Genomic DNA, 57671 nt, shown 5'->3' on the forward strand with positions numbered 1-57671 from the left:
CCGACCAGAATGGTAAACATGCTGTGCTGATACAGCGCGTGTTCGGTCTTATCCAGCAGCCCTTTGTACTTTTGCAGGTATTTCCAGCGATGGAGCGGCCCCTGAAACTTCCAGCCAATGCCATAGGAAACCCAGTCGCCCAGCAGGCAGCCAATGAAGCCCGCGGCCCAGGCGGGATATAAGCCGATCTGTCCACTGCCCACCAGCGCACCCAGGCTCGCCATCATGACGGTGCCAGGGAGTAACAGCCCCACGAACGCCAATGACTCCAGAAACGTCACCAGCGCGACGGCAAACAGCGCCCACTCCAGCGACTGTGTAATCAGGTGTTCAACCCAGGCTTCCATATCAATCCTCAGAAAAAGCAGAAGGCTGGATTGTCCAGAGCAGACATCACAGCGTCAAGGCAAGAATTGTAGGCCAATATTGACAAAACGCACCGGCAGACACTGTATAAATATCCATGTTATACTGGTCAATGAGATATCCGACTCGCTATCTGCCTGGAGAATACGTGAATAAGCCCCGCGCAGGGTTTCTGCTCAGCCGTCACTGGCGCGACACGCCGCAAGGCACCGAAATTACGCTGTGGCTGGCCACCGACGAGGGTGCTCAGCGCGTTGTGCTGCCTTTGCAGGAATCCGTGACGTTTATTCCCTGTGAATATCAGGCGCAGGTCGACACGCTGTTGCAGGGCGAGCGCCAGCTGCGGATGCAGCCTCTGCAATTAAAAGATTTTCGCCGCCGTCCAGTATTTGGCCTGTACTGCCGGCAGCATCGCCAGTTGCAGTGGGTTGAAAAGAAACTGCGCGAAAGCGGTATCCCCCTGTATGAATCCGACATTCGTCCACCCGAACGCTACCTGATGGAACGGTTTATTACCGCGCCCGTGTGGTTTGATGGTGACATTCAGGGCGACACATGGGTTAACGCCCGTCTGAAACCCCATCCCGATTACCGACCCCCGCTGAAGTGGGTCTCGCTGGATATTGAAACGACCCAGCATGGCGAGCTTTACTGTATTGGTCTGGAAGGCTGCGGGCAGCGCCAGGTTTTCATGCTGGGACCGCCTAACGGCGACGCCAGCGAACTGGATTTCGAACTTATCTATCTTGAGAGCCGCCCGCAGTTGCTGGAGGCGCTGAATCGCTGGTTTGCCGATAACGATCCGGATGTGATTATCGGCTGGAACGTGGTGCAGTTTGACCTGCGCGTGCTGCAGAAACACGCCGATCGCTACGGCATTCCGTTACGCCTTGGCCGCCAGCAGGCCACGCTGGAGTGGCGCGAGCATGGGTTTAAACCCGGCGTGTTTTTTGCCCAGGCGACAGGTCGCCTGATTATTGACGGCATCGATGCCCTGAAATCCGCCTTCTGGGATTTTCCCTCTTTTAGTCTGGAATCTGTTTCGCAACAGCTGCTCGGTGAAGGCAAAGCCATTGATAACCCATGGCAGCGCATGGAAGAGATCAACTGGCGTTTTGCCAACGATAAACCGGCGCTGGCGCGCTACAACCTGAAGGACTGCGAGCTGGTCACGCGCATCTTTCATAAAACCGAGATCATGCCGTTTTTACTGGAGCGCGCTGCCGTTAACGGGCTGGCAGTCGATCGCCACGGCGGCTCCGTCGCGGCATTCGGTCATCTGTACATCCCCCGCATGCACCGGGCCGGTTTTGTCGCCCCGAATCTGGGCGATGTGGCGCCGGAAGCCAGCCCCGGCGGCTACGTGATGGATTCCCGGCCCGGCCTGTATGATTCCGTGTTAGTGCTGGATTATAAAAGCCTGTATCCCTCGATTATCCGCACCTTTCTGATCGATCCCGTCGGGCTCATCGAAGGTCTGGCGCACCCAACGGATGCGGACTCGGTGCCCGGTTTTCGCGAGGCGCGCTTCTCACGTGAGACGCATTGCCTGCCCGCCATCGTAGAGCAGATTTGGCAGGGGCGCGAAACCGCAAAAACACAGGGCAATAAACCCCTGTCGCAGGCCCTGAAAATCATCATGAATGCGTTTTACGGCGTGCTCGGCACCAGCGCCTGCCGCTTTTTTGACCCTCGCCTGGCCTCGTCTATCACACTGCGCGGTCATGCCATCATGCAGCAAACCCGTGAACTCATTGAAGCCGAAGGCTACGATGTGATTTATGGCGACACCGATTCGACCTTTGTCTGGCTGAAATCCGCCCGGGATGAAGACGAGGCAGAGGCAATTGGCCGGGCACTGGCCGGGAAGGTCAACGGTTGGTGGCGTGAACACCTGCAGCAGCAATACGGCCTGACCAGCGCCCTGGAGCTGGAGTATGAAAATCACTTTTGCCGATTCCTGATGCCGACGATTCGCGGTGCTGAACAGGGCAGTAAAAAACGCTATGCGGGCTTAATTCGGGAAGGCGAAAGTGAGCGTATGGTGTTCAAAGGACTGGAATCGGTACGTACCGACTGGACGCCGCTGGCGCAGCAGTTTCAGCAGGAGCTTTACAGCCGCATATTTCATCGCCAGCCGTGGGAAGACTATGTTCGTAACACGGTGGCCCAGCTGTTGGCAGGTGAGCTGGACGACAGGCTGATTTATAAAAAGCGCCTGCGCCGCCCACTGAACGAGTATGAACGCAATGTGCCGCCGCACGTTCGCGCCGCCCGTCTGGCTGATGAGCAGAATCGTAAGCTGGGCCGGCCGTTGCAATATCAGACCGGGGGCCGCATTCGTTATGTGATTGCCACCGGCGGCCCCGAGCCGGTAGAGGCCCGAACCACGCCGCTGGACTACGATCACTACGTGACTAAACAGCTGCAGCCCGTAGCCGAAGGCATTCTGCCTTTTGTCGATGGCGACTTTGCTACACTCATTACCGGGCAGTTAGGCCTTTTTTGACAGGTGACGAATGCCCTGCCATCCAGTACCATAACGCCCTTCCTCAAAACTCACTGCTCTGACATGACGCACCAGGCCCTTTTGCCTGGATGAAATGCTATTGCCTGAGAATGGGGAACACCTTCAAAAACGTTAAAAATTCGAGCAAAAATTATATGGTTTTTACATTAGGTCAGCGTTGGATTAGTGATACAGAAAGTGAACTGGGATTAGGCACCGTGGTGGCGATTGATACGCGCATGATCACCCTGCTGTTCCCGGCCACAGGGGAAAATCGCCTCTACGCTCGCAGCGACTCGCCGGTCACCCGCGTGATTTTTAATCCGGGTGATACCGTTACCAGCCACGAAGGCTGGCAGATGCAGGTCGATGAAGTACGCAATGACAATGACCTGATAACCTATATCGGCACGCGCCTTGATACCGAAGAAACCCACGTCATGCTGCGTGAAGTGATGCTCGACAGCAAACTGGTGTTCAGCAAACCTCAGGACAGGCTGTTTGCAGGCCAGCTCGACCGTATGGATCGCTTCGCCCTGCGTTTTCGCGCACGTAAATATCAAAGTGAGCAGTATCGCCTGCCCGTCAGCGGCCTGCGCGGCATGCGTACCAATCTGATCCCCCACCAGCTGCATATCGCCCACGACGTAGGCCGCCGCCATGCGCCGCGCGTCCTGCTGGCGGATGAGGTCGGCCTGGGGAAAACCATCGAAGCCGGCATGATCATCCAGCAGCAGCTGTTGGCAGGCCGTGCTGAACGCGTACTTATCGTCGTGCCAGAAACCCTGCAACATCAGTGGCTGGTAGAAATGCTGCGCCGCTTCAACCTGCGCTTCGCCCTGTTTGACGACGATCGTTACGCTGAAGCGCAGCACGACAGCGACAATGCCTTTGACACCGAACAGTTGATTATCTGCTCGCTGGACTTTGTGCGTCGCAACAAACAGCGTCTGGATAAGCTGGCGGACGCAGACTGGGATTTAATGGTGGTGGATGAAGCGCACCATTTGGCCTGGTCCGAAGGCGAACCAAGCCGCGAGTATCAGGTGATCGAAAAACTGGCTGAAAAAACGCCGGGCGTCCTGTTACTGACCGCGACGCCAGAACAGCTGGGCATGGAGAGTCATTTTGCGCGCCTGCGCTTGCTTGACCCCGACCGTTTTCATGATTTTGCCGCCTTTGTTGAAGAGCAGCAGCACTTCCGCCCGATTGCCGATGCGGTGACATCGCTGCTGGCCGATCATGCCATCTCACAAAACGAGATGAATATGATCAATGAGCTGGTCGGCGAGCAGGATATTGAACCGCTGCTGCAGGTGGCAAACAGCGATCGTGAAGGCAAACAGGACGCGCGCAGCGAACTCATTTCCATGCTGATGGATCGCCACGGTACCAGCCGCGTGCTGTTCCGTAATACCCGCAACGGGGTGAAAGGCTTCCCGAAACGTGAGTTACACGCTATTCGTCTGCCCCTGCCGGCTCAGTATCAAACGGCCATTAAGGTGTCCGGTATTATGGGCACACGTAAAAGCGCAGAAGCGCGCGCGCGCGATCTGCTCTATCCGGAACAGATTTATCAGGAGTTCGAAGGCGATACCGGCACCTGGTGGAACTTCGATCCGCGCGTTGAATGGCTCATGGGTTACCTGACCAGCAACCGTAAAGAAAAAGTGCTGGTGATCTGTGCTCAGGCCGCTACAGCACTTCAACTGGAGCAGGTGCTGCGTGAACGTGAAGGGATTCGCGCCGCCGTGTTCCATGAAGGGCTGTCGATCATTGAACGCGATCGGGCTGCCGCCTGGTTCGCTTCTGAAGAGAACGGCGCACAAGTCCTGCTGTGCTCCGAAATTGGTTCCGAAGGCCGTAACTTCCAGTTCGCCAGCCGTCTGGTGATGTTCGATCTGCCGTTTAACCCGGATCTGCTGGAACAGCGTATTGGCCGACTGGATCGTATTGGCCAGGCGCACGATATTCAGATTCTGGTCCCCTGGCTGGAGAAAACGGCCCAGGCCGTGCTGCTGCGCTGGTATCACGAAGGGCTGGACGCGTTCGAGCACACCTGCCCGACCGGCAGAGCCATCTACGACAGCGTCAACGCAGAGCTGATTAACTACCTGGCCGCACCGGAAAACAGCGACGGGTTTGATGATTTCATTAGCGAATGCCGTAAGCAGCATGATGCGCTGAAATCCCAACTCGAACAGGGCCGCGACCGCCTGCTGGAGCTAAACTCTAACGGTGGTGAAGCCGCCCAGGCGCTGGCCAATACCATTGCCGAACAGGATAATGATACCGAACTGGTTAACTTTGCTCTTAACCTGTTTGATATCGTCGGCATTAATCAGGAAGACCGCAGTGATAACCTGATCGTGCTGACACCTTCAGATCATATGCTGGTTCCGGACTTTCCGGGCCTGCCGGAAGACGGCTGTACGATCACCTTCAATCGCGACCAGGCCCTGTCGCGTGAAGATACGCAGTTTATTACCTGGGAACATCCGTTAATCCGTAATGGCCTGGATCTGATTCTGTCAGGTGACACCGGCAGTTGTGCGCTGTCGCTGTTAAAGAACAAGGCATTGCCTGTGGGGACACTGCTGGTCGAGATGATCTACGTGGTGGAATCCCAGGCACCGAAACATCTGCAGCTAACCCGCTTCCTGCCCCCTACGCCGGTGCGCCTGCTGCTGGATCGTAACGGGACGAACCTGGCCGGTAAAGTGGAATTCGAAAGCTTCAACCGCCAGTTGAATGCCGTTAACCGCCACACCGGAAGTAAGCTGGTGAATGCCGTACAGCAGGACGTTCACGCGATCCTGACGCTGGCTGAAAAAGAAGTCGTCAGTGAAGCACGTGCCGTTATTGACGCGGCACGGCGCGAGGCGAGCGAAAAGCTGGGGGCCGAGTTATCACGTCTGGAAGCACTGAAAGCCGTTAACCCCAACATCCGTGACGATGAGGTCGAGGCGCTGGAAACGAATCGCCAGCAGGTACTGGAGAGTCTGGATGAAGCGAACTGGCGACTGGATGCACTGCGTCTGATTGTGGTTACGCATCAATAAGTTCAGGGCCGCAAGGCCCTCTTTTTTGGAATAGAGTATGGAACCCTACAATCCGCCGCTTGAGCCCTGGCTGCACATTCTGTATCAGGATGCCCATATCATGGTGGTGAATAAGCCCAGCGGCCTGCTTTCGGTACCCGGTCGGCTTGACGAGCACAAAGACAGCGTGATGACGCGGATCCAACGCGATTATCCTGAGGCGGAATCTGTGCATCGGCTGGACATGGCGACCAGCGGCGTGATTGTGGTCGCCCTGACAAAGGCCGCAGAGCGCGAGCTTAAACGCCAGTTTCGTGAACGCGAGCCTGCAAAGACCTATGTGGCCCGGGTTTGGGGCCATCCGGCGCAGGAGAAGGGCATGGTGGATTTACCGCTGATTTGCGACTGGCCTAATCGCCCGAAGCAGAAAGTGTGTTTCGACACCGGCAAGTCGGCGCAAACCGACTATCAGGTTGTGGAATACGGTGAAGATAACAGCGCGCGCGTCGCGCTCAAACCGATTACCGGGCGCTCGCATCAGCTGCGCGTACATATGCTGGCGCTGGGCCATCCGATTCTGGGTGACGGTTTTTACGCACATCCGGAAGCAAAAGCCATGGCAGATCGTCTTCTGCTGCACGCCGAATCGCTGACCATCACGCACCCGGCGTTTGGTAATGCCATGACCTTCAGGCAGCCTGCCGATTTTTAATCTGCCATGATGCTAATGCTTCGCGCGCCCTCGCCATCAGCCCGGGCGCGCATCTCACTTATTTAAAGCCTTTTTCTTTGCGAATCAGATCGTAAGCCGACTGAATGTCCTGCGCTTTCTGTTTCGCCATCTCCATCATCTCGGGCGGCAGACCTTTCGCCACCAGCTTATCCGGGTGATGTTCACTCATCAGTTTGCGATAGGCGCGTTTGATGGTGGTGGCATCGTCGGTGGTTTTCACACCCAAAACGTTACAGGCATCGGATAACGTCGGGCCTCGTTGCGCCTGCTGAAAACCGCCCTGCTGTGAATAGCTGCGACCGCCGCCGAACTGCTGTCCCCCCTCCATCATGCGCAGAAACTGGTCGAACTGACTCTGAGAAATCCCCAGTTCTTCACCAATCACATACAGCACCTGACGTTCATTGGGATGCAGCGACCCATCGGCAAACGCGGCCTGGATCTGAATTTCCAGAAACATCCTAATCAGATCAAAACGTCCGAAGCAGGCACTGCGCAATTCACGCAGTTTGGTACGGAGCGGATATTCCCCCTGCTTGCCTTCGCGAAAGGCGCGCTGTGCAGCCATTCGGGCATCGCCATGCAGCTGCATGCGATCCATAAACAGCGATGCAATCTGAATATCCGCTTCGGTTACGCGCCCTTTCGACTTGGTTAAGTGCCCCATGACCTGAAAAGTCGTGCTGAAAAAGAGTGACTGCCGGGTCTGATTATTTGAGAAGTAAGCTTTGCTCTGCGCGCCGCGAACCTTGTCAAATCCATGCCCAATGATCAGACCAATAACAATTCCCCAAAAGCCTGCGCCGGACAGCAATCCAAGCACTAAACCTATTACTTTTCCCCAGTAGCGCATAAACTCCTCAATTCGCCATGCTTACGGCTGAAAATTGCATTATCATACCTGTCATTTATCTCAGCGCCTAACGGCAGCGCGGACAGAAAAGGATTAACACTGGCGCAACGCCAGGCAGTGCGTTAGTCTCTGACCCGATTGTCGGCATGATGCCAGTTTTCATGGAATTCTCGATACCGCGTATGAAAAAACATATACCTACTCTGCTGGCCACCATGATCGGCGCAGCCATTAGCCAGCAAGCCTTCGCCGATGATTTAATGTCGCAGTGTATGTTAGGCGTGCCGAGCTACAATCGCCCCCTGGTTAACGGCGATCCTAATCAGCTGCCCGTTACTATTCACTCGGATTCCCTGAAAGGCAACTATCCTGACGATGCGGTCTTCACAGGCGATGTGGATGTGCAGCAGGGTAACAGCCGCATGCTGGCAGATGAAGTACAGCTTCACCAACGCCAGCCTGAAGGTCAGACCGTCCCCGTTCGTACCGTCGATGCGCTAGGTAATGTGCACTACGATGATAATCAGGTCATCCTGAAAGGTCCGAAAGCCTGGTCAAATCTGAATACCAAAGATACCAACGTCTGGAACGGCGATTATCAGATGGTAGGACGTCAGGGCCGTGGAACGGGCGATCAGATGAAGCTGCGCGGTGAAAACCGTTACACCATCATGGAAAACGGCACCTTCACTTCCTGTCTGCCCGGCAGCAACAGCTGGAGCGTCGCGGGTTCTGAGATCATTCAGGATCGTCAGGAAGAAGTGGCTGAAATCTGGAATGCGCGCTTTAAACTGGGTTCCGTTCCGGTGTTTTACAGCCCCTATCTGCAATTGCCATTGGGCGATCGTCGCCGTTCCGGTTTTTTGATCCCCAATGCTAAATACGGCAGCAGCAACGGTTTTGAGTTCATTCTGCCCTACTACTGGAACATCGCGCCGCAGGCCGATGCGACCATTACGCCGCATTACATGAGTAATCGCGGGCTGCAATTACAGAATGAGTTCCGTTATCTGACACAGGCTGGCGCAGGCATCGTTGAGTTTGACTATCTGGCCTCAGATAAACAGTATGACAACGACAAAGCTGCACGCGGCATTGCCCAAAATGACAGTTCGGACCGTTGGTTATTTTACTGGCGTCACTCTGGTGTTTACGACCAACACTGGCGTTTCAGTGCTGACTACACCAAAGTCAGCGATCAGTATTATTTTAACGATCTGACCTCGCCTTACTACAGTTCGACAGATGGTTACGCCTCGCAAAAATTCAGCGTGGGCTATGCGGATACCAACTGGGACGCAACGCTGTCGACCAAAGATTTCCAGATTTTTGGCAACACGAGCAACAGCAACGTCTATCGCGCCTTCCCGCAACTGGATCTGAACTGGTACCAGAACGATGTGGGTCCGTTCGACACCCGCATCTATGCGCAGGCCGTCAAGTTTACCAACGTCAACAGCAACTATCCTGAAACCACGCGTTTACATGTTGAGCCCACGATTAATCTGCCGTTGTCCAACGGTTGGGCCAGTCTGGATACCGAAGCGAAGTTTCTGGCGACGCACTATCAGCAGAAAGATGTTGATTACTACAACACGAATTTTGCGCCAACCAGTACAAGCAGTGGCGTGCTGAAAGACTCTGTTAACCGGACCTTGCCACAGTTTAAAGTTGACGGTCGTATGGTGTTTGACCGCGATATGGACTGGGCGCAGGGCTACACGCAGACGCTGGAACCCCGGGTTCAGTACCTGTATATCCCGTATCGTAACCAGAGTGATATCTACCCTTACGACTCCACCCTGCTGCAAACCGACTATACCGGCCTGTTCCGCGATCGTTCATACAGCGGCCTGGATCGCATCGCATCGGCCAACCAGGTTGCCACCGGTGTCACTACGCGAATTTATGATACCGATTTGGTTGAACGTTTTAACGTTTCTGTAGGTCAAATCTATTCGTTCACGCCTTCTCGTACGGGTGTTAACCAAGTCAATAAAGAAGACGATACCGGTAGTCTTCTGTGGGCGGGTGACAGCTACTGGAAGATAAGTGACCGTTGGGGCGTGCGCGGCGGGCTGCAGTACGATACCCGCCTGAATAACGTGGCACAGGGAAATACCGTGCTGGAATACCGCCGTGATGCTGACCGTATGGTGCAGTTGAGCTACCGTTACAGTAGCCCGGAGTATGTTGCTTCTGCGCTGAACGACAGTTCACTGGTGAATAACCCGATTTATAAAAACGGCATTTCACAGGTCGGTACGACGGCGAGCTGGCCGATTCATGATGCCTGGTCGGTGGTTGGCGCGTATTACTATGATACGCGCAATAATCGTCCTGCATCACAGTTGGTTGGCCTGCAGTACAGCTCTTGTTGCTACGCAATTCGTCTGGGATATGAGCGCAAAATCAACGGTTGGGAAAACAACGACAGTAAGTATGACAACCAAATCTCATTCAACATTGAGTTACGTGGCCTGAGCTCAAATTATGGCCTGGGAACCGGCCAGATGCTGAGTCAGGGTATCATCCCTTATCAGCGTGCATTCTGATGTTGTGATGTTTGACAGGCAATCCCGCAGTGCGGAACCAATAATGGATAAAGTATGAAGAACTGGAGAATGCTGATTCTTGGTGTGGCGCTCAGTGCCAACACCGCGTTCGCAGCACCACAAGTGGTTGATAAAGTTGCAGCTGTAGTGAATAACGGCGTGGTCCTCGAGAGTGACGTGGACAGCATGATGAGCACCGTTAAATCTCAGGCGAAGCAGGCAGGTCAACAGCTGCCTGATGATAAGACGTTGCGCCATCAGATCCTCGAACGTGAGATCATGGACGCGATCATCCTGCAGTTAGGTGATAAAGCCGGTTTACAGATTACCGATCAGCAACTGGATCAGGCTATTCAGAATATCGCCGCGCAAAACCGCATGAGCGTTGATCAGCTGAGAAGCCGCCTGGCTTACGACGGGATGAACTACAACACCTATCGTGCTCAGATCCGTAAAGAGATGCTGATCTCTGAAGTGCGTAATAATGAAGTCCGCCGTCGTGTCACTATCCTGCCGCAGGAAGTCGATACGCTGGCGCAGCAGGTTGGCGCTCAGAATACGCAGGGCACTGAAATGAATATCAGTCATATCCTGCTGCCTCTGCCGGAAAACCCTACGCAGCAGCAGGTTGACGATCAGGAGAAGCTGGCAAAACAGCTGATAACGGAACTGAAAGGTGGCGCAGACTTTGGCAAGCTGGCCGTGACCTACTCCGCCGATTCTCAGGCGCTGAAGGGCGGCAACATGGGCTGGGCAAAAATCGAAGAGCTGCCTACCCTGTTTGCTCAGGCGCTGACCACAGCGAAGAAGGGCGACATTGTTGGTCCTATCCGTTCAGGTGTGGGTTTCCATATCCTGAAGGTGAACGATCTGCGCGGCGAGAGCAAAAACGTCTCTGTTACCGAAGTGCATGCGCGCCACATTCTGCTGAAGCCGTCTCCGATCATGACTGACGATCAGGCTCGCGCTAAGCTGGAACAGATTGCTGCCGACATTCGCAGTGGTAAGACGACCTTTGCCGCGGCCGCCAAACAGTTCTCCGACGATCCGGGTTCGGCTAATCAGGGCGGCGATCTGGGTTGGACCTCACCAGAAGTGTTTGACCCGGCATTCCGCGATGCGCTGCTGCGTCTGAAAAAAGGCGAAACCAGTCAGCCGGTCCACTCCTCTTTTGGCTGGCATCTGATTCAGCTGCTGGATACGCGTCAGGTGGATAAAACCGATGCAGCCCAGAAAGAGCGCGCTTACCGTATGCTGTTTAATCGTAAGTTTGCGGAAGAAGCGCAAACCTGGATGCAGGAACAGCGCGCCGGCGCTTACGTGAAAATCCTGGATAACAATGCGCAGTGATTTTCGTGTGGTGATCACGCCCGGCGAACCCGCCGGGATTGGTCCCGATCTTGCCGTTCAACTGGCTCAGCGAGCCTGGCCTGTTGAACTGGTTGTGTGTGCTTCTCCCCAGCTGTTGCTGCAACGTGCCGCTCAGTTGGGTTTGCCGTTGACGCTGCGCGTTTACGACGCCGCAGGCGAACCCGAACCGCAACAGGCTGGCACGCTCACCGTCCTCCCCGTTGAAATACCGCAGCCGGTCACGCCCGGCACGCTATGCGTCGCCAACAGCCACTATGTGCTGGAAACCCTGGCACGCGCCTGCGACGGATGTTTATCCGGGGAGTTTTCTGCCTTAATTACTGGCCCCGTTCACAAGGGCGTGATTAACGACGCGGGCATTCCGTTTACCGGGCATACCGAATTTTTTGCCGAGCGCGCGGGCGCGCAGCGCGTGGTGATGATGCTGGCCACCGAGCAACTGCGTGTCGCGCTTGCCACTACGCATCTGCCGTTAAAAGATGTTGCTGGTGCCGTCACCCGCGATTGTCTGCATGAAGTCATCACCATTCTGCATCAGGATCTCAAGCATAAGTTTGCCATTGCTCAGCCGCATATTTTTGTCTGCGGACTGAATCCCCATGCCGGAGAAGGCGGTCACATGGGGCGGGAAGAGATAGACACGATCATCCCGGCACTCAATGCGCTGCGCGAGCAAGGCATTCAACTCACCGGTCCGCTGCCTGCGGATACGCTGTTCCAGCCCAAATATCTGCAACATGCCGATGCGGTGCTGGCGATGTATCACGATCAGGGGTTACCGGTGCTTAAATTTCAGGGATTTGGTCGGGCGGTTAATATTACCCTCGGCCTGCCGTTTATCCGTACCTCAGTCGACCACGGCACCGCGCTTGAATTAGCCGGGTTGGGTCAGGCTGACGCGGGCAGCTTTATCACGGCGCTTAACCTCGCCATCACTATGATCAAGAGCAGTAATGAATAATCGCGTCCATCAGGGGCACTACGCCCGTAAACGTTTCGGGCAAAACTTCCTGAACGATCAATATATTATCGACAGCATCGTCTCCGCCATCCATCCACAGCGCGATCAGGCAATAGTGGAAATCGGTCCGGGTTTGGGTGCACTTACTGAACCCGTGGGCGAACGCCTGGACAGTTTAACCGTGGTGGAGTTAGATCGCGATCTGGCTGCACGCCTGCAAACTCATCCGTTTTTAGGGCCCAAGCTGACGATTTTCCAGCAGGACGCCATGACGTTTGACTTCGCTGCGCTGGCCAAAGAGAAAGGCCAGCCGCTGCGGGTCTTCGGTAACCTGCCATATAATATTTCGACCCCGCTGATGTTCCATCTGTTCAGCTATACTGGTTCGATTAAAGATATGCACTTCATGCTGCAGAAAGAGGTGGTTAATCGTCTGGTTGCGGGTCCCGGCAGCAAAGCCTATGGTCGTCTGAGCGTAATGGCTCAGTACTATTGTCAGGTGATTCCGGTGCTGGAAGTGCCGCCGCACTCTTTTACCCCGCCCCCGAAGGTGGACTCGGCGGTTGTGCGGTTAGTCCCTTACATGACACCGCCTCATCCGGTCAAAGACGTGCGTATTCTGAGCCGCATTACCACTGAAGCATTCGGTCAACGCCGCAAAACGCTGCGTAACAGCCTGAGCCATATGGTCGTTGCTGGCGCACTGGATGAGCTGGAAATCGACACCAGCCTGCGTGCCGAAAATGTTTCGGTCGCGCAGTATTGCCAGTTAGCAAACTGGCTGGCAGATCATCTGGATCAACCCCAGGAGTAACCCATGAGTGAACCGGCCCGCGTATCGCTGCACGTACAAAGTCTGTATGTCGCCTCACAGTCCTCACCGGAAGATGAGCGCTATGTCTTTGCTTATACCGTCACGATTCGCAACGTAGGCCGGTCCTCAGTGCAACTGCTCCGACGCTACTGGCTCATCACTAACGGCAACGGCCGTGAGACGGAAGTTCAGGGTGAAGGCGTCATAGGCGAACAGCCTCATATTGCACCGGGAAACGAATATCAGTACACCAGCGGTGCTGTTCTTGAAACCCCGATGGGCACCATGCAAGGTCACTATGTGATGGTCGATGAGCAAGGCGATGAATTCCACGTCGAGATCCCGGTATTCCGCCTCGCGATTCAAACCCACATCCATTGATACTGGCGCCCTTCGCCCGCCTGGCGGGCGACTGTCTGAGTTGGATAATCCTCTATGAATACTTACCTGATTGGCGACGTTCACGGTTGTTATGATGAATTACGTGCTCTGCTGAACCAGGTTAATTACGATCCCAGTCAGGATACCTTATGGCTGACGGGTGACCTGGTGGCGCGAGGGCCCGGCTCGCTGGAGGTTCTGCGCTACGTAAAGTCATTGGGTGACAGCGTCCGTCTGGTGCTGGGTAATCACGATCTGCATTTGCTGGCCGTTTATGCCGGAATCAGTCGTAATAAACCCAAAGATCGCCTGACACCGCTGCTGGAAGCGGAAGATGCAGATGACCTGATTAACTGGCTGCGTCGCCAGCCGTTGCTGCAGGTCGATGAAGAGAAAAAGCTGGTGATGGGCCATGCCGGCATTACGCCTCAGTGGGATCTGGATACAGCACAACAGTGCGCACGCGAAGTGGAAGCCGTGCTGTCCAGCGACAGTTACCCACTGTTTCTTGACGCGATGTACGGCGACATGCCGAATAACTGGAGTGAATCCCTGACCGGCCTGGCCCGCCTGCGCTTCTCGACCAATGCACTAACCCGTATGCGTTTCTGCTTTCCTAACGGTCAGCTAGACATGATCTGTAAGGATGCGCCGGAATCCGCCCCGCCGCCGTTAAAACCCTGGTTCATGATTGAAGGCCCGGTCGCACGCGATCACACTATTGTTTTCGGTCACTGGGCGTCGCTGGAAGGGAAAGGCACGCCAGAGGGCATTATCGGTCTGGATACCGGCTGCTGCTGGGGCGGGAACCTGACGCTCCTGCACTGGGAAACCCAACGCTACTATATTCAGCCATCGAACCGTCAGTTGTCCGTACCGGACGATCTTACTCCGCAATCGTCAACCCGCTAACGCGCAGCCATAAAAAAACGCCTTGTCACAACAAGGCGTTATTTACTGCGCGTAAATTAACGGCGGCGTTCGAGGATCTCAAAGCAGTAACTGTGCGAGTTCTGCTCATCGGCATCATGAAACTCACTGAACGTGGAGTGCCACTCATCCGGCTCGTAATCCGGGAACTGCGTATCGCCTTCCACTTCCGCATCAATGTGCGTCAGATAAAGACGGTCGGCGCGCGCCAGCATCTGCTCATAGATGCGGCCGCCGCCAATGACCATGATCTCTTCAGCCTCACCCGCCGCACTAATGGCGTCGTCCAGCGAAGTTACCCAGGTTACGCCTTCGGCATTGCCCGGCTTGCTGCTGACCACAATGTTGAGCCGGCCAGGCAATGGACGACCAATAGATTCAAAGGTCAGTCTGCCCATAATAACTGGCTTTTTCAGTGTGTTGCGCTTAAACCACGCCAGGTCTGCAGGCAGGTCCCACGGCATGGCGTTTTCCATTCCAATAATGCGATCTGCTGCTAATGCCGCGATAAGACTAATCATGTTAAAAGGCTCGCTGAAAAAAACAGGCGCCATGATACGTAAAGGTTAAACCTTCGTCGATAGCAGGAAGGTGCTTATTGCATAAAGCGGCATTGCCACCATGTTTCAGACGTTGTACAGGGTTTTACTCCATAAGAAGGGCAAGTCCACCGCAAAAGTCGCCAGATAATGGCGTCACCTCGCTATAAATCATGATAATAAAAACGGCTCCCTGGGGAGCCGTTGTGCGTCATCAGAAATCGTAGCGGAAACGTACCAGGTTCATATCGCCCTGATTGTCCGTACTGGAAGTGAAGACATGTTCGTAATCCACACGGAAACCGTAGTCCAGGAATAACGTTACGCCCAGGCCATTGTCAATGCGCTGGTAGTTGCGGCCATTCACGTATTCTAAACGGTCGCCCATAACATAAGGCTGAACGGCTTTGACACCATATTGCGCCACCGGGATTTTGTATCCGGCGTAATATTCGATGCCCCAGGCATCGTCCGCAAAATAGTTATTCACGTTGCGCTGTTTGGTCGTCAGGAAGTTTTGATACCAGCCACCGCCTGCTGACAGTGTCCAGTTACCCGGCGTCCAGCTCAGTGCCGTGCCAAAAATGTTTTGGTCGTAATCTTTATTGTTGCCCGTGACCGGATCACGCATGCTGGCGCGGGTGTAGTTCCAGGCCGTGCCCCATGCCAGCGTTGGCGTAATGTTGTAATTCACGCCCAGCGAACCGCCGCCCTGACGCTTATAGCGCAGTCCATTGCCCGGCAAATATTCGTTATCGCTAAACAGGTAAGAGGCATAAAGATCAACTGCACCATAACTGTTTTTGTATTTCAGCTGCTTACGAGAACGGTATGAACCGTCGTAATCACCGTTAATGCCGTTACCCGGTGCCTGGGCCAGCATGTCGTAATCCCAGATATCCGTCTTGGCACCCACAACGTCGTAATAAACGCTGTTCTGCTGACCGAAGGTCAACTGGCCCCAGGTTTTACTTTTCAGGCCGGTATAGAGCTGGCGGCGCGTGGTTTCATGCGCCCCTTCAGCGTAGTGATTATCCCAGTTGAATACGGCCGGAATGTTAACGCCCAGCTCGTAGTAGCTGGTCCAACTGATATCGTCGAACAGGTAGTAATCCGCGCTAAAGCGGAAACGTGAACCACCGTCAAAGCCATTACGCTTATAGGATTTATCATTCACGCCGGTTTGATGGTTAAACTGAGGACGAATACTGCCACCGAATTTAAAATCGAGACGGCTAAGGGGATCGCCTGCTTGTGGGTCTTGTTTGAGAAGAGTGATTTCAGCCTGGCTGGAAAAAGACGCCAGAGCCAGGAGTGCAGCCACTGCACTCAGTGAAAAAGAACGCGCTTTCATTGTTATAACTATCCTGTTTACGCTCTAATAATGAGCGAGCCGGATATTACAGCGGTCAATGTCAGCCTGGTAGTTTTTTGTATTATAGATTTGTGCGGATGAGCAGATTGGGCATGATTGGCTAAAAATTAAATCAAATTTATTTGAGATTGCTGCCGCTTACCCCAGTATGAACGGGTTGATACAGCGCCAGTGGGCCGCATCAGCAGCCTGACTGAGAATGCGTCACATCGCCGGTCTTCCCTCTGGCTGTGAGCCGTATTTAGTTTGCCCCTGGCAGATCGACCAGCACTTTTTCGATTAACGCGACGATGCCTCTAACCCTGGGAGGGATAAAGCGCGCATCCGGGAAAACGGCATACACAAAGCGATCGGGATAGCGATACGCTGGCAACACCCTGATAAGCGAGCCGGATTTCAACGCCTCAGTTGCAAGGGGTAATTGCATACCGCCTACACCGATTCCCGCCTGCAACGCCTGTAATAACCCTTCACTGCTATTGGCCCTGAAGGCTGTCTTTACGGCCAGTTCTACGGTTTCATCGCCCCTGACAAGCCGCAATGGCGCAGACTCGGCAATGCTGCTGAAACGCACGTGCGGTTGGCACATCAATGCATCCAGTGAATTGAGCGGCGGGAAATCCGGTGATGCGAAAAGCGGTGTTTCAATACGCGCGATTTTCCGTGCCGGATACACTTCCGGCGCATCCTGAGTAAGGCGGAACGCCACATCCACGCCTTCTCTGGCCAGGTCGGATATCCTGTCATCAAGCGAGAGCGTCAGATGCAAACCCGGATTCGCTTTTTGCAATTCGAGCAGATGAGGAAGAAACAAACGCCCTAATCCGCCCGGGAGTTGAACGTTTATCTTGCCCTGCCATTGCTGTGCGACAGGGGATAGCTGGTTCTCGACCGCCTGCATTGCCTCAAGTATGGGCTGCATCTTACGCCGGTAATATTCTCCTTGCGCTGTCAGTACCCTCACCCGCGTCGTCCTGTGCAGCAGCACTACGCCGAGTTCAGCCTCAAGCGCGGCGATCTGCTGGCTGACCGCAGACTGTTTGATATTCAACTGGCGTGCTGCCTCAGAAAAAGACCCCGCCTCAGCCACGCGTAAAAACGTTCGAATGGCATTGAGCTTGTTATTCATTTACGCATTTCTCTTATAAGTGACATCAGCTTTCGGGGATACCGACAAAAAACAATTTATAGCAGGCTGTCTGCAACCAAACTGGAGGACAAAAAATGTCACAGAAGCCTCAATCTAAAGTCGCACTGGTTGCGGGTGCAAGCGGTATTGTCGGCAGCAAACTGGTTAAAACGCTGTTGCAGAATGAATGGCAGGTTATTGGATTGTCTCGCGCAGGAGGCGCTGACCGGGGCACAGTGCCGTTTGTTAACGTCGATCTGCTCAATGAAAAAGACACTGCACGCGCCCTCAAGCCCCTTCGGCACGTTACCCACATTTTCTACAGCGCCTGGCTTAATGCCGCGAGCTGGCGGGAAATGGTTGAACCCAACGTCACCATGTTACGTAACCTGGTCACTCAGGTTGAGAACGTGGCTCCGCTGGAAACGGTGAGCCTGATGCAGGGCTACAAAATTTACGGCGCTCATCTTGGCCCGTTCAAAACCCCCGCCAGAGAAAGCGATGCCGCTATTCCCGGCGCCGAATTCAATACGGCGCAACAGGACTGGCTGTGCCGCTTTCAGCATCATAAAACCTGGCACTGGCATGCACTTCGTCCTGGCGTTGTCGGCAGCGCGTTAACCGGCAATACCATGAATCTTGCGCTGAGTATCGCGATATACGCTTCACTGTGCAAAGCGCAAAATCTGCCCCTGCGCTTTCCAAGGTCGCAGCGCACCTGGCACAGCATTATCGATCACACCGATGATAGCTTATTGTCTGCCGCCACCCTGTGGGCATCAACCGCATCCTCCGCCAGGAATCAGGCATTTAACATCAATAACGGTGATATCTGGCGATGGTGTGAGCTCTGGCCCCTCATTGCAGGCTGGTTTGAACTGGAGACGGCGCCCCCGGTTGCGTTGTCATTTCAGCAGCTTTTCGGCGATTACCGCAGGACATGGCATGCCCTGGCGGAAAAAAAACAGCTGGTTGAGGCTGACATCATGAGGCTGAGTGACGGTCAGTTCGCCGATTTTGTCTTTAGCTGGGATTACGATATGTTTGGTGATGGCAGCAAACTGAGGCGGGCAGGGTTTACCGAATTTTGCGCCACGGATGAGATGTTTATCCGCCTGTTTACTCAGTTCAGGATGGCGAACATTATTCCCTGAGGCATGCAGCGAGCCATTTTCCCCTGCCGCAGCGCTGGCAGGGGAGCATTGATCAATCGCGCTTCGCAGGCAAAAGCCGCCCACGGGAGCGGAAAAACAGGGCCATCAGGCACCTGGTCGAATCACGCTAAACTGGCTTCACGACGCAGAGGTATGTCAACGCGCCGACAGAACGGATCAATCAGATGATGACCCGGCCGTTATTAACCGAATGGCACCAGCGGTTTTTATAGTCTCCGGACATCGAACCGTAGGAGTAATGAAGAGGAAGCTGCTTTTCTGCTGCTTCCTGATACAAGGCTGTCAGGTTCTTCCACATCAGCATTGTCCCCACCGCGCCAGCATTGCTGTCTATCCGGTAGCCAATATTAATAAAATCAACGAACATCCCGGCACTGCTCGAGACAGAAAGCAGGAGCTGCAGTGCAACAGGTTCATTATGCAGGAACATCATATAGCCTTTGAAACAGGGCTGAAACTCCCGGAAAAACGCTTTATTAATGGCCCTCTCCGCGATGGCCTGATTGCGTCTCGCCTGATAGAGAATCTCAAACACCTCAAAAATATGTTCCCCGTCAAGCTGGCTGACATTGAGAAAACTCCCCCCGTCATTGAGAAACTTTCTGAGCTCTCTCTCCCGTGTCGAGACCGTTTTACGGGAAAAGTCGGCGACAGGGCTCTTGGTAAAAGCGGCATGGCTCTTACTAAACAGGCTATAGGAGGTATTGAGGAAGCGATGACGCTGCAAATGATGTAGCGACTTGCACCGGAAAGGTAAAAGCACCTTTTTCGACGCCTCGTTGCAAAACGGCACATAGACAGAGGTTGAGGGAGCCAGTAGCGCGGGAAGCGAACGCTGCCGATGTCTGCCATCGTTGGCAAGCCAGCCCTTTTCAACGCACACGCTCCCCATCGTTTTCCCTTTCCTTTGATAAGAATAAAAGTCAAAGGACTGCCCACATCGCATTTTAAAGGCAATAAATTCCGGTGCGGACTCGCAGTTATAACCAAAATTATTACAGGCTCTTTGATAATCCTCAAAAGAGCACTGCCCCCATCTGAAAAACTTGGGAATAAACATGTCAGGCGCTAACTCTTAATCAAGCATGTAAACTTCAGAGAAGCGAATGGGTTCTCTGGGTATGTAAACCATGAAAAATACAGGGTATTTTAAAGATAAGCGCTGCGGCTGAACAGGTGATTATCGAGCACTGTAAGCAGTAATGCGGGTTTGTTTAAAATCGGTTGAGCAACGATCAAATAGCGAAAATACAGTAGAACGTTAAGAAACAGATCGTAAATAATTAAAAACATTAATGCATATTTAAACATCAAGGCATCAATATTTAAAAAAAACTATTTAATTAAAGTCTGTTTACTCAGAAACGTTCATGAGCCTGAAAAGAATATTAAAAAAATACCGGTTTATTCAAATGTCGCGCTGACCTGAGAATCGCTGCCCAGAAACAGGGGTCATCCCGTTCCGTTGGGAACAGACTGCTTTCTGACCAACCCCAGACTCACCAACCATTCTAAAGGCGATGCCCTTTTTTACAGGCGGCGCTTGCCGCAGGCAGGTACAGCCTCCACGCTGCCCGCTAAGACAGAAACGCACTCAGCGGAGGGTGATCTTTACCCGTGCCTGTAGAACTGCTCAGTTCAGGCCTGATCTCTCAAAAAAAAGCCCCTGCGAGGAGCGTTAAGCCAGCACACTGGCAAATCGTCCCACCGCAGGGGCTATTACCGCCACTCAGCCAGCGCTATTTGTGCGCAAGGATCTGCGCATGCATTTCCTGTACTGAAATCACTTTTTCAGTCGGGTCGGCGTTTAGCGCCATGGCCGTTGCAAAACCCCCGTTTAGCGTAGTGTCGTAATGAACTTTGTATTGCAGCGCACTACGACGAATCAGCTTGGAGTCTTCAATAGCCTGGCGGCCTGCCGTGGTATTCACGATGTAGGCATATTCGCCGTTTTTCAGCCGGTCCTGAATATGTGGACGACCTTCGTGAACCTTGTTAACCAGACGAGGATTAATGCCCGCTTCCCCCAACACCACGGCGGTGCCGTGAGTGGCATCCAGCTCAAAGCCAAACTTCTGCAACTTCGCGGCCAGGTCAACGATACGTTTCTTATCGCCCTCACGGACCGACAGCAGCGCGCGTCCGGTTTTCTTCATGTTGCTTTGCGCACCCAGCATCGCTTTGGCAAAGGCCTCTGCAAAGGTACGGCCCACGCCCATGACTTCACCGGTTGAGCGCATTTCTGGCCCCAGAATGGGGTCAACGCCCTGGAACTTGTTAAACGGCAGCACCACTTCCTTGACAGAGTAGTAAGGCGGAATCACCTCTTCGGTGACGCCCTGCTCTGCCAGCGTTTTGCCTGCCATCACGCGTGCGGCGACTTTCGCCAGCGGTACGCCCGTCGCTTTTGACACAAAAGGAACGGTACGCGCAGCACGTGGGTTAACTTCAATCAGGTAGACTTCATTGTCTTTCACCGCGAACTGCACGTTCATTAAGCCGCGAACGTTCAACTCAAACGCCAGCTTTTCAACCTGCTGACGCATTACGTTTTGAATATCCTGGCTCAGCGTGTAGGCCGGCAGAGAACAGGCCGAGTCACCTGAGTGAACGCCTGCCTGCTCAATGTGCTCCATGATGCCGCCGATCAGTACACGCTCACCATCACAGATGGCATCCACATCGACTTCTACAGCATCGTCAAGGAAGCGATCCAGCAAAACCGGCGCATCGTTAGAAACCGACACCGCCGTCTGGAAATAACGCTTCAGGTCTATTTCGTCGTAGACGATTTCCATCGCACGTCCGCCCAGCACGTACGAGGGACGGACCACCAGTGGATAACCAATCCCGGCAGCTTTTTCTACCGCCTGCTCCAGGGTGGCAACGGTGGCATTGGCAGGCTGCTTCAGGTTCAGGCGGTCAACGGCCTGCTGGAAGCGTTCGCGGTCTTCTGCCCGATCAATCGCATCCGGGCTGGTCCCGATGACCGGTACGCCAGCGGCTTCCAGTGCGCGAGCCAGTTTCAGCGGCGTCTGACCACCGTACTGCACAATCACCCCTTTCGGTTTTTCGATGCGGACGATTTCCAGCACGTCTTCAAGCGTTACCGGCTCGAAGTAAAGGCGGTCAGAGGTGTCATAATCCGTGGAGACGGTTTCCGGGTTACAGTTCACCATGATGGTTTCGAAACCGTCTTCGCGCAGCGCCAGTGCCGCATGAACACAACAGTAGTCAAACTCAATGCCCTGGCCGATACGGTTTGGTCCACCACCCAGTACCATGATCTTGTCACGATCCTGGTTAGGATTCGCTTCGCACTCTTCCTCATAGGTAGAGTACATATAGGCTGTATCGGTCGAGAATTCTGCCGCGCAGGTATCCACCCGCTTGTAAACCGGATGCAGATTGTGATGCTGACGTAGCTTACGAATTTCACCTTCTGCCACGCCCACCAGTGAGGCCAGGCGCGCATCGGCAAAACCTTTGCGCTTCAGCGTGCGAAGGAAATCGGCGTTCAGACCGTTCACGCCTTCGCGCGCTACCTGCTCTTCAAGACGAACCAGCTCTTCAATCTGCACCAGGAACCAGCGGTCAATATTGGTGAGATTGAATACGCCGTCCACCGACATCCCCGCACGGAAGGCATCGGCGATGTACCAGATCCGATCGGAACCGGCATCTTTCAGCTCACGACGGATACGGGTTAAGGCTTCCGCATCGTCAAGGTGGACTTTCGGATCAAAACCATTCGCGCCAACCTCCAGGCCGCGCAGCGCTTTCTGCACCGACTCCTGGAAGGTGCGACCAATCGCCATGACTTCGCCCACTGACTTCATCTGCGTGGTCAGACGGTCATTCGCACCAGCAAACTTTTCAAAGTTGAAGCGAGGAATTTTTGTGACGACGTAATCGATTGAAGGCTCAAACGAGGCCGGCGTCCGTCCACCGGTAATGTCGTTCATCAGCTCATCGAGCGTAAAGCCAACCGCCAGTTTTGCCGCCACTTTCGCGATCGGGAAGCCGGTTGCTTTGGAGGCCAGCGCCGAGGAACGTGACACGCGCGGGTTCATCTCGATCACGATCAGACGACCATTTTTCGGGTTCACCGCAAACTGTACGTTGGAGCCGCCGGTTTCCACACCAATCTCACGCAGCACCGCCAGCGAGGCGTTACGCATAATCTGGTACTCTTTGTCGGTCAGCGTCTGCGCGGGCGCAACCGTGATGGAGTCGCCCGTGTGGATCCCCATGGCATCAAAGTTTTCAATTGAGCAGACAATGATGCAGTTGTCGTTTTTGTCACGCACCACTTCCATCTCATACTCTTTCCAGCCAATCAGCGATTCGTCAATTAACAGCTCGTTGGTTGGGGAAAGGTCGAGGCCGCGTTCACAGATCTCTTCAAACTCTTCGCGGTTATACGCGATACCGCCGCCGGTGCCGCCCATGGTAAAAGACGGACGGATAATGCAGGGAAAGCCCACATCGGCCGCCACTGCCAGCGCTTCATCCATGGTATGCGCGATACCGGAGCGCGCGGTATCCAGACCGATGCTTTTCATCGCCACGTCAAAACGACGACGGTCTTCTGCTTTATCAATAGCGTCTGCGGTTGCACCAATCATGGTGACGCCGAATTCTTCCAGCACGCCCTGACGCTCCAGCTCCAGCGCACAGTTCAACGCTGTCTGGCCGCCCATGGTGGGCAGCACCGCATCCGGGCGCTCTTTTTCAATGATTTTACGTACCACTTCCCAGTGAATCGGCTCAATGTAGGTTGCGTCGGCCATTTCCGGGTCGGTCATAATGGTGGCCGGGTTGGAGTTCACCAGAATGACGCGGTAACCCTCTTCACGCAGGGCTTTACACGCCTGTGCACCGGAATAGTCGAATTCGCAGGCCTGACCGATCACAATCGGACCGGCACCAAGAATCAGGATGGATTTTATGTCTGTACGTTTTGGCATGATTAGCTCCTGATTACTTTGCTTTCGAACGGAATGCGTCAATCAACTCAATAAAGTGGTCAAACAGCGGTGCAGCATCACCCGGTCCCGGGCTGGCTTCCGGATGGCCCTGGAAGCTAAACGCAGGCTTATCGGTGCGGTGGATGCCCTGCACCGTCTTATCGAACAGGGAGATATGCGTCACACGCAGGTTCGCAGGCAGATTCGCCTCATCCACCGCGAAGCCGTGGTTCTGCGCCGTGATCATGACGCGGTTGTTGTCCAAATCTTTAACCGGATGGTTGCCGCCGTGGTGGCCCAGCTTCATTTTGACGGTTTTCGCGCCGCTGGCCAGGGCCAGCAGTTGGTGGCCCAGGCAAATACCAAACACCGGGATATCGGTTTTCAGGAAGGCCTGAATCGCCTCAATGGCATAATCGCAGGGCTCAGGATCGCCAGGGCCGTTAGAGAGGAAGATACCGTCCGGATTCATCGCCAGGACCGTTTCTGCTGGCGTTTTGGCCGGCACCACTGTCAGGCGGCAGCCGCGGTCCACCAGCATACGCAGGATGTTGCGTTTCGCGCCGTAATCATAAGCGACGACGTGGTAAGGCAGTGCTTCTGCCTGTTTCTGTTCTGGCAAATCCCCTTCCAGTGTCCAGCTCCCCTGCTGCCAGGCATAGGTTTCAGCCGTCGTCACTTCCTTTGCCAGATCCATGCCTTTCAGGCCAGGGAAAGCCTGCGCTTTTTGTAAGGCCAGAGCCGCATCCAGATTATCGCCTGCAATAATGCAGCCGTTCTGCGCGCCCTTTTCCCGTAACAGTCGCGTCAGCTTGCGCGTATCAATATCGGCAATCGCCACGATGTTATTGCGCTGCAGATAAGCCGATAAGCTTTCTTCGCTACGGTAGTTGCTGGCAATCAGCGGCAGGTCACGAATGACCAGGCCCTGCGCATGGATTTGACTGGATTCTTCATCGGCGGCGTTAGCACCAACATTGCCGATATGGGGATAAGTGAGAGTAACAATCTGGCGGGAATAGGAGGGATCAGTGAGGATTTCTTGATAACCGGTCATTGACGTATTGAAAACGACTTCCCCCACTGCCGACCCTGTAGCCCCGATGGCCCGACCGTGGAATTGGGTTCCGTCTTCCAGAACCAAGAGCGCTGACTTAATCAAAACATCCTCCAGGGAATAAACAGTCACAATATCTGCATATTAATTCAAAATAGTGATCTGAATCAATGCAAAAACTGCCTGAGTGGTCAATTTTTGGCAAATTGCGCGCATTCTAATGATCGTCCTGATACTTGTCCACCCTGAAGCAACATTTTTAACATCTTTTCAGGCTCAGAGCGAAAATGAAGAGGATAAGCGTTAAAAACAGGGGTAAACACAGCCGAATAAACGTTTGCCGATCGCAGTCGATGTTTATTCCGGGAAAACCACCTGCTAATTTTGACCAAATGGTCAAAATTAGCAGGTTTACTGAGAAGCGAAAGGAATAAAAACCCGACTTTCATTCATCACAATGAAAAAACAGATCAAAGTTACTATTTTTTAGATAAAATTAAGGGCAATTAAAAAATTGCCCTTCTCAATCAAGTTATTAGCGATTGAAATCACCACATCACACAGGTAAAACTCATTACAAACTTGATAAATCCAGCACGTCACGCATATCGTAAAGCCCGGTTTTATTCTCACTCACCCAAATGGCAGCCTTTACGGCGCCATTGGCAAAGGTCATGCGACTGGACGCCTTGTGCGTTATCTCTATGCGTTCCCCTTCGTCGGCAAATAACGCGGTATGCTCTCCGACAATGTCTCCTGCCCGCACAGTGGCAAAACCAATGGTATTCGCTTTGCGCTCACCGGTATGGCCCTCACGGCTGTAAACGGCACGTTCATCCAGTTTCCAGTCCATCGCCTCTGCAATCGCCTCGCCCATCGCCAGCGCCGTGCCGGAGGGCGCATCCACCTTGTGGCGATGATGCGCTTCAATAATTTCAATATCCGCATAATCGCCCATCACTTTGGCGGCTTTCTCCAGCAGCTTCAGGACCAGATTAACGCCTACGCTAAAGTTAGCGGCAAACACAATGCCAATATCCGCCGCCGCGTCGCGAATCGCTGCTTTACCGGCGTCATCAAAGCCTGTCGTACCGATGATCATGGCTTTGCGGTGCTCACGACAGATGGCAAGGTATTCCAGCGTTCCTTCAGGGCGGGTGAAATCAATCACGACGTCAAAATCATCGACGACGGCGCGTAAGTCATCTCTCAGGGTAACGCCAGCGTGGCCGATACCGGCCAGTTCACCTGCGTCACTGCCGATCAACGAGGATCCCGGTCGGGCTAACGCTGCGCCCAGCTCAACGCCTTCCAGCTGAGCAACCGCCTGAATCAGATTGCGCCCCATGCGCCCCGGCGCGCCCACGATGGCAATGCGGATATTCTTCATATTTATTCATTCCTAAAACAAATCTATGCATGCAAGCGCAATCAGGTTAACCATGAGATAACAACTGCGCCACTCTTTCTCGGGGATAATAAGAATTTTTATGCCAGGTGGGGCGGATTATCAGTAAAAGCAATTTCCGCCGCCGCCGCCCGGTCTGAAAAGCAAAAAGGCCGAACAGAGTCGGCCTTTTCATTGCTTAACGTGTGCGGATTACTGCACGTTGCGGACGTCAACCCGCAACTCTTTGGGCACTTCAAACACAATGTTTTCTTCCCGCCCTTCCAGCACTCTCGCTTCACCACCGCCCAAGGCCTGCAGGCGACTAATCACGTTCTGAACCAGAATATCGGGAGCCGAAGCGCCCGCCGTTACGCCAACACAATCGACAGAAACCACCCACTCAGGCTGAATGTCCGCCGCATCATCAATCAGATACGCCGCTTTGCCCATGCGCTGGGCCAGCTCGGCCAGGCGATTGGAGTTAGAGGAGTTTTTCGATCCGACTACCAGTACCACATCGGCCTGCTCGGCCATCGCCCGCACGGCTTCCTGACGGTTGGTGGTGGCATAACAAATATCATCTTTACGTGGGCCCACGATTTTCGGGAAGCGAGCGCGCAGCGCATCAATCACTTCCGACGTGTCATCCACCGACAGCGTCGTCTGGGTCATAAAGGACAGGCGGTTGTCATCTTTAACGTCCAGCTTCCAGACGTCCTCCGGCGACTCCACCAGGTACATCCCACCTTTAGGGTTATTGTACTGCCCCATGGTGCCTTCCACTTCTGGATGGCCCGCGTGGCCAATCAGTACCGATTCTTCACCCCGACGGCTGGCGCGGGCCACTTCCATATGCACCTTGGTCACCAGCGGGCAGGTGGCATCAAAGACGGTGAGATCACGCCCTTTTGCTTCATTGCGTACCGCCTGCGAGACGCCGTGGGCAGAGAAAATCAGGATAGCGCCATCAGGCACTTCCGCGATCTGCTCAATAAAGATCGCGCCGCGCTGGCGCAGGCTGTCCACCACGTAGCGGTTATGAACCACTTCGTGCCGGACGTACACCGGCGCACCAAACAGCGTTAGTGCGTTTTCAACAATGCTGATGGCGCGATCTACACCTGCACAAAAACCCCGTGGATTAGCCAGCAGAATTTGCATTGTTCGCCTCCAGTACCGGATCGATATCCAGCACTTCAATATCAAACTGAACGCGGTGGCCTGCCAGCGGATGGTTAAAATCCACGGTGATTGAATCACCGGAAATTTCCCGAATCACGCCCGGCATTTCACTACCGCCCATTCCGGTAAACAGCATGATGGCGCCAATCTCAGGCTCTCCCGTGTCAATAAAATCACGGCGGGAAAAGTACTGGATAAGATCGGGGCTGACGCTACCAAACGCGTCTTCTGGTGCCAGCGTGAATTGATGTTTTTCACCCGGCGTCAATCCCAACAGTGCCTGCTCCAGCGCGCCGGACAGGCTACCGTCGCCGAGACGAAACAGCGCAGGTTTACCGTTGGCACGAGTGGATTCCGCCACTGAGCCGTCTTCCAGCTTCATGACGAAATGCAACAATACCGCGCTGTCGCCCTGTACAGACTCAGTCATGGTTTACCCTTTTTTAACCTGCTTGCTGGAAGGATTGAAAAAGCCCTCCAGCACCACCAACGCGGCCCCGATACAGATGCCGCAGTCAGCGATATTAAATGTAGCAAAGTGCCAGTTACCGACGTAGAAATCGATAAAATCTACCACAAAGCCATGATACGAACGGTCAAACAGATTGCCCACTGCGCCGCCAATGATTAAGGCATAGGCGATATTGGCGATCTTCTGACTGGCGCTGTTGCGGTACATCATGACCAGTAACGACACCACGATCGCCAGGGCAATGCCGGCAAAGAACCAGCGCTGCCAGCCGCCTTTATCCGCGAGGAAGCTGAACGCCGCGCCATAGTTATGCGCATAGAACAGGTTAAGGAACGGCATCAGCGGCTGCGTTTCATGCAGCATCATGTTGTTCATGACCCACTGCTTGCTGACGAAATCAACAACGATAACAACCAGCACCAGCCACAGCCAGCGCAATCCGGTGGAGAAAACAGGTCTACTCATCAGGCAAACTTACGCTCTTCGCCGTTGCCGGCTACGTTGGTGTAACAGCGACCGCACACCGCAGCGTGCTCCGGATTCTGACCGACGTCAGTCGTGTAGTGCCAGCAGCGCGGGCATTTCTCGCCTTCTGCCTTATGCAGGCCGATTTTCAGCCCTTTTACCAGTTCGCTCTGCTGCGCTTCAGCCTCTGCCTCTGCGTAATCAGCGACCTGAGCACCGGAGGTCAACAGCACAAAACGCAGTTCGTTACCTAACGCCTGCAGTTTCGTCGCCAGGTCCGCATCGGCATACAGAGTAACGGACGCTTCCAGCGCGCCACCGATACGTTTGTCGCTACGCGCCTGCTCGATCACCTTGTTCACTTCACCACGTACTTTCAGCAGTTCTGCCCAGTACGCATCGTTCAGCGCTTCGTTTTCTGGCAGACCAAACAGGCCGGTATACCACTCTTCAGTGAAGACATACTTCGCCCGATCGCCTGGCAGATAGCCCCAGATTTCGTCGGCCGTGAAAGACATGATCGGTGCCATCCAGCGTACCAGCGCTTCAACAATGTGCCACAGCGCTGACTGGCAGCTACGGCGGGCCAGGCTGTCGCCTTTCGCTGTGTACTGACGATCTTTAATGATATCCAGGTAGAAGGAGCCCATCTCGATGGAGCAGAACTGCATCAGGCGCTGAATCACTTCGTGGAAATCGTAGTGCTCGTAAGAGGCGATGATATCCGCCTGCGCCGCCTGCGCACGTCCCACCGCCCAGCGATCGACCACCACCATCTCTTCCGGTTTAACCAGATCGGTGGCCGGGTTAAAGCCGCTCAGGTTGGCTAACAGGAAGCGCGCGGTGTTACGAATACGACGATAGGCATCCGCAGAGCGTTTCAGGATTTCATCGGATACCGCCATCTCACCCGAGTAATCGGTAGAAGCAACCCAAAGGCGCAGAATGTCCGCACCCAGCTTGTCCATGACATCCTGGGGTGCAACGGTATTGCCGATGGATTTGGACATCTTGCGGCCCTGACCATCGACGGTAAAGCCGTGCGTCAGTACCTGGCGATAAGGCGCTTTGCCTTTCATCGCGGTCGAGATCATCAGCGACGACATAAACCAGCCACGATGCTGATCGGAACCTTCCAGATACATATCCGGTGTATTGCCACCAAATTCCGGGCGGGCATCCACGACCGAATAGCTGGTGGAACCTGAGTCAAACCAGACGTCCAGCGTGTCCGGCACCTTCACGTAGTGGTCAGCATCGTCGCCCATCAGATCGCGCGGATCGAGATCCCACCATGCCTGGATGCCATCCTGCTCAACGCGCTGCGCCACTTTTTCCATCAGCGCCAGGGTATCCGGATGCAGGGCTTCGGTTTCTTTGTGTACGAACAGCGCCATTGGCACGCCCCAGGTACGCTGGCGGGAAATACACCAGTCAGGCCGGTTGGCAACCATGGACTCAATGCGCGCCTGACCCCAGTCCGGGATCCACTGCACGCCTTTGATCTCCTGCAATGACTGAGCACGCAGGCCTTTCTGATCCATGCTGATAAACCACTGCGGCGTGGCACGGAAGATAATCGGGGTTTTATGGCGCCAGCAGTGTGGGTAGCTGTGCAGCAGTTTTTCAACGTGCAGCAATGCGCCTTTCTCTTTCAGCAGCTCAACGATCATATCATTGGCTTTAAAGACGTTAACGCCGTCGAGTCCCGGATACGTACCCGGCAGGTAGGCACCATCAGGGCCGACCGGGTTAGCCGTTTCCAGACCATATTTCTGACCAATCACGTAGTCATCCGGGCCGTGGCCTGGCGCGGTATGAACAGCCCCCGTACCGGCATCCAGCGTGACGTGCTCACCTAATACGACTTTGGACTGGATCTGCTCAAGCAGAGGATGCTGGAACAGCTGCAATTCCAGGGCCGCGCCCTGACATTCGCCCAGCACGGTCCAGTCGCTGACGCCCGCGCGTTTCATGACGCTCTCAACCAGATCTTTTGCCAGGATCAGGCTACGTCCTGCAATCTGCACCAGCTGATAGGTGAACTCGGGATGCAGTGAAATACCGCGGTTAGCCGGAATGGTCCACGGCGTGGTCGTCCAGATCACCAGCGAAACCGGGCCTTCTGAGGCAGTCACACCGAAGGCTGCGCGCGCCCTGTCCGCATCAACGGCATTGAACATCACATCGATGGAGGGGGAGGTTTTGTCGTAGTATTCCACTTCGGCTTCCGCCAGAGCAGAACGGCAATCCATGCACCAGTGCACCGGCTTGGCGCCTTTGTGCAAGTGGCCATTGCCGATGATTTTACCCAGCGCACGAATGATATTGGCTTCGGTGGTGAAGTCCATGGTGAGGTAAGGACGATCCCAGTCGCCCAGCACGCCCAGGCGAATAAAGTCGGCTTTCTGCCCTTCAACCTGTTCGGCGGCATACTGACGGCAGGCGGCGCGGAATTCGGCGGCGCTGACTTTTTCGCCCGGCTTGCCGATCATCTGCTCAACTTTATGCTCGATAGGCAAACCGTGACAGTCCCAGCCTGGCACATACGGCGAGTCGTAACCTGCCATGCCTTTAGACTTCACAATAATGTCTTTCAGAATCTTGTTAACAGAGTGACCAATATGAATGCTGCCGTTCGCATAAGGAGGGCCATCATGCAGGATAAAGGTTTTTTTCCCTTTCTTGGCTTCGCGGATGATGCCGTACAGGTTGTCATCATACCAACGTTGCAGCATTCCCGGTTCACGCTTGGCCAGATCGCCACGCATGGGGAACCCCGTTTCCGGCAAATTCAGGGTTGATTTATAGTCACTCATCAGATTCTCGATTCCGTTTTTCGCTCAGGTTACAGACCAAAAAATTGTCGGGCCGTTACCGTATCTTTCGCAATTTGCTCTTTCAACGCATCCAGTGAAGCAAAGCGCTGCTCGTTTCGTATTTTCTGCTTCAACACCACATCAATGTGGCGACCATAGAGATCCATATTGATGTCCAACAGGTGAACTTCAAGCTGTTGGCGCAAACCTTTTACCGTCGGGCGGGTGCCGATATTGGCAACGCCAGGCAGGGGTTGTGGCCCCAGCCCATGGACTTCCACCGCATAAACGCCTTTAACCGGCGACACGCAGCGGCGTAAAGGAAGATTAGCCGTAGGGAACCCCAGCGTGCGTCCGAGTGCATCACCGTGCACGACGCGCCCAGAGATACTGAAAGGATGGCCCAGCAGTGACTGCGCCAGCGCTAAGTTGTCCTCGGCCAGTGCCTGACGCACCGCCGTGCTGCTGATGCGCTTACCGCCGTCACAAAAGGTTTCTGTGCTGACCACATCAAAGCCATACTGGGCGCCGGCTTTCTGTAATAGCAGGAAATCCCCCTGGCGACCAGCGCCAAAGCGGAAATCATCCCCGACGGCAAGATAGTTCACGCCCAGCTTGTTCACCAGCAGTTCGCTGATAAAACTCTGCGCCGACAACGCGGCAAAGCGATGGTCAAAACGCACGCACAGCACGGAGTCCACGCCGATTTCTGCCAGATATTTTAGCTTCTCTCGCAAGCGAGTGAGCCTGGCGGGTGCGCTTTCGCCCGCAAACAGTTCAAGCGGCTGGGGTTCAAACACCATCACCATCACTGGCAGGTTACGTTTCCGTCCCTCTTCCAGCAACCGCCCCATCAGCGCCTGATGACCGCGGTGCACACCATCGAAATTACCAATGGTCAAAACGCAGCCGTGATGCTGCGCGTTAAGATTATGAATACCGCGGATAAACTTCATGGCTGACTCAAACCGGTGGAAATCGGCGGATTATACCCTCGAAAGCCGCCAAGGTTAACCCGTGAACACGCCTTTCATGCGTTACAGGCCGTATTTACTGCCTTGCAAAGCCGCTGAGAGAATTTTGTTGCGAAATACTGTATTCAGGGAGCGGAAGCTGGTAGAATCTTGCGCCATCAAATACGTAACCGAGTGTCATACAGGTTATCACTTGTAAACGACGCTTATTTGCACAAATCCATTGACAACAGAAGGTCCAAAAGGCATAGTCCTCGGCCTTTGATTTGTCTCTATCGAACATATTTGGGAGTTGGACCTTGGCTAATATCAAATCAGCTAAGAAACGTGCCGTAACATCTGAGAAACGTCGCAAGCATAACGCAAGCCGTCGCTCTATGATGCGTACCTTCGTTAAGAAAGTATACGCGGCGATCGCTTCAGGCGACAAAGCTGCTGCGCAGAACGCATTTAATGAAATGCAACCAATTGTGGACCGTCAGGCTGCTAAAGGTCTGATCCACAAAAACAAAGCCGCACGTTATAAAGCAAACCTGACTGCACAGATCAACAAACTGGCTTAATCGCCATTTGTTCATCGCTTTGTTGAAAGAACCGGCGCTAAGCCGGTTTTTTTATGCCTGCTGTTTAGCGCCGCCAGGCGACTGTCTCTTCCTGACTTTATCTTCCAGCCCTGCCCTGCCAGACAACCCACCGCCTCTGCACTGCTCTCAACCTGCCGAACAATGCTGCCCCAGGTTCAGGCTCGTAGCGCTCCGGACAGCCTCTCTCACGAGCCCTCCGTCGGGTTATCAGGTCCAGGGTGAACAGAGAAGGTCAATCACGGCGTCCTTGCGAGTTCAGACCGGCCGCAGAGAAACGCGATAACAGCCAGTCAACGCGCAATGTCATCGTGGGTCACAGGCCATATTGAGATGTTGAGATGTTGAGATGTTGAGATGTTGAGATGTTGAGATGTTGAGATGTTGAGATGTTGAGATGTTGAGATGTTGAGATGTTGAGATGTTGAGATGTTGAGATGTTGAGACAGGAAACAGCATTGCTGCAACACCGGATGAACGTGTTGCAGCAATGGATTTTTATCGCAGCTTGATTCGCAATAAGGTGTAACCCAGAACGGCGGAAAGCAACGAACCGCTGAGGATACCCAGCTTAGAGAACGTCACTAACTGCTCGTGGGCAGCGTCAAAGGCCAGCGAACTGATAAATATCGACATGGTAAAGCCAATACCGCACAGCACGCCAATCGCCATGATATCGCGAATAGTCGTGCCGCTCGGCAAGGCTGCCAGCCTCAGCTTCACCGCCAGCCAGCAAAACAGCGTAATCCCCAGCGGCTTACCGATTAACAGGCCCAGGATGATGCCCAGCGGCTCTGGTGACAGCACATCGCCAAAGGTGATACCCGTCAGCGAAATCCCGGCATTCGCAAAGGCAAACAGCGGCAGAATCAGCCAGTTCACCCACGGCATTAATCCGTGTGCCAGATGTTCCGCAGGCGAATGGCCGTCTTTCTCTTCCAGCGGTACAAAGAAGCCCACGATCACGCCCGCCAGCGTAGCATGGACGCCCGATTTCAGCACGGCCGTCCACAGCACTATGCCGACCAGCATATAGATGGCGATATTCCGCACGTTACAGCGGTTCAGCACCGCCAGCACCACGATAGCGCCTGCCGCCACGCTCAGAGACATCACAGACAGATCGCTGGTGTAAAACAGCGCGATGATCACGATGGCACCCAGGTCATCAATAATCGCCAGCGCCATCAGGAATACCTTAAGGGCGGTCGGCACACGGCTGCCAAGCAGGGCAAGGACTCCGAGCGCAAACGCGATATCCGTCGCGGTGGGGATCGCCCAGCCATTTCGGGCAATCTCATCACCGTGGTTAAACAGCAAAAACACCAGTGCCGGTGCCGCCATTCCCCCTAACGCGGCAATCACCGGAAAGATGGCCCGATCGCGGCTGGCGAGTTCGCCTGAGATCAGCTCGCGCTTCACTTCCAGACCAATCAGCAGGAAGAACAGTGCCATCAGGGCGTCGTTGATCCATAGAAGCAGATTTTTACTGATATCCAGTTCGCCGAAGCGAATCTGTACCGGTGTATCCAGCAAAGCCTGGTAGCCCTGGGCGGTGGAAGCGCCATTGGCGAGGATCATAGCGACGACCGCAGCCAGAATGAGCACCATGCCGTTGCTGGCATCGCTCTCAATAAAACTTTTCAGTAAATGCTTAATTCGACGAGGTTTTGACAAAATGCACTCCTCCTGAGCGTAATACAGAATGCTGAGCAGTGTAACGATTCAACGAACCTGATAAAAAGCTTATTTAGTCGCTTTTACATTACGTTAGACTTTTGGCTACAACAGCCCGCGAATGATAACCCGACGGGAGAACCGGATAGCCGTGAAAGGTGCAGAGCTGGTCTGTGCCAGAAACCGTTTCAGCAGTGCAGGACGCAAAAAAAAGCGGAGAGTTTCCTCTCCGCTTTCATCGGGTCTGACGTCAGTAACGCGATTAACGCGTCAGGTCGTCGAAGAATTTCTTCACGCCGTCGAAGAAGCTTTTGGAGCGCGGACTGTTATGCTCGCCGCTGGGCCCACCAAAGCTCTCTTCCAGCTCACGCAGCAACGCTTTCTGCTTGTCGTTCAGGCTGACTGGCGTTTCCACCACCACACGACACAGCAGATCGCCTACCGCACCGCCGCGCACCGACTTCACACCACGCCCGCGCATGCGGAACAGCTTGCCGGTCTGGGTTTCTGCCGGGACTTTCAGCTTCACGCGACCGTCCAGCGTCGGCACTTCAATCTCGCCACCCAGGGCGGCCATCGCGAAGTTAATCGGTACTTCGCAGTAGAGGTTGTTCTCTTCACGCTCGAAGATCGGGTGTTTTTTCACCGACACCTGCACGTACAGATCGCCCGCAGGTGCGCCCTGCTCACCGGCTTCACCTTCGCCGCTCAGACGAATACGGTCGCCCGTATCCACACCGGCAGGAATTTTTACCGACAGGGTTTTCGATTTCTCTACGCGACCGTGCCCGTGACAGGCATTGCACGGATCTTTAATCACCGAGCCGCGACCGTGACAGGTCGGACAAGCCTGCTGTACGGTGAAGAAGCCCTGACGCATCTGTACCTGGCCTGCACCATGACAGGTTGAACAGGTTTGCGGTTTGGTGCCCGCTTTGGCACCGCTGCCGTGGCAAACGTCACACTCTTCCAGCGTCGGTATACGGATCTCTTTGGTCACGCCGCGAACCGCTTCTTCCAGCGTCAGCTCCATGTTGTAGCGCAAATCTGCACCACGGGCTGCGCGCTGACGGCGGCCACCACCAAAGATGTCACCGAAAACGTCGCCAAAGATATCGCTGAAATCTGCACCGCCGCCGCCAAAGCCGCCGCCGCCGTATCCGCCACCGCCCATACCACCTTGTTCAAAGGCAGCATGGCCGTACTGATCGTAGGCCGCACGCTTCTGAGGGTCGGTCAGAATCTCGTAGGCTTCTTTCGCTTCTTTAAATTTGGTTTCAGATTCTTTATCACCGGGATTGCGGTCCGGATGATGTTTCATCGCCAGGCGTTTGTAAGCCTTTTTGATTTCACGCTCGTCTGCAGATTTGGCGACGCCTAAAATCTCGTAGTAATCACTCTTCGCCATTTATTTAGCCCTTAACATGATCGCACGGGCGTGGAGAAAACTCCTACGCCCGTGCTGGTTTCAACGGCTGTCAGGGCAACCGTCGCGCCCGGTCAGGGGCAATTATTTCTTATTGTCTTTCACTTCTTCGAATTCAGCATCAACCACGTCGTCATCTTTCTTCGCTGACGCATCGTGGGCATCCGCTGCACCTGCCTGAGACTGCTGTGCCGCTTCCATCAGCTTGCTGGATACTTCCATCAGCGCCTGCATTTTGGCATCGATCTCTGCTTTATCTTCGCCTTTCAGCGCAGTTTCCAGCGCGCTCAGTGCAGCTTCGATAGGCGCTTTATCATCAGCTGACAGCTTGTCGCCCGCTTCATCCAGCTGCTTACGTGTGCTGTGCGCGATCTGGTCGCCCTGGTTACGGGTCTGCACCAGCTCTTCGAACTTACGGTCAGATTCTGCGTTCGCTTCAGCATCACGAACCATCTTCGCAATCTCGTCCTCGTTCAGGCCGGAAGACGCCTTAATGGTGATCTTCTGCTCTTTACCGCTGTTTTTGTCCTTCGCCGACACGTGCAGGATACCGTCCGCATCGATGTCAAAGGTCACTTCAATCTGCGGCATACCGCGTGGCGCAGCCTGAATGCCGTCCAGGTTAAACTGGCCCAAAGACTTGTTGTCGTTGGCACGCTTGCGTTCACCCTGCAGCACGTGAATCGTTACGGCAGACTGGTTGTCTTCTGCCGTCGAGAACACCTGGCTGTGCTTGGTTGGGATGGTGGTGTTCTTGCTGATCAGCGATGTCATCACGCCACCCATGGTTTCGATACCCAGCGACAGCGGGGTCACGTCCAGCAGCAGAACGTCTTTAACATCACCACCTAACACACCGCCCTGTACCGCAGCACCTACGGCAACCGCTTCGTCCGGGTTCACATCTTTACGTGGCTCTTTACCAAAGAACTCGGTCACTTTCGCCTGAACCAGTGGCATACGTGTCTGACCACCGACCAGGATGACATCGTTGATGTCAGAAACTGACAGTCCGGCGTCCTGCAGTGCCACTTTCAGCGGCTCGATAGAGCGAGCAACCAGATCTTCAACCAGTGATTCCAGTTTAGAACGAGTCACTTTAATGTTCAGGTGCTTAGGACCGGTTGCGTCCGCCGTGATGTACGGCAGGTTAACGTCGGTCTGCTGCGCAGAAGACAGCTCGATCTTCGCTTTCTCTGCCGCTTCTTTCAGGCGCTGCATCGCCAGCGGATCGTTGTGCAGATCGATGCCCTGATCTTTCTTAAATTCCGCGACCAGATAGTTGATCAGACGGCTGTCGAAGTCCTCACCACCCAGGTGGGTATCACCGTTGGTTGCCAGCACTTCAAAGGTTTTCTCGCCATCAACTTCATCGATTTCGATGATAGAGATATCGAATGTACCGCCACCCAGGTCATAAACCGCTATCGTGCGGTTGCCCTGGCCTTTATCCAGACCGTAAGCCAGTGCCGCGGCGGTAGGTTCGTTAATGATACGTTTGACTTCCAGACCTGCGATACGGCCGGCATCTTTGGTCGCCTGACGCTGCGCATCGTTGAAGTAGGCTGGAACAGTGATAACCGCTTCAGTCACTGGCTCACCCAGGAAATCTTCAGCCGTTTTCTTCATCTTTTTCAGGACTTCCGCAGAAATCTGCGGCGGTGCCATTTTCTGGCCTTTCACTTCCAGCCATGCGTCGCCGTTATCGGCACCCACAATTTTGTATGGCATGATTTTGATATCACGCTGCACTTCTTCGTCCTGGAAGCGACGGCCGATCAGGCGCTTAATCGCAAACAGGGTATTCTGCGGGTTGGTGACGGCCTGACGTTTAGCCGGTTGTCCGACCAGAGTTTCCCCATCCTGGGTGTAAGCGATGATCGAAGGCGTGGTGCGATCGCCTTCCGCGTTTTCGAGTACGCGCGCTTTGGTGCCGTCCATGACCGCAACACAAGAGTTGGTTGTACCCAGGTCAATACCAATAATCTTACCCATCTAAACATCTCCCACTTAAATTCGTTGCCAGTTTGGGTTGTGAACCTTTTATGTGGGCAGGTTGTTTACATTCAACCCAACCTCACATGCTTTTTTTTACAACGTTCACAACGCTCGATGACAAGTAAATGGGGTCGCTTAGAAGCGCATCAAGGGTTAAATGAAAAAAAATTTTCAGTCCCTGTCAGACCAGGATCAAAGACGGCTATGAATACGCTGACTATTATGCGGCTCGCCGCGCTTATTCTGCATTGAGGCGGGCAGCGCCTTTTACGCTAACAACACCGCTGAGGAACGATGACAACGACAACACTGGCCAATCCTGCCCCCCTGGGGTTGATGGGATTCGGCATGACAACGATTTTACTGAATCTACACAATACGGGCCTGTTTGCCATGGATGTGACCATTTTAGCGATGGGCATGTTTTATGGTGGGATTGCGCAGGTGCTGGCCGGACTGCTGGCGTTTAAAAAGAATAATACGTTTGGACTGACGGCCTTTACCTCTTACGGCATGTTCTGGCTGAGTTTTGTGGCTATTCAGTTACTGCCTGAAATGGGGCTGGCGAAACCGGCCAATGAGACCTTTTTAGGCGCCTGGCTAGGACTGTGGGGCCTGTTTACCCTGTTTATGTTCTTTGGCACGCTGCGGAGCGCAACGATGCTGCAGTTTGTTTTCGGCTCGCTGGCGTTGTTGTTCCTGTTACTGGCGACGGGTCACCTGGCGCATCTTCCCGCGCTGATCCCCTGCGCAGGCTGGGTCGGGTTGGTGTGCGGTGCCAGCGCCTGTTACCTGGCCATAGGTGAAGTGCTAAACGAAACCTTCGGACGGATCGTTCTGCCCATCGGCGCGTAAGCAAATGGTCGAGGCAGCACGCGGAGCCCGGCTCCGCGTGCGTGTTTATGCCTGTTTTATCCCGTCACACAGATTCGGCTCATGGCTGATATCCTGTCTGAGCCAGAGACCGGTCAGCAACCCGACCAGCGCAAGCGTCATGACATACCAGCCGGGTGCCATGGTGGAAACGTTCATCAGCAGCGTCACGCAAATCGGCGTCAGGCCACCAAATACCGCATAAGAAAGATTATAAGAGAACGACAAGCCGGTGAAACGCACCTCAGCAGGGAACGCACGTACCATCACAAAGGGCACAATCCCCACGACGCCCACGCTAAAACCCACCAGCCCATAGAGCTGAAACAGGTAATCAGGATACTGAGGCGCGAGGGAATAGAACATCCCGCTACACAATGCCAGCAGCACGCTACCGAGGCTCAACGTCCGACTGGCGCCAAAACGGTCCACCAACAGCCCGGCAACGATGCACCCGATACATAACATGATAATCGCGATGCTGTTGGCCTTTAAGGTGAGCGCCGGGGCCATACCATGCTGTTTCTGCAGCCAGACCGGCGCCATTAAAATCACCACCACGATGCAGGCAGACAGCATCCAGGTCAGCAGAATCGAAATCACGACCGATTTTTGGTGTTTAAGGATTACGGTTTTCAGCGGCAGCTCCTGCGCCAGCGTTTTACGCTGCTGCATTTCAATGAAAACCGGCGTTTCATGTAGCCAGCGGCGAAGATACATCGCCCCCAGGCCAAACAATCCGCCCAGGAAAAAAGGAATGCGCCAGCCGCCATCATGAATGGCCTGCTGGGTCATGGTGGTATTAATTAAGGTTGCCACGACCGACCCTAACAGGATGCCGATAGTGAGTCCGGCGGTCAGCGTGCCGCAGGCGATACCAATACGTTTGTAGGGCACGTGCTCCGCCACAAAAACCCATGCGCCCGGGACTTCCCCACCAATCGCCGCGCCCTGTAGCATGCGCATCAGCAGCATTAACAGGGGGGCCGCCAGGCCAATCGCGTCCCAGCCAGGCAGTGCGCCCATAGCCAACGTGGGCAGCGCCATCAACAAAATACTCAGGCTGAACATTTTTTTGCGACCCACTTTATCGCCAAAGTGGGCCATGATGATGCCGCCCAGCGGACGCGCCAGGTAGCCCGCTGCAAAAATGGCGAACGTCTGGAGCTGGCGGAGCCATTCAGGAATATCGCTGGGGAAGAAAATCTCGCCGATCACGGCAGCGAAAAAGACGAAAATAATGAAGTCGTAAAATTCCAGCGCGCCACCCAGCGCCGCGAGTGCCAGCGTTTTGTAATCCTGGGGTTTCAGGCGCGGTGTCTCAAGTGTGGTCATAAGCGTCCAGAGAAAGTGAAAACAGTTGTAAAGATTCGCTTACTATACCGTCAATTTATCACCACACCAGCGAGCCTGTAGCTTATTCCTGAAAAGCAAAATATTTAGTTATTTATCTCACGTATCGCGCTTTTGGGGCGAAAAGCTGCTACCACATCCGCGTGCGTCTCCACGTAAGGGCCTTCCAGAAGCTGTAAACAATAAGGTACAGCCGCAAAGATGCCCGGAACGTTTATCTTGCCCTGGTCGTCTTTCAGGCCTTCCAGGGTTTCCCTGATGGACTTCGGCTGGCCGGGCAGATTGAGAATGAGCGACTGTTTACGGATCACCCCTACCTGACGCGACAGAATGGCCGTCGGCACAAACTGCAGGCTGATTTGCCGCATTTGCTCACCAAACCCCGGCATCTCGCGATCGGCAACGGCCAGCGTGGCATCGGGCGTAACATCACGCCGGGCTGGGCCTGTCCCTCCGGTGGTCAATACCAGGTGGCAAAAACGCTCATCGACCAGCTCGCAAATCGTCTGTTCTATCATGGGCTGTTCATCGGGCACCAGGCGCGTTTCCACTTCAAAGGGCGTGCTGATCGCGCTGTTCAGCCAGGCTTCCAGGGCAGGGATCCCCTGATCCTGATAAATCCCGTTCGCGGCGCGATCGGAAACCGAGATCAATCCGATACGTAATGTGTTCATGATGATATTCGCTGTGATTTACCGCAGTGCGGTGCATGGGGAAGGAGGTACTAAGAAGAATAACAAACGGTGGCGGAAAGGGAAAACCGTGGCGACAGCGCCGCCACGGTAAAACGATTACAGCATTTCTGCCAGCATCTTCTCAAGCTTGCCCTGGTCGATGGCAAAATTACGAATGCCTTCGGCCAGCTTGGTCACAGCCATAGGATCCTGATTGTGCTGCCACAGGAACTCGGATTCTGTCATCTTAGCCGGACGCGCTTTAACTTCACCCTTGTAGCTCAGCTTACGCTCCAGTGTGCCTTCACTCTCCGCCAGCTCTTTCAGCAGCGCAGGCGAAATGGTCAGACGGTCACAACCGGCCAGTTCGATGATCTCACCGACGTTACGGAAGCTGGCGCCCATCACAACGGTTTCGTAACCGTGCTGCTTGTAGTAATCGTAGATTTCAGACACGGACACCACGCCAGGATCTTCGTGTGGCGCGTACTCTTTCTTATCCGTGTTCGCTTTGTACCAGTCGAGGATACGGCCAACAAACGGCGAAATCAGGTAAACACCCGCTTCAGCACAGGCACGCGCCTGAGCGAAGGAGAACAGCAGGGTCAGGTTACAGTTGATACCTTCTTTTTCCAGCTGCTCTGCTGCACGAATGCCCTGCCAGGTGGAGGCCAGTTTGATCAGGATACGATCGTTGCTGATACCGGCATCGTTGTACAATTTAATCAGGCTGCGAGCTTTGGCAATGCTGGCTTCGGTGTCATAAGAAAGGCGAGCATCTACTTCGGTGGAGATACGGCCCGGCACCAGCTTAAGAATTTCCAGACCGATGTTAACGGCCAGCTTGTCGGATACCAGCTGCAGCTGTTGTTCTTTATCGCTGCTCTGCTGACGCGCCCAGGCGATCGCTTCATCAATCAGTTTGCGGTATTCAGGGATTTGAGCAGCATTGAGAATCAGAGAAGGGTTGGTCGTTGCGTCCTGAGGCTGATACAGCTTCATCGCTGCGATATCACCAGTGTCGGCCACTACGGTGGTCAGTTGACGCAGGGAGGTCAGTTTGTCCGTCATGTTTTTTCTCTTAGTTAACTGTCAGGGTGATAAAAGGCTGTTGGGATAATATCACGCGGTAACGGTGGTGCAAGGTCAGGGAATGCCGTTTACGATAGCGCGAACAAATAGGAGTGATTTGCCGATCCTTGCGGCTTTTTTGCTACACTCGCAGGCAACAATTACAGGCTAACCCCTTAAAAAAAGGGACTCATTGAGGAAGCGACGATGTTGATGGTGATTTCTCCTGCCAAGACGCTGGATTATGAAAGCCCCCTGACGACGCAGCGTTTTACCCAGCCCGCGCTGTTAGAAAAGTCACAACAGCTGATTGAAATTGCGCGTAAGCTCTCGCCGGCACAGGTCGCTTCACTGATGAGCATTAGCGACAAGCTGGCACACTTAAACGCTGACCGCTTTAACAGCTGGCAGCCGGATTTCAATCTGAAGAATGCCCGTCAGGCTATTCTGGCGTTTAAAGGTGATGTCTATACCGGTTTACAGGCTGAGACGTTTAGCGAGCAAGATTTCGACTTTGCCCAGCAGCATCTGCGTATGCTGTCCGGACTTTACGGCCTGCTGCGGCCGCTGGATTTAATGCAGCCCTATCGGCTGGAGATGGGCATCAAACTGGCTAACCCGGCCGGTCAGGATCTCTACAGCTTCTGGGGCGATCTGTTAACGGAAAAACTGAACGACGCGTTGGCCAGTCAGGGCGATGACGTGCTGATTAATCTGGCTTCCGATGAGTACTTCAAAGCCATCAAACCCAAGAAACTGCAGGCGCGCCTGATTAAACCGGTCTTTCTGGATGAGAAAAATGGCAAATTCAAAGTGATCAGTTTCTATGCGAAAAAAGCGCGGGGACTGATGAGCCGTTACATCATTCAGAATCGCCTGACGAAGCCAGAGCAGCTTACGCGGTTCGACGTGGATGGCTATGCTTTTGCGGCTGAGGAAAGCCGTGAGAATGAGATGGTGTTTAAACGCGCCGAACAGTAACAACAGCCCGACGCATTAGCCCTGCAAAAGCGATGAGGTGGTCAGCCCACCTCATCCTGACTGACAGAGCATTACTTGAGCAGAAACGCCCGTAGTTGGGCAAAATCTGCGCCCATCTGATGCGACAGCAGGGGCAGATCCGCGCGCTCAGCCAGCTCGGCAGGCAATGCCAGTTTCTGATCCAGAATGCTTTCCACGCTCTCCAGGAACTTAGCCGGATGGGCCGTTCCGAGGAATAAACCAAACTCCCCTTCCTGCAGCTGGTCACGCAACAGACGCCAGGCAATTGCCGCATGCGGCTCAGAGACGTAACCCAGCTTCGCCAGCTCGCGCATCGCTTCACGCGTAACATCGTCCGTTACCGCACCGTAAGCCAGATCGCTCAGACGCCAGGTTTTGCGGCGGAACAGCTCTTCCACACGCGGCCAGTTGTTTGGCTGGCTAACGTCCATAGCATTCGACAGCGTCGCCACGGTGGCGTTAGGCTGCCATTCACCCTTGCCCAGGAAACGTGGCACCGTATCGTTGGCGTTGGTCGCGGCGATAAAGCGTTTAATCGGCAGACCCAGTGATTTCGCCAGCAGGCCGGCCGTTAAATCACCAAAGTTTCCGCTTGGCACGGAGACCACCAGCTGATTACGCTTCTCCTGCGGCAGTTGGGCAACCGCTTCAAAGTAGTAGCAAATCTGCGCCAGCAGGCGGCTGATGTTAATCGAGTTAGCGGAGTTCAGGCCGATCGCCTTTTTCAGCGCCTGATCGTCAAACGCCTGCTTAACCAGCGACTGGCAGGCGTCAAAATCGCCGTCAATCGCAATGGTTTCGATGTTGCCGCCCAGCGTGCAGAACAACTTCTCCTGTAACGGGCTGATTTTCCCCTGCGGATAGAGGATGACAACACGCACATTCTCCATACCGTAAAAGGCGTGAGCCACGGCAGCACCGGTATCGCCGGACGTCGCCGTCAGAATGGTAATTTGCTCATCGGACCCGCTGACGTATGACAGCATCTGCGCCATGAAGCGGCCGCCAAAATCTTTGAACGCCAGCGTCGGGCCGTGGAACAACTCCAGGCAGGCAATGTCGTCGCTGACGGCCTTAACCGGCGCCGGGAAGGTGAACGCAGTTTTCAGGCGTTCAGTCAGGTGCGCTGCCGGGATTTCATCCCCGATATAGGCTGAAAGGATTTTACTGCTGCGGGTAACAAAATCCATTTCCAGCATGGCATCGATGTCGGTCAGTTCAAATTCCGGCAGTTCGAGCGGAAAAAACAGCCCTTGCTGTGAACCCAGACCTTGTTTCACCGCCTGGGCGAAGCTGACCTGCTCGTTATGATCCTTAAGGTTGTAGAGTTTCATGCGTTATCCCAGTTTACGTGCGCCAGCCGTATCAAGACGGCAGATATGGACGAAGCCTTCATCGTTCTGCAGATAGTGCTGGCTCAGCCAGTCGGCCATCTGCTGCGCCGTTTCCATCTGGTTGCAAACGGCAAATAGCGTGGGGCCGGAGCCCGATATTCCACAGGCCAGCGCGCCAATATCCTGCGCGGCCTGGCGAGCCTCGGCAAAGCCCGGTAGCAGCTGAGTACGATAAGGCTCAGCAATGACATCCTGCATAAGTTTAGCCGCCAGCGCGGGTTGGCGCGTATGACAGGCGTGAACAAAGCCTGCCAGCAGACGACCGTGTTTGATGCAGTCCTGCTTTGCATACTGCGCAGGTAAAATCGCCCGCGCTTCCGCCGTCGAGACTTTAATACCCGGATAGGCCATGACCCACAGCCAGTCGTCAAATCCGGGTACGGCCTGACTGATAATGCCGTTTTCTTCCAGCATCAGCTGAATACCGCCAAGGAAGCAGGGCGCGACATTATCGTAATGTACGCTACCGGAGATGCGCCCTTCCAGTTCTCCCATCAGGGTCAGGAGCTGAGTTTCATCAAGCGGGTTACCACAAAATTCATTCATCGCCATCAGGCCAGCCACCACGGAGCAGGCGCTGGAGCCGAGGCCGGAGCCGATCGGCATATTTTTTTCCAGCGTCATCGCTACAGGTACGGTTTTGCCAATCGCTTCACAGAAACGCTGCCAGCACTGATAGACGATGTTCTCTTTGGGATCGCTGGGCAGCTTACTGACAAAACGTCCCGCATTGCTTAGGCTAAAGCTGTCGGCCGCCTCGACCGACACGCAGTCACCCAGCAATGTACCATCCACTGGCGATACCGCCGCGCCCAGCACGTCAAAACCCACGCTGACGTTACCGATTGAGGCCGGCGCATAAATTTTTACCATCATTACACTCCCAACTTCCATGACAGTGTGCGCAGCAGATCGGCAAACACGCCCGCAGCTGTCACATCGTTTCCTGCACCGTATCCGCGCAATACTAACGGAATCGGCTGATAATAGCGGCTGTAAAAGGCCAGCGCGTTTTCGCCATTTTTGACTTTGAAAAGCGGATCGTTACCGTCAACCGCATCGATCTTCACTTTACATGCCCCGCCCTCTTCGATCACGCCAACCAGACGCAGCACTTTGCCTTCAGCACGTGCCTGTTCCACCCTGGCTGCAATCGCCGCATCGGCTTCGGGTAACTGCGCCATAAACTGGTCAACATCGGCGATGGCATTCAGATGCGCGGGCAGCAGGGGTTCGATTTCAATGTCGCTCATTTCGAGCGAATGCCCCGCTTCACGCGCCAGAATCAGCAGCTTGCGCGCGACATCCGTACCTGAGAGATCGTCACGAGGATCGGGCTCGGTAAAGCCCATCTCGCGTGCCATCCTGGTCGCTTCTGACAGCGATACACCTTCATCCAGCTTGCCAAAAATATAGGATAGCGATCCTGATAAAATTCCAGAGAACCTGATCAACTCATCGCCTGCATTGAGCAGATTTTGCAGGTTCTCAATGACGGGTAAACCCGCGCCGACGTTAGTGTCATACAGGAACTTACGACGCGATCCCGCCGCCGCCACACGCATCTTCTGATAGTATTCCCACGACGAGGTGTTGGCCTTTTTATTCGGCGTGACCACGTGAAAACCTTCCGCCAGAAAATCTGCGTACTGGTCGGCAACCGCCTGGCTCGAGGTACAGTCCACAATCACCGGATTCAGTAAATGATACTCTTTAACCAGGCGAATTAAGCGCCCCAGGTTAAACGGCTCTTTGGCCTGCGCCATTTCGCCTTTCCAGTCGCTGAGATCGATACCGTGCACGTTGGTTAACAGCGCCCGGGAATTCGCAATGCCGCAAACGCGGAGATCGATGTGCTTTTGTTTAAGCCACGTCTGCTGGCGATGCAGCTGATCCAGCAGGGCGCCGCCGACTCCGCCGACGCCCACCACAAAAACCTCAATCACCTGGTCGGTGGCAAACAGCATCTGATGCACGACGCGCACGCCCGTGGTGACGTCATCATTATTGACCACGACCGAAATAGAGCGTTCAGACGATCCCTGAGCGATAGCGATAATGTTGATATTGGCGCGCGCCAGGGCAGAGAAGAATTTCGCTGAAATCCCGCGCAGGGTGCGCATGCCATCCCCTACAACCGAGATCACCGCCAGATTTTCGATAACGTCCAGCGCATCCAGCAATCCATCTTTCAGTTCAAGATAGAATTCGTCTTCCAGCACACGGCGCGCTCGCGCCTGCTCGCTCTGAGGAACACAGAAGCTGATGCTGTATTCAGAAGAAGACTGGGTGATTAACACCACTGAAATCCCGGTGCGTGACATGGTCGCGAACACGCGGGCGGCCATGCCCACCATGCCTTTCATCCCCGGGCCAGACACGTTAAACATCGCCATATTATTCAGGTTGGTGATGCCCTTAACCGGGAATTCATCCTGTTCACCATTGGCGCTGATCAGCGTACCTGGGGCCTGCGGATTGGCCGTGTTTTTAATCAGGCAAGGGATCTGGAACTGGGCGATAGGCGCGATAGTCCGTGGATGCAGGACTTTCGCCCCGAAATAGGAGAGCTCCATCGCCTCCTGGTATGACATGGATTTGAGCAGGCGGGCATCCGGCACCTGACGGGGATCACAGGTATAAACCCCGTCTACGTCGGTCCAGATTTCGCAGCAATCGGCACGCAGACAAGCCGCCAACACGGCAGCAGAGTAGTCGGAACCGTTTCGGCCCAGCACCACCAGCTCGCCCCGCTCATTACCGGCGGTAAAACCGGCCATCAGGATCATATTTTCAGCCGGAATTTTACTGGCTTCGATGCGGCGGGTTGATTCTGCGATATCCACGGTAGACTCGAGATAGTGGCCGATGGCTAACAGCTTCTCGACCGGATCGATAACGCTGACGCCATAACCTCGTGCCTCAAGCAGCTTTTCCATAATCGCAATCGAGAGCTTCTCACCACGACAGATCATCGCGGCGTTGACGCTGTCAGGGCACTGTCCCAACAGGCTGATCCCGTGCAGCACCTGTTTAAGCTGAGCAAACTCGCTGTCTACGCGGCTTTTAAGCCCGTCATAGTCGAAACCGGGTTGCGCCTCGGCCAGCCCCTGCAGCAGCTCCGCAAAGATGCGCGTCGCGTCACTGATATTCGGCAGCGCATCCTGACCGCTAATGGTTTTTTCGATCATCGCGACCAGATGGTTGGTAATCTTAGCGGGCGCAGAAAGCACGGTGGCAACCTGTCCCTGTTGCGCATTACTTTCCAGAATATCGGCCACGCGCAGAAAACGCTCTGCATTAGCAACCGAGGTCCCACCGAATTTCAGCACTCGCATGATGTCAACTCTCCTGATTTTGAGTCAAAAAAAAACCCGCACTCGTGAGGTGCGGGCTTCTTTTCTGTTTTTCCTGGATGCGTCAGCCCGCCCCTTTACCGATCGTAATGGTAATGGTGGTGGTAATAATTGTGGTGTTCAGGCTGTGATTACGCATTCAGATTTATTTTTTCTGTCTGTCATTGATTGTCCGTCTGCGTCAAGAAGTAAAGCAAAGCGCACATTAAGTCAACGGTTTTATCCGTTGCGCAAATACAGACCACAATGTTTAGCATGCTGTTAAACAAAAAAAGCCTGGTGAATCGTTTGTTATACCGCATTTCGTTAACATCTGTGACTGTATAGTCACGCTTAACCCGAGGATTTATCTGCCAGCTTTTTTTCCACGTCATGCAACAAACGGTGCAACATCGCACTGTCGCGCTGCTCTAACAGGCCAATACGCTGATTAATCCAGTCGGCCATTTTATTGTCGTCACTCACCTCTAACCGGCTCAGTAACTGTTCAAACCGCTGGCGCAGGGCTTGGAGCTGCTGACCATCGGCCGCTGGGGCGACAGGCGCAGCCACCTGATTGAGCGCCGACAGCTGGTAACAGTAAACCATAACGGCCTGCCCCAGGTTCAGTGAAGGATAATCGTTTGCCATTGGAATGCCGGTGAGCAGGTCAACCTGCTCCAGCTCTTCATTGGTCAGCCCGCTGTCTTCACGGCCAAATACCAATGCCATGCTGTTTACCCACTGACGTTTTTCCCGCAGTTGCGCTTCCACCTGCTGCGGCGTTGCATAATAGCGGAACCTGGCCCGACTTCGCGCGGTCGTGGCGACGGAAAAGTCGATGTCTGCCAGCGCTTCGGCCAGCGTATCAAAGGTTTTTATCCTGTCCAGAATATCACCTGCGCCATGAGCTACGCGGCGGGCGGCCGGATCCTGCCATGCATCACTGGCAACAATACGCATTTCATTAAAGCCCATGGTTTTCATGGCACGCGCCGCCGCGCCAATATTTTCTGCCCGGGCAGGTGAGACGAGGATAAGAGGAAAAAGCATGATCATTCCATCAGTAAATGTGCACGCTGCTAGTGTAACACGCACCTGCTTTATTGAGGGATATAGGTGGTCATGTTAAGACTCTGACATACATGTTAAAACACGTTAAAAAAGGCCGGAGCGCGCCTTTTTATCATAAAGTGCACATTATCAAAACCTTCAAAATAAAAGCCTTTCATTTCAGTCCACTGTAATAGTAAGTTTCTAACATCATATTTAGTGATAAGCCGGGCTGGCGGGGACAAAAATGAGACGTAATGTCAGCCAGCACGCTATTTTTTGAGATGTTTTTCACAGAAATGTTAACGTGCTACAATTGCATTTGATATAAGTCAACGAAGCGTTGTTTTTATGCTTACCAGTTGTTGTTATTGCTGTTAGGTTGCTGTTAATACAGTTAGTATGTGTTTCAAATTATTATTCCGCAGGGCATGGAATTTTTACCCCGGCAGGCTGGCGAATACGGTTGTTGACCTTGATAAAAGCTTATCAAAATTTACTTTTGTACAACGGTTCAGCAAAGCTTGCCGTTCTCCGCACTGGAGAGCACCTAACCGCTGTACGCCCTGTTTTCAATTTAGTTGGCAAAATTAGGTAGCTAAACATGCAGACCCCGCACATTCTCATCGTTGAAGACGAACTGGTCACGCGCAATACCCTCAAAAGCATTTTTGAGGCGGAAGGTTATGTCGTGTACGAAGCGACCGATGGTGCAGAGATGCACCAGGTGTTGACCGACAATGATGTCAATCTGGTTATTATGGACATCAATCTGCCGGGTAAAAACGGCCTGTTACTGGCACGTGAACTGCGTGAGCAAGCCAATGTCGCATTGATGTTCCTGACCGGACGCGATAACGAAGTCGATAAAATTCTTGGGCTGGAAATTGGTGCAGACGACTACATTACTAAGCCGTTTAACCCACGCGAATTAACTATTCGTGCACGTAACCTGCTGTTGCGCACCATGAATTTGCCTTTACCCAATGAAGAGCGTCGCCAGGTTGAAAGCTATAAGTTCAACGGCTGGGAGCTGGACATCAACAGCCGCTCACTCATCAATCCCAACGGTGAGCAGTACAAACTGCCGCGCAGTGAGTTCCGTGCCATGCTGCACTTCTGCGAAAACCCCGGCAAGATTCAGACGCGTGCTGATTTGCTGAAGAAAATGACCGGACGCGATCTCAAGCCACACGACCGTACTGTTGACGTGACAATCCGTCGTATCCGTAAACATTTTGAATCCACGCCAGATACCCCTGAAATCATCGCCACCATTCACGGCGAAGGTTATCGTTTCTGTGGTGACCTGCAGGATTAAGCTGGCAATCATTTAACGCCCTTACGGGCGTTTAATGATTGCCTTAGTGCCACGGCATAATCGGTACGGCGCTTAGCGCATTTTTAGGTGAACCATCCACCACTTTATCTGAGTAAGCCAGATAAATTAATGCGTTACGCTTGCTGTCAAAGAAACGCACGACCTGCAGTTTCTTGAAGATCAGCGATGTGCGCTGACGAAACACTACGTCACCCTGTGCTTTGCCTTTGGCAATTTTCTCGCTCAGTTCTACCGGCCCGATTTGCTGACACGAAATGGCCGCGTCTGATGTATCTTCCGCTAATCCCAGCCCGCCCTTGATACCGCCTGTTTTCGCCCGGCTGATGTAGCAGGTGACATTTTTTACGTCGGGATCGTCGAATGCCTCAACCACAATTTTGTGGTCGGGTCCAAACATCTTAAACACAGTGTCGACGGAGCCAATCTCTTCAGCCAGAAGCGGACTGGAAAACAGCAAACCCGCGAAGGTGACGAGCAGGAGACGAGGTATTGTCATTGAGTTACCATTGCAAATGTAATAGATGAGCATGTAATGTACTGTCAATCGATACAATAACCAACGTAAAAAGGGTATAAATTCCCGCGTAGATAGCACAACCATCCCAGTCAAAACCAAACATGTCTTTAAAGCAATAAGTGCTATTATTCGTCGACTTCATTTAGCTGCGCCACCAGAGTATGAGGATGTTTTATGGACCAAGCCGGTATCATTCGCGATTTGCTTGCCTGGCTGGAGAGCCATTTGGATCAACCACTTTCACTGGATAACGTTTCCACTAAAGCCGGTTATTCTAAATGGCATCTACAACGGATGTTTAAAGACGTTACCGGACACGCCATTGGCGCCTATATCCGGGCACGACGTCTTTCCAAAGCCGCGGTGGCACTTCGCCTGACCAGCCGCCCGATTCTCGATATTGCTTTGCAGTATCGGTTTGATTCACAGCAGACCTTTACACGAGCCTTTAAAAAGCAGTTTAATCAAACACCTGCATGGTATCGCCGCTCGTCTGACTGGAATTCATTTGGTATTCGCCCACCCATTCGGTTAGGAAACGATCAGCAGCCGGAATCGCAGTTCGTCACCCTGCCGGAGACCGTTCTGGTGGGACAGACACAGAGCTACACCTGTACCCTGGAACAAATTTCCAGCTACCGCGATGAAATGCGTGTCCATTTCTGGAAACAGTTTCTGTTGGAAACGGATACGGTTCCGCCCGTGCTCTACGGTCTGCACCAGGTCCGTGCCAGTCATGAAAAAGACGATGAGCAGGAGATTCTGTACACCACAGCCGTGCCAACCGACAGCGCGACCAATATGCATTCGGGCCAGAAGGTCATTCTTGAAGCCGGGGATTACGTTCAGTTCAACTACAGCGGTCCGCGCGTTGAACTTCAGGAGTTTATTCTGTTGTTATACGGTACCTGCATGCCGACGCTGGGCCTGACGCGCCGCATGGGGCAGGACATCGAGCGCTTTATTACCCACGGCGGTAAAAAGCGCAGCGAACCGCCTACAGAGATTCGTTGTGAATATCTGATCCCGATTCGCCGTTAATACCTGGTGTGATGCCGCCGTAATGACGGCATCATCGATTAACGCTGAAGCTCGTCCATCGCGGGTTCGTCGAGGTGGGCAATATCACCCGCCGTTTCCACGACCCAACCCTGTGCCAGCCATGCGCTCTGCTGATGATCAACGCGGGAAATCGAACAGTTGCGCAGGCGCAGGCGACGTTCGGCATAGGCCGGTAGTCCCAGAATGGTGCTGACCAGCACGCCCAGCGCCATGCCGTGGCTGACCAGTAGCGGGCGGCTCCCTGCCGGCAGCGCCAGGCAGGCATTAAGTGCCTCCTGCATACGCTGCGCCAGTTCCGTCATGGATTCGCCCTGAGGAATGCGGCCGCCCTCGCTGCCGTTCACCAGCGAAGCACGCCAGCCCTCTTCTTCCGGGCTCAGTTCATCTAGCAATCGTTTTTCCAGTATGCCCATGTTCAGCTCCCGCAGTCGCGGGTCGAAAGTGATATCACAACCACAGGCATCGGCAATGATTTCAGCGGTGCGCCGGGTGCGCCCTAAATCGCTGGAAATAATATGCGTGATACCGGCGCTTTTGATGCGTTCACCGACCTGACGGGCTTGTTGCTCACCTTTTTCCGTCAGCGGACTGTCGGAGTGCCCTTGAATGCGACGTTCTGCATTCCATACCGTTTCACCGTGACGAACAAGATAGACCTGTAGCATGCTTAGTTTCCGTTATACTGCGACCAAAATCGCCTTAATTACCTGAGGGTTCAATTAATTATGTACCATGTTGTCGCAGCTACCATCAATCCAGCGAAGATTCGTGCGATTGCTCAGGCATTCAACGACGTTTTCGGCGAGGGATCCTGCCATATCGAAGGGGTCGAGGTCGAGAGCGGCGTTGCGGCACAGCCTTTAACCAACCTCGAAACGCGAACTGGCGCACGCCAGCGCGTGATGAATGCCCGTCAGGTTCGTCCGGAAGCCGACTTCTGGGTGGCGATTGAAGCCGGAATTGAAGAAGAGTGCGCTTTTGCCTGGATGGTGGTGGAAAACCAGAAACAGCGGGGAGAGTCACGTTCGGCCAGTTTTACCCTGCCGCCGGTGGTGATGGCCGGTTTACGTGAAGGACGCGAACTGGGTGAGGAGATGGCGCGCCTCACCGGCATCGACAATATTAAGCACAAAGGCGGCGCAATCGGCACCCTGACCCAGGGCCTGCTCAGCCGCTCCAGCGTTTACCACCAGGCTCTGATACTGGCGCTCTGCCCGCTAACCCATCCGTTCTATCAGCAGTAATCAGCGACGCGTCAGGTGTGCTTCCAGCCACTGCTTCAGTGCCGGAGGCGCCTCTTTCAGGCTATTTGATCCGCGGGTAATCGTGGCAATGCCCACGCCCAGTTCGTTTTTCAGTTCACGCTGGCTGATGTCGCCATTCAGCAGCGATTCAATGATACGCAAGCGTGTACCAAAGGACTCTCGTTCATCTGGCGTCGTCATCAGCTGTAACAGCGGCAGCGCCTGGTTATCCGCAAAAGCCTGTTGCATCAGCTCAACAAAACGCAGCCAGTGCGCGTCCGTAGCCGGGTCAGTCGTGGATGGCACAGAGGGTTGATTCATGAGAGGCTTCCGTACTCGCTAAAGAGTACGGAAGCTTAACACAGCTAGTAGCGGCGATTCCACTCAGCATCGGACAGGATCTTGTCCGGCTGACCCAGGAAGTAGCGGTAGTACGCATCATAGGCCAGCACATTCTTCACGTAACCCCGGGTTTCCGAAAACGGAATGGTTTCGATAAAGGCGACGGCGTTGAGATTGCCTGCTGTACTGCCTTGCCAGGTCCGTACGCGTCCCGGGCCGGCATTGTAAGCCGCTGAGGCGAATATCCGGTTCTTATCAAACTGCTGATAAACATACTCCAGATATTGCGTCCCGATCTGAATGTTGGTCTGCGGATCGAACAGCTGAGACGCGTTCACATAGCCCGGGATGCTAAACATCTTCACGGTGTGTGTTGCGGTCGTCGGCATAATCTGCATCAGTCCGCTGGCACCCACCGGGGAACGGGCTTTCGGGTTCCATGCACTTTCCTGACGGGAAATCGCCATCGCATAACTCTGCGGAATGGATTTACCCTGGGTGTTCTGCTTATACAGATCCTGCCATGCCAGCGGGAAACGCTCCTTCAGGCTGTCCCACATTTTCGCGGTGATCGTGGCCTGTACGCTCAGATCCCACCAGTCCTGTTCGCTTGCGTAGCGCGCCAGCATCTGCTGCTGGACATGGGTTTTGCTGCCGATCAGGTTGGCCCACTCGCTGCGTGCCAGATTGTCCATGCCCCAGTACATCAGCTCACGCACGCGTGCGAGTTCTGGCCCCTGGGTGGTTGCCGCGTCAGGTTTGGGTGCCGCATCGACCTGAAGAGGATAGTCCACCCCTAAACGTTGTGCGGCAACCATAGGATAAAAACCGCGCTCTTTCATCAGCTTACGCAGAATGTCATCGGCTTCTTCTTTGCGATCTTTTGAATAAAGCAAATCGGCCTGCCAGTACTGCCACTCGTCTTTCTCTTTCGCTTCAACCGGCAGACGCGCAATCCAGGTGTTCAGGCCACGACGATCGTTTTCACTCAGCGCCAGGCGCACCCGCCGTTCTACTAACGCGGTCGATTCGCTTTTCATCACCACCGCATCGCGCCAGCGCGCCTGCTCGGAGGTCAGATCGCTGCCCATCATCCGCCAGACGACAATCTCTTTCAGCGCCTGCTCATCTTCTGGCCCCATTTTTTGCGCGCGCACCAGCTCAGGGATCAGGCTACGGGCTGTTTCCATATCGGCACGGGCAACGCGGGTAAAGGCAAAAATCGTGGCCTGGCGCGTGAAGTCGGTTGCGCCCACGCTGTTGGCAAAGGTCGTGACGGACTGAGGATCTTTCTGCAACGCCAGTAATGCATCCGACATCGTCTTGTAATCGGCAGGCAGCGTTTTGGCCAGATAGCTGACCAGGCTGTCATTGCCCGCTTTCATTGCCAGGCGGATACGTTCAAGAATAGTGATGGGAGAAAGCTGACCGCTGGCCTGCCACACGGAGAAGAGCTTATCGCAGTCATTCGGCAGGGCCGTGCCGCGCAGCCAAATGGCTTTGGCACCGTCAAATGCCGCCTGCTGCTTTCCGGTTGACCATTTGGCATAGTACCAGTTACAACGTGCCTGCACCGGCGTGGGCTCGTCGGGGCTGAAGTTAAGCACGCCTTGCCAGTCCTGACGATGCGCCAGTACGTTAACAAAACGCGTTTTCAGCGAGCGCGCTGGCGGTAAAGTCGGATACTTTTGAATAAAATTTTGTACTGCCAGGCTGGTTTCCTGGTCCAGGTCCTGCGCCAGCAGACGGTATTCTAAATAAGGATAAAGCGGATAATCCTGTAGCGTCGGTAACAGCTGTTCAACTGTTGCCATCTGATTACTGTCCCAGGCCTGCTTAATTTGTTGATATCGTTGCCGTTGTTGATCAAGCGAATCAGCCCATGCGCTGCCGGCCGTGCTGACCAGGCAGATCCCTATCATCCAGTTACGCCACTTCTCCACGTAAATCTCCTCTGTTGCTGGGCGCTGGCTCTGTGCCAGACGTTATTCATGCTAACCAGGGGAAGCCACTCTTGCCATGTTCTTCACAAAATTTACCTTCGCACCGCTTTAACGCACCCTGATGTCACACTGCCTGCGCGACAACTGTGCGTTTTATCATCACATCTTCTTATGGCTGTTCGAATTATCTCATTGATTCATGGCATTAAAATTCTGGCACGTCCTTTGCTCTGTTGAATCCCATCTTGTATACCTGTTGGAATTCACTGCATGGCTTCGACATTCGGTTTGACCCTTAATGACTGGCAGCAACGCGTTCGGCAACACCCGGAGCAGGTTCACACGCTGCTGGCTGAACACCTTTCTGAGCTGGATCCAGACGATAATGCGTGGATCTGTCTTGCCACTCCCGCCCAGTTAGTGGCGCAAACTGAGCCGCTCCTGGCGCGTTACCAGCAGGATCCGGATGCCCTTCCACTGTTCGGTGTTCCCTTTGCCGTGAAAGATAACATTGACGTGGCTGGCTGGCCGACAACGGCAGCCTGCCCTGCATTCCGTTATATCGCCGCCGAGGATGCCTTTGTGGTGGCACAGCTTAAAGCGGCGGGCGCGGTGGTGATGGGGAAAACTAACCTCGACCAGTTTGCTACCGGACTGGTCGGTACACGTTCACCTTACGGCGCGGTATGTAACACCTTCGACCCGGACTTTGTAAGCGGCGGCTCCAGTTCGGGATCGGCCTCGGTACTGGCTCGAGGGCTGGTGGCGTTCTCTTTGGGTACCGATACCGCCGGTTCTGGCCGGGTGCCCGCCGGTTTCAACAATATTGTCGGTCTGAAACCGACCAAGGGCTGGCTGTCTGCGCGCGGTGTCGTTCCTGCCTGCCGCCTGAACGACACAATTTCTGTCTTTGCGCTGACGGTGGACGATGCGTTTCGCGTCGCCAGCCTGGCGGGAGGATACGATGCTCAGGATGCCTACTCGCGCGTTCATCCTCGTACGGCGCCCGCGGGCATGAAATCCCATCCTGATTTCGCAATTCCTGCCGCCCCCGTGTTTTTTGATGATGCAGCTGCCGAAGCGGCCTGGGACGCCGCGCTGACCGCACTGCAGGACAGCGGCGCCACGCTGCATCCGATTGATTTCACCCCCTTCATGCAGCTCGCCGAACAGCTCTACTACGGCCCGTGGGTGGCGGAGCGCACCGCTGCCGTAGGCGAGATGCTCAACCACCCGGAGAAGATGGATCCGGTGGTGCACAGCATTATCTCGACGGGTCTGAAATACAGTGCCGTCGAGGCCTTTGAGGCCGAATACCTGCGCGCCCGGCTGGCGCGCCAGATTCAGCAGGCTCTGGCGCCGTTTGATGCGCTGGTCGTGCCCACGTCCCCCACGATCTATACCCTGGATGAGATGCAGCAGGAGCCGGTGATTTACAACTCACATTTTGGTACTTACACCAACTTTACCAATCTGGCCGATCTTGCCGCACTGGCGCTGCCCGCCCCTTTCAGAAACGACGATCTGCCCGCGGGCATTACGCTCATCGCCCCCGCCTGGCATGACCGCGCGCTGGCGCAGTTTGGCCTGCGCTGGCAGCAGGCTATGGCCCTGCCGCGCGGCGCCACTGGCAAGGCCCAACCCGCTGAACCTGCGCCGCTTCCCCCTTCGGACGACCATGTTCGTCTTGCGGTCGTGGGCGCGCACCTGACCGGCATGCCACTTAACTTTCAGCTCACGCAACGCCAGGCCGTCCGGGTAGAAGAGACCCAGACGGCCAGCCAGTATCGCCTGTTTGCCCTGCTGGATGGCCCGGTCAAAAAGCCGGGACTGATGCGGGCGGAACAGGGCGCCGCCATCGCCGTCGAGCTCTGGGATATCCCCCTGGCGCGCTTTGGCGAATTCGTGGCCGAAATCCCACAACCCCTAGGCATTGGCAGCCTCACGCTTGCCGATGGTCGCGTGGTGAAAGGGTTTATTTGTGAAGGTTCCGCGCTGACGCACGCGCTGGAGATTACCGAATTCGGCGGCTGGCGTAACTGGCTCGCTTCTCTGGAGAGTTAATCAATCATGTTCAGCACCGTTCTGATTGCCAATCGTGGCGAAATTGCCTGCCGCGCTATCCGTACCCTGAAACGTTTGGGCATTACCAGCGTCGCGGTCTTTTCCAATGCCGACCGTAACGCGCAACATGTCAAAGATGCCGATATCGCTATTTGTCTGGGCGGTGACAAAGCCAGCGACAGCTATCTGCGCATTGATAAAATTCTGGCGGCCGCGCAGGAAAGCGGCGCCCAGGCTGTCTGGCCGGGCTACGGTTTTCTCTCTGAAAGCCTGCCGTTTGCCGCCGCCTGTGAGGAGACCGGCATCGTATTTGTTGGACCGACAGCGCAGCAAATTGGTGAGTTCGGTTTAAAGCACCGTGCCCGTGAACTGGCAGCGCACGCCGGTGTTCCCATGACGCCAGGCACGCCGCTGCTCGACTCGCTGGATGACGCCCTGGCCGCCGCGAGCCATATTGGTTATCCGGTGATGTTAAAAAGCACGGCCGGGGGCGGCGGCATCGGCCTGACGCGCTGCGCGGATGCCGAGGCGCTCCGGCATGCCTGGGAGAGCGTGCGCCGGCTTGGCGAACAGTTCTTCAGCGACGCAGGCGTATTTCTTGAGCGCTGCATCGATCATGCCCGCCATGTTGAGGTACAGATCTTTGGCGACGGCAAAGG

At 54.4% G+C, this 57671-nt stretch carries 47 protein-coding genes and 1 other annotated feature (2 of these 48 cut by a window edge); of the genes, 18 read left to right on the forward strand and 29 right to left on the reverse strand.

What is annotated here, in order from left to right:
* A protein-coding gene (locus tag NXS97_RS09660; RefSeq protein WP_116220016.1) for a DedA family protein crosses the window boundary here: on the reverse strand, positions 1–347 show its start. Its footprint begins 418 nt before the window's first position; the window shows 347 of its 765 coding nt (coding positions 1–347); the start codon lies at positions 345–347; its stop codon lies beyond the left edge, outside the window.
* Positions 348–514: 167 nt separating this feature from the next.
* Between NXS97_RS09660 and polB the strand changes: the two genes are divergently transcribed.
* From polB to rluA, 3 genes are all read left to right on the forward strand, one after another.
* Entirely contained in the window at positions 515–2875 is a 2361-nt protein-coding gene (gene polB, locus NXS97_RS09665) for a DNA polymerase II (protein WP_022622260.1), read from the forward strand.
* A 155-nt stretch (positions 2876–3030) separates the two neighbouring features.
* Positions 3031–5937 carry an RNA polymerase-associated protein RapA gene (rapA, locus tag NXS97_RS09670; protein WP_041456175.1) on the forward strand — a complete coding sequence of 969 codons (2907 nt, stop codon included), beginning with the start codon at positions 3031–3033 and terminating at the stop codon, positions 5935–5937.
* Positions 5938–5974: 37 nt separating this feature from the next.
* Positions 5975–6628, forward strand: coding sequence for a bifunctional tRNA pseudouridine(32) synthase/23S rRNA pseudouridine(746) synthase RluA (rluA, locus tag NXS97_RS09675; protein WP_013024582.1), 654 nt, complete (start codon positions 5975–5977; stop codon positions 6626–6628).
* Positions 6629–6686: 58 nt separating this feature from the next.
* Here the strand turns inward: rluA and djlA are convergent, their stop codons facing one another.
* Positions 6687–7502 (reverse strand): co-chaperone DjlA, encoded by an 816-nt coding sequence (djlA, locus tag NXS97_RS09680; protein WP_013024581.1) that lies wholly within the window; start codon positions 7500–7502, stop codon positions 6687–6689.
* A gap of 182 nt (positions 7503–7684) precedes the next feature.
* Between djlA and lptD the strand changes: the two genes are divergently transcribed.
* Genes lptD through apaH form a run of 6 tightly spaced genes read left to right on the forward strand, consistent with a single transcriptional unit; the run spans position 7685 to position 14496 of the window.
* Entirely contained in the window at positions 7685–10057 is a 2373-nt protein-coding gene (lptD, locus tag NXS97_RS09685; RefSeq protein WP_022622261.1) for an LPS assembly protein LptD, read from the forward strand.
* Between the two features lie 54 nt (positions 10058–10111).
* Positions 10112–11407 (forward strand): peptidylprolyl isomerase SurA, encoded by a 1296-nt coding sequence (surA, locus tag NXS97_RS09690; protein WP_013024579.1) that lies wholly within the window; start codon positions 10112–10114, stop codon positions 11405–11407.
* Positions 11397–12389, forward strand: a complete 993-nt coding sequence (gene pdxA, locus NXS97_RS09695; protein WP_013024578.1) for a 4-hydroxythreonine-4-phosphate dehydrogenase PdxA — start codon at positions 11397–11399, stop codon at positions 12387–12389. The genes surA and pdxA overlap by 11 nt, the downstream gene beginning before the upstream one ends.
* Positions 12382–13203, forward strand: a complete 822-nt coding sequence (rsmA, locus tag NXS97_RS09700; RefSeq protein WP_013024577.1) for a 16S rRNA (adenine(1518)-N(6)/adenine(1519)-N(6))-dimethyltransferase RsmA — start codon at positions 12382–12384, stop codon at positions 13201–13203. Before pdxA ends, rsmA begins: the two co-directional genes overlap by 8 nt.
* Before the next feature lie 3 nt (positions 13204–13206).
* Positions 13207–13584, forward strand: coding sequence for a Co2+/Mg2+ efflux protein ApaG (apaG, locus tag NXS97_RS09705; RefSeq protein WP_013024576.1), 378 nt, complete (start codon positions 13207–13209; stop codon positions 13582–13584).
* A 54-nt stretch (positions 13585–13638) separates the two neighbouring features.
* Complete coding sequence (apaH, locus tag NXS97_RS09710; RefSeq protein ID WP_014606606.1) at positions 13639–14496, forward strand: bis(5'-nucleosyl)-tetraphosphatase (symmetrical) ApaH; 858 nt, start codon at positions 13639–13641, stop codon at positions 14494–14496.
* Positions 14497–14552: 56 nt separating this feature from the next.
* On the opposite strand, the gene folA is transcribed toward apaH, so the two are convergent.
* The 3 genes from folA to NXS97_RS09725 all read right to left on the reverse strand — a co-directional run bounded on the left by folA (position 14553) and on the right by NXS97_RS09725 (position 17557).
* Entirely contained in the window at positions 14553–15035 is a 483-nt protein-coding gene (gene folA, locus NXS97_RS09715) for a type 3 dihydrofolate reductase (protein WP_026021060.1), read from the reverse strand.
* Between the two features lie 232 nt (positions 15036–15267).
* The gene (locus NXS97_RS09720; protein ID WP_014592892.1) at positions 15268–16407 is read right to left on the reverse strand and encodes a porin; all 1140 of its coding nucleotides are present in this window, start codon (positions 16405–16407) and stop codon (positions 15268–15270) included.
* Between the two features lie 262 nt (positions 16408–16669).
* Positions 16670–17557 carry a LysR family transcriptional regulator gene (locus tag NXS97_RS09725; protein ID WP_029568458.1) on the reverse strand — a complete coding sequence of 296 codons (888 nt, stop codon included), beginning with the start codon at positions 17555–17557 and terminating at the stop codon, positions 16670–16672.
* Between the two features lie 95 nt (positions 17558–17652).
* Between NXS97_RS09725 and NXS97_RS09730 the strand changes: the two genes are divergently transcribed.
* A complete protein-coding gene (locus NXS97_RS09730; RefSeq protein ID WP_112900232.1) occupies positions 17653–18711 on the forward strand; it encodes an SDR family oxidoreductase in 1059 nt (352 codons plus the stop codon).
* 181 nt (positions 18712–18892) lie between these two features.
* Here the strand turns inward: NXS97_RS09730 and NXS97_RS09735 are convergent, their stop codons facing one another.
* The 9 genes from NXS97_RS09735 to ribF form a co-directional block, all read right to left on the reverse strand.
* Positions 18893–19624, reverse strand: coding sequence for a Mig-14 family protein (locus tag NXS97_RS09735; RefSeq protein ID WP_015700978.1), 732 nt, complete (start codon positions 19622–19624; stop codon positions 18893–18895).
* Positions 19625–20471: 847 nt separating this feature from the next.
* Positions 20472–23702 carry a carbamoyl-phosphate synthase large subunit gene (gene carB, locus NXS97_RS09740; RefSeq protein WP_014592889.1) on the reverse strand — a complete coding sequence of 1077 codons (3231 nt, stop codon included), beginning with the start codon at positions 23700–23702 and terminating at the stop codon, positions 20472–20474.
* Positions 23703–23715: 13 nt separating this feature from the next.
* Positions 23716–24864, reverse strand: coding sequence for a glutamine-hydrolyzing carbamoyl-phosphate synthase small subunit (carA, locus tag NXS97_RS09745; RefSeq protein WP_014606611.1), 1149 nt, complete (start codon positions 24862–24864; stop codon positions 23716–23718).
* A gap of 469 nt (positions 24865–25333) precedes the next feature.
* A complete protein-coding gene (gene dapB / locus NXS97_RS09750; RefSeq protein ID WP_112900233.1) occupies positions 25334–26149 on the reverse strand; it encodes a 4-hydroxy-tetrahydrodipicolinate reductase in 816 nt (271 codons plus the stop codon).
* A gap of 210 nt (positions 26150–26359) precedes the next feature.
* Positions 26360–27310, reverse strand: coding sequence for a 4-hydroxy-3-methylbut-2-enyl diphosphate reductase (ispH, locus tag NXS97_RS09755; protein WP_014592886.1), 951 nt, complete (start codon positions 27308–27310; stop codon positions 26360–26362).
* Positions 27291–27761: an FKBP-type peptidyl-prolyl cis-trans isomerase gene (gene fkpB, locus NXS97_RS09760; protein WP_014592885.1), complete on the reverse strand. Its 471-nt coding sequence runs from the start codon at positions 27759–27761 to the stop codon at positions 27291–27293. Before fkpB ends, ispH begins: the two co-directional genes overlap by 20 nt.
* 3 nt (positions 27762–27764) lie before the next feature.
* Complete coding sequence (lspA, locus tag NXS97_RS09765) at positions 27765–28268, reverse strand: signal peptidase II (RefSeq protein WP_013024564.1); 504 nt, start codon at positions 28266–28268, stop codon at positions 27765–27767.
* On the reverse strand, positions 28268–31087 hold the full coding sequence (ileS, locus tag NXS97_RS09770; RefSeq protein ID WP_013024563.1) for an isoleucine--tRNA ligase: 2820 nt from the start codon (positions 31085–31087) through the stop codon (positions 28268–28270). Before ileS ends, lspA begins: the two co-directional genes overlap by 1 nt.
* A gap of 29 nt (positions 31088–31116) precedes the next feature.
* Positions 31117–32043: a bifunctional riboflavin kinase/FAD synthetase gene (gene ribF / locus NXS97_RS09775; RefSeq protein ID WP_013024562.1), complete on the reverse strand. Its 927-nt coding sequence runs from the start codon at positions 32041–32043 to the stop codon at positions 31117–31119.
* A 317-nt stretch (positions 32044–32360) separates the two neighbouring features.
* Between ribF and rpsT the strand changes: the two genes are divergently transcribed.
* A complete protein-coding gene (rpsT, locus tag NXS97_RS09780; RefSeq protein ID WP_006117633.1) occupies positions 32361–32624 on the forward strand; it encodes a 30S ribosomal protein S20 in 264 nt (87 codons plus the stop codon).
* Between the two features lie 516 nt (positions 32625–33140).
* Here the strand turns inward: rpsT and nhaA are convergent.
* The 3 genes from nhaA to dnaK form a co-directional block, all read right to left on the reverse strand.
* Positions 33141–34319 (reverse strand): Na+/H+ antiporter NhaA, encoded by a 1179-nt coding sequence (gene nhaA, locus NXS97_RS09785; RefSeq protein WP_013024560.1) that lies wholly within the window; start codon positions 34317–34319, stop codon positions 33141–33143.
* 262 nt (positions 34320–34581) lie between these two features.
* Positions 34582–35727, reverse strand: coding sequence for a molecular chaperone DnaJ (dnaJ, locus tag NXS97_RS09790; protein ID WP_013024559.1), 1146 nt, complete (start codon positions 35725–35727; stop codon positions 34582–34584).
* A gap of 102 nt (positions 35728–35829) precedes the next feature.
* A complete protein-coding gene (dnaK, locus tag NXS97_RS09795) occupies positions 35830–37740 on the reverse strand; it encodes a molecular chaperone DnaK (RefSeq protein WP_013024558.1) in 1911 nt (636 codons plus the stop codon).
* Between the two features lie 297 nt (positions 37741–38037).
* Between dnaK and NXS97_RS09800 the strand changes: the two genes are divergently transcribed.
* Complete coding sequence (locus NXS97_RS09800; protein ID WP_014592880.1) at positions 38038–38598, forward strand: acetate uptake transporter; 561 nt, start codon at positions 38038–38040, stop codon at positions 38596–38598.
* 45 nt (positions 38599–38643) lie between these two features.
* Here the strand turns inward: NXS97_RS09800 and NXS97_RS09805 are convergent, their stop codons facing one another.
* The 3 genes from NXS97_RS09805 to tal form a co-directional block, all read right to left on the reverse strand.
* Complete coding sequence (locus tag NXS97_RS09805) at positions 38644–39951, reverse strand: MFS transporter (protein WP_013024556.1); 1308 nt, start codon at positions 39949–39951, stop codon at positions 38644–38646.
* Positions 39952–40055: 104 nt separating this feature from the next.
* Positions 40056–40643 carry a molybdopterin adenylyltransferase gene (gene mog / locus NXS97_RS09810; RefSeq protein WP_013024555.1) on the reverse strand — a complete coding sequence of 196 codons (588 nt, stop codon included), beginning with the start codon at positions 40641–40643 and terminating at the stop codon, positions 40056–40058.
* Between the two features lie 117 nt (positions 40644–40760).
* Entirely contained in the window at positions 40761–41714 is a 954-nt protein-coding gene (gene tal, locus NXS97_RS09815) for a transaldolase (RefSeq protein WP_013024554.1), read from the reverse strand.
* A 207-nt stretch (positions 41715–41921) separates the two neighbouring features.
* Here tal and yaaA point away from each other — a divergent pair, with 207 nt between their 5' ends.
* Entirely contained in the window at positions 41922–42695 is a 774-nt protein-coding gene (gene yaaA, locus NXS97_RS09820) for a peroxide stress protein YaaA (protein ID WP_014592877.1), read from the forward strand.
* A gap of 71 nt (positions 42696–42766) precedes the next feature.
* Here the strand turns inward: yaaA and thrC are convergent, their stop codons facing one another.
* The 5 genes from thrC to NXS97_RS09840 form a co-directional block, all read right to left on the reverse strand.
* Positions 42767–44050, reverse strand: a complete 1284-nt coding sequence (gene thrC / locus NXS97_RS09825; RefSeq protein WP_013024552.1) for a threonine synthase — start codon at positions 44048–44050, stop codon at positions 42767–42769.
* Positions 44051–44053: 3 nt separating this feature from the next.
* Entirely contained in the window at positions 44054–44983 is a 930-nt protein-coding gene (gene thrB / locus NXS97_RS09830) for a homoserine kinase (RefSeq protein ID WP_024472265.1), read from the reverse strand.
* 2 nt (positions 44984–44985) lie between these two features.
* A complete protein-coding gene (thrA, locus tag NXS97_RS09835) occupies positions 44986–47448 on the reverse strand; it encodes a bifunctional aspartate kinase/homoserine dehydrogenase I (protein ID WP_013024550.1) in 2463 nt (820 codons plus the stop codon).
* Positions 47449–47473: 25 nt separating this feature from the next.
* Positions 47474–47598: a sequence feature (Thr leader region), on the reverse strand.
* Positions 47531–47605 (reverse strand): thr operon leader peptide, encoded by a 75-nt coding sequence (gene thrL, locus NXS97_RS23310; RefSeq protein WP_109707012.1) that lies wholly within the window; start codon positions 47603–47605, stop codon positions 47531–47533. It overlaps the preceding feature by 68 nt.
* A 194-nt stretch (positions 47606–47799) precedes the next feature.
* A complete protein-coding gene (locus tag NXS97_RS09840; protein WP_014606619.1) occupies positions 47800–48498 on the reverse strand; it encodes a tRNA/rRNA methyltransferase in 699 nt (232 codons plus the stop codon).
* Between the two features lie 604 nt (positions 48499–49102).
* Here NXS97_RS09840 and arcA point away from each other — a divergent pair.
* On the forward strand, positions 49103–49819 hold the full coding sequence (gene arcA, locus NXS97_RS09845) for a two-component system response regulator ArcA (protein WP_013024548.1): 717 nt from the start codon (positions 49103–49105) through the stop codon (positions 49817–49819).
* Between the two features lie 43 nt (positions 49820–49862).
* Here the strand turns inward: arcA and creA are convergent, their stop codons facing one another.
* A complete protein-coding gene (gene creA, locus NXS97_RS09850; RefSeq protein ID WP_019106396.1) occupies positions 49863–50336 on the reverse strand; it encodes a protein CreA in 474 nt (157 codons plus the stop codon).
* A 195-nt stretch (positions 50337–50531) separates the two neighbouring features.
* Here creA and robA point away from each other — a divergent pair, with 195 nt between their 5' ends.
* The gene (gene robA, locus NXS97_RS09855; protein WP_013024546.1) at positions 50532–51398 is read left to right on the forward strand and encodes an MDR efflux pump AcrAB transcriptional activator RobA; all 867 of its coding nucleotides are present in this window, start codon (positions 50532–50534) and stop codon (positions 51396–51398) included.
* Between the two features lie 38 nt (positions 51399–51436).
* Here robA and gpmB read toward each other — a convergent pair whose 3' ends face one another.
* A complete protein-coding gene (gpmB, locus tag NXS97_RS09860; protein ID WP_014606621.1) occupies positions 51437–52084 on the reverse strand; it encodes a 2,3-diphosphoglycerate-dependent phosphoglycerate mutase GpmB in 648 nt (215 codons plus the stop codon).
* A 60-nt stretch (positions 52085–52144) separates the two neighbouring features.
* On the opposite strand from gpmB, the gene yjjX reads away from it, so the two are divergent.
* Entirely contained in the window at positions 52145–52663 is a 519-nt protein-coding gene (gene yjjX / locus NXS97_RS09865) for an inosine/xanthosine triphosphatase (protein WP_013024544.1), read from the forward strand.
* Here the strand turns inward: yjjX and trpR are convergent, their stop codons facing one another.
* Together trpR and sltY are read right to left on the reverse strand one after the other, a co-directional pair.
* The gene (gene trpR / locus NXS97_RS09870; protein ID WP_013024543.1) at positions 52664–52984 is read right to left on the reverse strand and encodes a trp operon repressor; all 321 of its coding nucleotides are present in this window, start codon (positions 52982–52984) and stop codon (positions 52664–52666) included.
* Between the two features lie 44 nt (positions 52985–53028).
* The gene (gene sltY, locus NXS97_RS09875; protein ID WP_116220015.1) at positions 53029–54948 is read right to left on the reverse strand and encodes a murein transglycosylase; all 1920 of its coding nucleotides are present in this window, start codon (positions 54946–54948) and stop codon (positions 53029–53031) included.
* Between the two features lie 270 nt (positions 54949–55218).
* Here sltY and atzF point away from each other — a divergent pair, with 270 nt between their 5' ends.
* On the forward strand, positions 55219–57012 hold the full coding sequence (atzF, locus tag NXS97_RS09880) for an allophanate hydrolase (protein WP_112900235.1): 1794 nt from the start codon (positions 55219–55221) through the stop codon (positions 57010–57012).
* A gap of 6 nt (positions 57013–57018) precedes the next feature.
* Positions 57019–57671 carry the 5' portion of an urea carboxylase gene (gene uca, locus NXS97_RS09885; protein ID WP_116220014.1) on the forward strand. The gene runs 2965 nt beyond the window's last position, so only the first 653 of its 3618 coding nucleotides appear in the window; its start codon is at positions 57019–57021; its stop codon lies off the right edge, out of view.

Source organism: Pantoea sp. B623 (assembly GCF_024814475.1).
In the GTDB taxonomy this organism is placed as follows: Bacteria; Pseudomonadota; Gammaproteobacteria; order Enterobacterales; family Enterobacteriaceae; genus Pantoea; species Pantoea ananatis.

Excerpts from the sequence above, each read along its gene's own strand:
- rapA (WP_041456175.1), top strand. The coding sequence starts at position 3,031 with ATGGTTTTTACATTAGGTCAGCGTTGGATTAGTGATACAGAAAGTGAA.
- rluA (WP_013024582.1), top strand. The coding sequence starts at position 5,975 with ATGGAACCCTACAATCCGCCGCTTGAGCCCTGGCTGCACATTCTGTAT.
- djlA (WP_013024581.1), bottom strand. The coding sequence starts at position 7,502 with ATGCGCTACTGGGGAAAAGTAATAGGTTTAGTGCTTGGATTGCTGTCC.
- lptD (WP_022622261.1), top strand. The coding sequence starts at position 7,685 with ATGAAAAAACATATACCTACTCTGCTGGCCACCATGATCGGCGCAGCC.
- surA (WP_013024579.1), top strand. The coding sequence starts at position 10,112 with ATGAAGAACTGGAGAATGCTGATTCTTGGTGTGGCGCTCAGTGCCAAC.
- pdxA (WP_013024578.1), top strand. The coding sequence starts at position 11,397 with ATGCGCAGTGATTTTCGTGTGGTGATCACGCCCGGCGAACCCGCCGGG.
- rsmA (WP_013024577.1), top strand. The coding sequence starts at position 12,382 with ATGAATAATCGCGTCCATCAGGGGCACTACGCCCGTAAACGTTTCGGG.
- apaG (WP_013024576.1), top strand. The coding sequence starts at position 13,207 with ATGAGTGAACCGGCCCGCGTATCGCTGCACGTACAAAGTCTGTATGTC.
- apaH (WP_014606606.1), top strand. The coding sequence starts at position 13,639 with ATGAATACTTACCTGATTGGCGACGTTCACGGTTGTTATGATGAATTA.
- folA (WP_026021060.1), bottom strand. The coding sequence starts at position 15,035 with ATGATTAGTCTTATCGCGGCATTAGCAGCAGATCGCATTATTGGAATG.
- NXS97_RS09720 (WP_014592892.1), bottom strand. The coding sequence starts at position 16,407 with ATGAAAGCGCGTTCTTTTTCACTGAGTGCAGTGGCTGCACTCCTGGCT.
- NXS97_RS09725 (WP_029568458.1), bottom strand. The coding sequence starts at position 17,557 with ATGAATAACAAGCTCAATGCCATTCGAACGTTTTTACGCGTGGCTGAG.
- NXS97_RS09730 (WP_112900232.1), top strand. The coding sequence starts at position 17,653 with ATGTCACAGAAGCCTCAATCTAAAGTCGCACTGGTTGCGGGTGCAAGC.
- NXS97_RS09735 (WP_015700978.1), bottom strand. The coding sequence starts at position 19,624 with ATGGGGAGCGTGTGCGTTGAAAAGGGCTGGCTTGCCAACGATGGCAGA.
- carB (WP_014592889.1), bottom strand. The coding sequence starts at position 23,702 with ATGCCAAAACGTACAGACATAAAATCCATCCTGATTCTTGGTGCCGGT.
- dapB (WP_112900233.1), bottom strand. The coding sequence starts at position 26,149 with ATGAAGAATATCCGCATTGCCATCGTGGGCGCGCCGGGGCGCATGGGG.
- ispH (WP_014592886.1), bottom strand. The coding sequence starts at position 27,310 with ATGCAAATTCTGCTGGCTAATCCACGGGGTTTTTGTGCAGGTGTAGAT.
- fkpB (WP_014592885.1), bottom strand. The coding sequence starts at position 27,761 with ATGACTGAGTCTGTACAGGGCGACAGCGCGGTATTGTTGCATTTCGTC.
- lspA (WP_013024564.1), bottom strand. The coding sequence starts at position 28,268 with ATGAGTAGACCTGTTTTCTCCACCGGATTGCGCTGGCTGTGGCTGGTG.
- ileS (WP_013024563.1), bottom strand. The coding sequence starts at position 31,087 with ATGAGTGACTATAAATCAACCCTGAATTTGCCGGAAACGGGGTTCCCC.
- ribF (WP_013024562.1), bottom strand. The coding sequence starts at position 32,043 with ATGAAGTTTATCCGCGGTATTCATAATCTTAACGCGCAGCATCACGGC.
- dnaJ (WP_013024559.1), bottom strand. The coding sequence starts at position 35,727 with ATGGCGAAGAGTGATTACTACGAGATTTTAGGCGTCGCCAAATCTGCA.
- dnaK (WP_013024558.1), bottom strand. The coding sequence starts at position 37,740 with ATGGGTAAGATTATTGGTATTGACCTGGGTACAACCAACTCTTGTGTT.
- NXS97_RS09800 (WP_014592880.1), top strand. The coding sequence starts at position 38,038 with ATGACAACGACAACACTGGCCAATCCTGCCCCCCTGGGGTTGATGGGA.
- NXS97_RS09805 (WP_013024556.1), bottom strand. The coding sequence starts at position 39,951 with ATGACCACACTTGAGACACCGCGCCTGAAACCCCAGGATTACAAAACG.
- mog (WP_013024555.1), bottom strand. The coding sequence starts at position 40,643 with ATGAACACATTACGTATCGGATTGATCTCGGTTTCCGATCGCGCCGCG.
- tal (WP_013024554.1), bottom strand. The coding sequence starts at position 41,714 with ATGACGGACAAACTGACCTCCCTGCGTCAACTGACCACCGTAGTGGCC.
- yaaA (WP_014592877.1), top strand. The coding sequence starts at position 41,922 with ATGTTGATGGTGATTTCTCCTGCCAAGACGCTGGATTATGAAAGCCCC.
- thrC (WP_013024552.1), bottom strand. The coding sequence starts at position 44,050 with ATGAAACTCTACAACCTTAAGGATCATAACGAGCAGGTCAGCTTCGCC.
- thrB (WP_024472265.1), bottom strand. The coding sequence starts at position 44,983 with ATGGTAAAAATTTATGCGCCGGCCTCAATCGGTAACGTCAGCGTGGGT.
- thrA (WP_013024550.1), bottom strand. The coding sequence starts at position 47,448 with ATGCGAGTGCTGAAATTCGGTGGGACCTCGGTTGCTAATGCAGAGCGT.
- NXS97_RS09840 (WP_014606619.1), bottom strand. The coding sequence starts at position 48,498 with ATGCTTTTTCCTCTTATCCTCGTCTCACCTGCCCGGGCAGAAAATATT.
- arcA (WP_013024548.1), top strand. The coding sequence starts at position 49,103 with ATGCAGACCCCGCACATTCTCATCGTTGAAGACGAACTGGTCACGCGC.
- creA (WP_019106396.1), bottom strand. The coding sequence starts at position 50,336 with ATGACAATACCTCGTCTCCTGCTCGTCACCTTCGCGGGTTTGCTGTTT.
- robA (WP_013024546.1), top strand. The coding sequence starts at position 50,532 with ATGGACCAAGCCGGTATCATTCGCGATTTGCTTGCCTGGCTGGAGAGC.
- gpmB (WP_014606621.1), bottom strand. The coding sequence starts at position 52,084 with ATGCTACAGGTCTATCTTGTTCGTCACGGTGAAACGGTATGGAATGCA.
- yjjX (WP_013024544.1), top strand. The coding sequence starts at position 52,145 with ATGTACCATGTTGTCGCAGCTACCATCAATCCAGCGAAGATTCGTGCG.
- trpR (WP_013024543.1), bottom strand. The coding sequence starts at position 52,984 with ATGAATCAACCCTCTGTGCCATCCACGACTGACCCGGCTACGGACGCG.
- atzF (WP_112900235.1), top strand. The coding sequence starts at position 55,219 with ATGGCTTCGACATTCGGTTTGACCCTTAATGACTGGCAGCAACGCGTT.